General features: G+C 58.7%; 69 protein-coding genes (2 of these 69 cut by a window edge). 11 read left to right on the top strand and 58 right to left on the bottom strand.

From position 1 onward, the window contains the following. The 5 genes from OCW50_RS19185 to OCW50_RS19165 form a co-directional block, all read right to left on the bottom strand. Window positions 1–906: the 5' portion of a hypothetical protein gene (locus OCW50_RS19185; RefSeq protein WP_262267192.1), read on the bottom strand. It extends 672 nt beyond the left edge of the window; the window shows 906 of its 1,578 coding nt (coding positions 1–906); the start codon lies at window positions 904–906; its stop codon lies off the left edge, out of view. Between the two features lie 89 nt (window positions 907–995). Next, entirely contained in the window at window positions 996–1,283 is a 288-nt protein-coding gene (locus OCW50_RS19180; RefSeq protein ID WP_262267193.1) for a vWA domain-containing protein, read from the bottom strand. 172 nt (window positions 1,284–1,455) lie between these two features. Beyond that, the gene (locus OCW50_RS19175; protein ID WP_262267194.1) at window positions 1,456–1,752 is read right to left on the bottom strand and encodes a hypothetical protein; all 297 of its coding nucleotides are present in this window, start codon (window positions 1,750–1,752) and stop codon (window positions 1,456–1,458) included. A 50-nt stretch (window positions 1,753–1,802) separates the two neighbouring features. Beyond that, a complete protein-coding gene (locus tag OCW50_RS19170) occupies window positions 1,803–2,033 on the bottom strand; it encodes a hypothetical protein (protein WP_262267195.1) in 231 nt (76 codons plus the stop codon). A 5-nt stretch (window positions 2,034–2,038) separates the two neighbouring features. Beyond that, window positions 2,039–2,644 carry a hypothetical protein gene (locus tag OCW50_RS19165; protein WP_262298611.1) on the bottom strand — a complete coding sequence of 202 codons (606 nt, stop codon included), beginning with the start codon at window positions 2,642–2,644 and terminating at the stop codon, window positions 2,039–2,041. A gap of 205 nt (window positions 2,645–2,849) precedes the next feature. On the opposite strand from OCW50_RS19165, the gene OCW50_RS19160 reads away from it, so the two are divergent. Further along, window positions 2,850–3,104 (top strand): RNA polymerase sigma factor region1.1 domain-containing protein, encoded by a 255-nt coding sequence (locus OCW50_RS19160; protein ID WP_262267197.1) that lies wholly within the window; start codon window positions 2,850–2,852, stop codon window positions 3,102–3,104. 26 nt (window positions 3,105–3,130) lie between these two features. Here the strand turns inward: OCW50_RS19160 and OCW50_RS19155 are convergent, their stop codons facing one another. The 3 genes from OCW50_RS19155 to OCW50_RS19145 form a co-directional block, all read right to left on the bottom strand. After that, the gene (locus OCW50_RS19155) at window positions 3,131–3,397 is read right to left on the bottom strand and encodes a hypothetical protein (protein ID WP_262267198.1); all 267 of its coding nucleotides are present in this window, start codon (window positions 3,395–3,397) and stop codon (window positions 3,131–3,133) included. A 395-nt stretch (window positions 3,398–3,792) separates the two neighbouring features. Next, the gene (locus OCW50_RS19150; protein ID WP_262267200.1) at window positions 3,793–4,260 is read right to left on the bottom strand and encodes a hypothetical protein; all 468 of its coding nucleotides are present in this window, start codon (window positions 4,258–4,260) and stop codon (window positions 3,793–3,795) included. 45 nt (window positions 4,261–4,305) lie between these two features. Further along, window positions 4,306–4,755 (bottom strand): hypothetical protein, encoded by a 450-nt coding sequence (locus tag OCW50_RS19145; RefSeq protein WP_262267201.1) that lies wholly within the window; start codon window positions 4,753–4,755, stop codon window positions 4,306–4,308. Between the two features lie 377 nt (window positions 4,756–5,132). On the opposite strand from OCW50_RS19145, the gene OCW50_RS19140 reads away from it, so the two are divergent. Continuing rightward, a complete protein-coding gene (locus OCW50_RS19140) occupies window positions 5,133–5,915 on the top strand; it encodes an EAL domain-containing protein (protein WP_262267202.1) in 783 nt (260 codons plus the stop codon). A 13-nt stretch (window positions 5,916–5,928) separates the two neighbouring features. Here the strand turns inward: OCW50_RS19140 and OCW50_RS19135 are convergent, their stop codons facing one another. From OCW50_RS19135 to OCW50_RS19110, 6 genes are all read right to left on the bottom strand, one after another. After that, window positions 5,929–6,291: a DUF3572 domain-containing protein gene (locus OCW50_RS19135; RefSeq protein ID WP_262267203.1), complete on the bottom strand. Its 363-nt coding sequence runs from the start codon at window positions 6,289–6,291 to the stop codon at window positions 5,929–5,931. 57 nt (window positions 6,292–6,348) lie between these two features. Further along, on the bottom strand, window positions 6,349–6,573 hold the full coding sequence (locus OCW50_RS19130; protein ID WP_262267204.1) for a hypothetical protein: 225 nt from the start codon (window positions 6,571–6,573) through the stop codon (window positions 6,349–6,351). A 15-nt stretch (window positions 6,574–6,588) separates the two neighbouring features. Continuing rightward, window positions 6,589–6,843 (bottom strand): hypothetical protein, encoded by a 255-nt coding sequence (locus OCW50_RS19125; protein ID WP_262267205.1) that lies wholly within the window; start codon window positions 6,841–6,843, stop codon window positions 6,589–6,591. A 27-nt stretch (window positions 6,844–6,870) separates the two neighbouring features. Then, window positions 6,871–7,482 (bottom strand): ImmA/IrrE family metallo-endopeptidase, encoded by a 612-nt coding sequence (locus OCW50_RS19120; RefSeq protein ID WP_262267206.1) that lies wholly within the window; start codon window positions 7,480–7,482, stop codon window positions 6,871–6,873. A gap of 10 nt (window positions 7,483–7,492) precedes the next feature. Beyond that, complete coding sequence (locus OCW50_RS19115; protein ID WP_262267207.1) at window positions 7,493–7,750, bottom strand: hypothetical protein; 258 nt, start codon at window positions 7,748–7,750, stop codon at window positions 7,493–7,495. Between the two features lie 74 nt (window positions 7,751–7,824). Continuing rightward, the gene (locus OCW50_RS19110; RefSeq protein WP_262267208.1) at window positions 7,825–8,652 is read right to left on the bottom strand and encodes a metallophosphoesterase; all 828 of its coding nucleotides are present in this window, start codon (window positions 8,650–8,652) and stop codon (window positions 7,825–7,827) included. A gap of 337 nt (window positions 8,653–8,989) precedes the next feature. On the opposite strand from OCW50_RS19110, the gene OCW50_RS19105 reads away from it, so the two are divergent. Continuing rightward, window positions 8,990–10,426 (top strand): hypothetical protein, encoded by a 1,437-nt coding sequence (locus tag OCW50_RS19105; RefSeq protein ID WP_262267209.1) that lies wholly within the window; start codon window positions 8,990–8,992, stop codon window positions 10,424–10,426. Next, window positions 10,423–10,755 (top strand): hypothetical protein, encoded by a 333-nt coding sequence (locus OCW50_RS19100; RefSeq protein ID WP_262298610.1) that lies wholly within the window; start codon window positions 10,423–10,425, stop codon window positions 10,753–10,755. The genes OCW50_RS19105 and OCW50_RS19100 overlap by 4 nt, the downstream gene beginning before the upstream one ends. 318 nt (window positions 10,756–11,073) lie before the next feature. On the opposite strand, the gene OCW50_RS19095 is transcribed toward OCW50_RS19100, so the two are convergent. Together OCW50_RS19095 and OCW50_RS19090 are read right to left on the bottom strand one after the other, a co-directional pair. Continuing rightward, window positions 11,074–12,312: an AAA family ATPase gene (locus OCW50_RS19095; protein WP_262267211.1), complete on the bottom strand. Its 1,239-nt coding sequence runs from the start codon at window positions 12,310–12,312 to the stop codon at window positions 11,074–11,076. A gap of 7 nt (window positions 12,313–12,319) precedes the next feature. Beyond that, window positions 12,320–12,697 (bottom strand): hypothetical protein, encoded by a 378-nt coding sequence (locus OCW50_RS19090; protein ID WP_262267212.1) that lies wholly within the window; start codon window positions 12,695–12,697, stop codon window positions 12,320–12,322. A gap of 181 nt (window positions 12,698–12,878) precedes the next feature. On the opposite strand from OCW50_RS19090, the gene OCW50_RS19085 reads away from it, so the two are divergent. Continuing rightward, on the top strand, window positions 12,879–13,244 hold the full coding sequence (locus OCW50_RS19085; protein WP_262267213.1) for a hypothetical protein: 366 nt from the start codon (window positions 12,879–12,881) through the stop codon (window positions 13,242–13,244). A 5-nt stretch (window positions 13,245–13,249) separates the two neighbouring features. Here the strand turns inward: OCW50_RS19085 and hfq are convergent, their stop codons facing one another. The 21 genes from hfq to OCW50_RS18980 form a co-directional block, all read right to left on the bottom strand. Beyond that, the gene (gene hfq, locus OCW50_RS19080) at window positions 13,250–13,486 is read right to left on the bottom strand and encodes an RNA chaperone Hfq (protein ID WP_262267214.1); all 237 of its coding nucleotides are present in this window, start codon (window positions 13,484–13,486) and stop codon (window positions 13,250–13,252) included. 107 nt (window positions 13,487–13,593) lie between these two features. After that, window positions 13,594–13,944, bottom strand: a complete 351-nt coding sequence (locus OCW50_RS19075) for a hypothetical protein (protein WP_262267215.1) — start codon at window positions 13,942–13,944, stop codon at window positions 13,594–13,596. A gap of 39 nt (window positions 13,945–13,983) precedes the next feature. Then, a complete protein-coding gene (locus OCW50_RS19070) occupies window positions 13,984–14,988 on the bottom strand; it encodes a DUF4424 family protein (RefSeq protein ID WP_262267216.1) in 1,005 nt (334 codons plus the stop codon). Window positions 14,989–15,150: 162 nt separating this feature from the next. After that, window positions 15,151–15,516, bottom strand: coding sequence for a hypothetical protein (locus tag OCW50_RS19065; protein WP_262267217.1), 366 nt, complete (start codon window positions 15,514–15,516; stop codon window positions 15,151–15,153). Window positions 15,517–15,705: 189 nt separating this feature from the next. Further along, the gene (locus tag OCW50_RS19060) at window positions 15,706–16,098 is read right to left on the bottom strand and encodes a hypothetical protein (RefSeq protein ID WP_262267218.1); all 393 of its coding nucleotides are present in this window, start codon (window positions 16,096–16,098) and stop codon (window positions 15,706–15,708) included. Between the two features lie 182 nt (window positions 16,099–16,280). Then, window positions 16,281–16,661 (bottom strand): hypothetical protein, encoded by a 381-nt coding sequence (locus OCW50_RS19055; RefSeq protein ID WP_262267219.1) that lies wholly within the window; start codon window positions 16,659–16,661, stop codon window positions 16,281–16,283. Window positions 16,662–16,853: 192 nt separating this feature from the next. Continuing rightward, window positions 16,854–17,501 (bottom strand): hypothetical protein, encoded by a 648-nt coding sequence (locus OCW50_RS19050; RefSeq protein ID WP_262267220.1) that lies wholly within the window; start codon window positions 17,499–17,501, stop codon window positions 16,854–16,856. A gap of 11 nt (window positions 17,502–17,512) precedes the next feature. Continuing rightward, the gene (locus OCW50_RS19045; protein ID WP_262267221.1) at window positions 17,513–18,193 is read right to left on the bottom strand and encodes an FRG domain-containing protein; all 681 of its coding nucleotides are present in this window, start codon (window positions 18,191–18,193) and stop codon (window positions 17,513–17,515) included. An 80-nt stretch (window positions 18,194–18,273) separates the two neighbouring features. Beyond that, entirely contained in the window at window positions 18,274–19,191 is a 918-nt protein-coding gene (locus OCW50_RS19040) for a hypothetical protein (RefSeq protein ID WP_262267222.1), read from the bottom strand. Between the two features lie 111 nt (window positions 19,192–19,302). Beyond that, complete coding sequence (locus tag OCW50_RS19035) at window positions 19,303–19,611, bottom strand: hypothetical protein (RefSeq protein WP_262298609.1); 309 nt, start codon at window positions 19,609–19,611, stop codon at window positions 19,303–19,305. Window positions 19,612–19,797: 186 nt separating this feature from the next. Then, window positions 19,798–19,965 carry a hypothetical protein gene (locus OCW50_RS19030; protein WP_262267224.1) on the bottom strand — a complete coding sequence of 56 codons (168 nt, stop codon included), beginning with the start codon at window positions 19,963–19,965 and terminating at the stop codon, window positions 19,798–19,800. A gap of 97 nt (window positions 19,966–20,062) precedes the next feature. Then, window positions 20,063–20,455 (bottom strand): hypothetical protein, encoded by a 393-nt coding sequence (locus tag OCW50_RS19025; protein ID WP_114944437.1) that lies wholly within the window; start codon window positions 20,453–20,455, stop codon window positions 20,063–20,065. Between the two features lie 986 nt (window positions 20,456–21,441). Beyond that, complete coding sequence (locus tag OCW50_RS19020; protein ID WP_262267225.1) at window positions 21,442–22,248, bottom strand: hypothetical protein; 807 nt, start codon at window positions 22,246–22,248, stop codon at window positions 21,442–21,444. A 75-nt stretch (window positions 22,249–22,323) separates the two neighbouring features. After that, entirely contained in the window at window positions 22,324–22,809 is a 486-nt protein-coding gene (locus OCW50_RS19015) for a Panacea domain-containing protein (RefSeq protein WP_262267226.1), read from the bottom strand. Between the two features lie 112 nt (window positions 22,810–22,921). Next, window positions 22,922–23,641 carry a hypothetical protein gene (locus tag OCW50_RS19010; RefSeq protein ID WP_262267227.1) on the bottom strand — a complete coding sequence of 240 codons (720 nt, stop codon included), beginning with the start codon at window positions 23,639–23,641 and terminating at the stop codon, window positions 22,922–22,924. 312 nt (window positions 23,642–23,953) lie between these two features. Further along, complete coding sequence (locus tag OCW50_RS19005) at window positions 23,954–24,208, bottom strand: hypothetical protein (protein ID WP_114944445.1); 255 nt, start codon at window positions 24,206–24,208, stop codon at window positions 23,954–23,956. 25 nt (window positions 24,209–24,233) lie between these two features. After that, entirely contained in the window at window positions 24,234–24,434 is a 201-nt protein-coding gene (locus OCW50_RS19000) for a hypothetical protein (protein ID WP_114944446.1), read from the bottom strand. Between the two features lie 89 nt (window positions 24,435–24,523). Then, a complete protein-coding gene (locus OCW50_RS18995; RefSeq protein ID WP_262298608.1) occupies window positions 24,524–25,114 on the bottom strand; it encodes an HAD domain-containing protein in 591 nt (196 codons plus the stop codon). Window positions 25,115–25,140: 26 nt separating this feature from the next. Further along, window positions 25,141–25,467, bottom strand: coding sequence for a hypothetical protein (locus tag OCW50_RS18990; RefSeq protein WP_262298607.1), 327 nt, complete (start codon window positions 25,465–25,467; stop codon window positions 25,141–25,143). 389 nt (window positions 25,468–25,856) lie between these two features. After that, window positions 25,857–26,174: a hypothetical protein gene (locus OCW50_RS18985; RefSeq protein WP_262267230.1), complete on the bottom strand. Its 318-nt coding sequence runs from the start codon at window positions 26,172–26,174 to the stop codon at window positions 25,857–25,859. Next, window positions 26,171–26,413, bottom strand: coding sequence for a hypothetical protein (locus tag OCW50_RS18980; protein WP_262267231.1), 243 nt, complete (start codon window positions 26,411–26,413; stop codon window positions 26,171–26,173). The genes OCW50_RS18985 and OCW50_RS18980 overlap by 4 nt, the downstream gene beginning before the upstream one ends. 565 nt (window positions 26,414–26,978) lie before the next feature. On the opposite strand from OCW50_RS18980, the gene OCW50_RS18975 reads away from it, so the two are divergent. Then, complete coding sequence (locus tag OCW50_RS18975; RefSeq protein WP_262267232.1) at window positions 26,979–27,206, top strand: hypothetical protein; 228 nt, start codon at window positions 26,979–26,981, stop codon at window positions 27,204–27,206. Between the two features lie 327 nt (window positions 27,207–27,533). On the opposite strand, the gene OCW50_RS18970 is transcribed toward OCW50_RS18975, so the two are convergent. From OCW50_RS18970 to OCW50_RS18940, 7 genes are all read right to left on the bottom strand, one after another. Further along, complete coding sequence (locus tag OCW50_RS18970) at window positions 27,534–28,448, bottom strand: ATP-grasp domain-containing protein (RefSeq protein ID WP_262267233.1); 915 nt, start codon at window positions 28,446–28,448, stop codon at window positions 27,534–27,536. Between the two features lie 59 nt (window positions 28,449–28,507). Beyond that, the gene (locus OCW50_RS18965) at window positions 28,508–29,410 is read right to left on the bottom strand and encodes a 3'-5' exonuclease (RefSeq protein WP_262267234.1); all 903 of its coding nucleotides are present in this window, start codon (window positions 29,408–29,410) and stop codon (window positions 28,508–28,510) included. 375 nt (window positions 29,411–29,785) lie between these two features. Continuing rightward, window positions 29,786–30,337, bottom strand: coding sequence for a macro domain-containing protein (locus tag OCW50_RS18960; RefSeq protein WP_262298606.1), 552 nt, complete (start codon window positions 30,335–30,337; stop codon window positions 29,786–29,788). 102 nt (window positions 30,338–30,439) lie between these two features. Further along, on the bottom strand, window positions 30,440–31,066 hold the full coding sequence (locus OCW50_RS18955) for a GIY-YIG nuclease family protein (RefSeq protein WP_262298605.1): 627 nt from the start codon (window positions 31,064–31,066) through the stop codon (window positions 30,440–30,442). Window positions 31,067–31,355: 289 nt separating this feature from the next. Continuing rightward, entirely contained in the window at window positions 31,356–31,643 is a 288-nt protein-coding gene (locus tag OCW50_RS18950) for a hypothetical protein (protein WP_262267238.1), read from the bottom strand. Between the two features lie 13 nt (window positions 31,644–31,656). Beyond that, window positions 31,657–32,754 (bottom strand): DNA-methyltransferase, encoded by a 1,098-nt coding sequence (locus OCW50_RS18945; protein WP_262267239.1) that lies wholly within the window; start codon window positions 32,752–32,754, stop codon window positions 31,657–31,659. 42 nt (window positions 32,755–32,796) lie between these two features. Continuing rightward, entirely contained in the window at window positions 32,797–33,192 is a 396-nt protein-coding gene (locus OCW50_RS18940; RefSeq protein ID WP_262267240.1) for a L5-gp82 domain-containing phage-derived protein, read from the bottom strand. Between the two features lie 147 nt (window positions 33,193–33,339). Between OCW50_RS18940 and OCW50_RS18935 the strand changes: the two genes are divergently transcribed. Beyond that, the gene (locus OCW50_RS18935; RefSeq protein ID WP_262267241.1) at window positions 33,340–33,741 is read left to right on the top strand and encodes a hypothetical protein; all 402 of its coding nucleotides are present in this window, start codon (window positions 33,340–33,342) and stop codon (window positions 33,739–33,741) included. A 10-nt stretch (window positions 33,742–33,751) separates the two neighbouring features. On the opposite strand, the gene OCW50_RS18930 is transcribed toward OCW50_RS18935, so the two are convergent. From OCW50_RS18930 to OCW50_RS18905, 6 genes are all read right to left on the bottom strand, one after another. Continuing rightward, the gene (locus tag OCW50_RS18930; RefSeq protein WP_262267242.1) at window positions 33,752–34,072 is read right to left on the bottom strand and encodes a hypothetical protein; all 321 of its coding nucleotides are present in this window, start codon (window positions 34,070–34,072) and stop codon (window positions 33,752–33,754) included. Continuing rightward, a complete protein-coding gene (locus tag OCW50_RS18925) occupies window positions 34,065–34,439 on the bottom strand; it encodes a hypothetical protein (protein ID WP_262267243.1) in 375 nt (124 codons plus the stop codon). Before OCW50_RS18925 ends, OCW50_RS18930 begins: the two co-directional genes overlap by 8 nt. A gap of 27 nt (window positions 34,440–34,466) precedes the next feature. Continuing rightward, complete coding sequence (locus OCW50_RS18920; RefSeq protein WP_262267244.1) at window positions 34,467–34,592, bottom strand: hypothetical protein; 126 nt, start codon at window positions 34,590–34,592, stop codon at window positions 34,467–34,469. After that, a complete protein-coding gene (locus OCW50_RS18915) occupies window positions 34,589–35,359 on the bottom strand; it encodes a hypothetical protein (protein ID WP_262267245.1) in 771 nt (256 codons plus the stop codon). Before OCW50_RS18915 ends, OCW50_RS18920 begins: the two co-directional genes overlap by 4 nt. A 20-nt stretch (window positions 35,360–35,379) precedes the next feature. Further along, window positions 35,380–36,039, bottom strand: coding sequence for a ribonuclease HI (gene rnhA, locus OCW50_RS18910; RefSeq protein ID WP_315974450.1), 660 nt, complete (start codon window positions 36,037–36,039; stop codon window positions 35,380–35,382). Between the two features lie 70 nt (window positions 36,040–36,109). After that, on the bottom strand, window positions 36,110–36,355 hold the full coding sequence (locus tag OCW50_RS18905) for a hypothetical protein (RefSeq protein WP_262267246.1): 246 nt from the start codon (window positions 36,353–36,355) through the stop codon (window positions 36,110–36,112). A 569-nt stretch (window positions 36,356–36,924) separates the two neighbouring features. On the opposite strand from OCW50_RS18905, the gene OCW50_RS18900 reads away from it, so the two are divergent. After that, window positions 36,925–37,386, top strand: coding sequence for a Ros/MucR family transcriptional regulator (locus OCW50_RS18900; RefSeq protein ID WP_262267247.1), 462 nt, complete (start codon window positions 36,925–36,927; stop codon window positions 37,384–37,386). A gap of 14 nt (window positions 37,387–37,400) precedes the next feature. Here the strand turns inward: OCW50_RS18900 and OCW50_RS18895 are convergent, their stop codons facing one another. Beyond that, window positions 37,401–37,799, bottom strand: coding sequence for a thermonuclease family protein (locus OCW50_RS18895; protein WP_262267248.1), 399 nt, complete (start codon window positions 37,797–37,799; stop codon window positions 37,401–37,403). An 8-nt stretch (window positions 37,800–37,807) separates the two neighbouring features. Continuing rightward, complete coding sequence (locus tag OCW50_RS18890; RefSeq protein WP_262267249.1) at window positions 37,808–38,281, bottom strand: hypothetical protein; 474 nt, start codon at window positions 38,279–38,281, stop codon at window positions 37,808–37,810. 256 nt (window positions 38,282–38,537) lie between these two features. Here OCW50_RS18890 and dinB point away from each other — a divergent pair, with 256 nt between their 5' ends. Further along, a complete protein-coding gene (gene dinB, locus OCW50_RS18885) occupies window positions 38,538–39,578 on the top strand; it encodes a DNA polymerase IV (protein WP_373371474.1) in 1,041 nt (346 codons plus the stop codon). A gap of 98 nt (window positions 39,579–39,676) precedes the next feature. Here dinB and OCW50_RS18880 read toward each other — a convergent pair whose 3' ends face one another. After that, the gene (locus tag OCW50_RS18880) at window positions 39,677–40,450 is read right to left on the bottom strand and encodes an ADYC domain-containing protein (protein WP_262267250.1); all 774 of its coding nucleotides are present in this window, start codon (window positions 40,448–40,450) and stop codon (window positions 39,677–39,679) included. A 557-nt stretch (window positions 40,451–41,007) separates the two neighbouring features. On the opposite strand from OCW50_RS18880, the gene recA reads away from it, so the two are divergent. Beyond that, window positions 41,008–42,051: a recombinase RecA gene (gene recA, locus OCW50_RS18875; protein WP_262267251.1), complete on the top strand. Its 1,044-nt coding sequence runs from the start codon at window positions 41,008–41,010 to the stop codon at window positions 42,049–42,051. A gap of 35 nt (window positions 42,052–42,086) precedes the next feature. Here recA and OCW50_RS18870 read toward each other — a convergent pair whose 3' ends face one another. The 3 genes from OCW50_RS18870 to OCW50_RS33695 all read right to left on the bottom strand — a co-directional run bounded on the left by OCW50_RS18870 (window position 42,087) and on the right by OCW50_RS33695 (window position 46,242). Continuing rightward, entirely contained in the window at window positions 42,087–43,286 is a 1,200-nt protein-coding gene (locus tag OCW50_RS18870; protein ID WP_262298604.1) for a GGDEF domain-containing protein, read from the bottom strand. A 32-nt stretch (window positions 43,287–43,318) separates the two neighbouring features. After that, entirely contained in the window at window positions 43,319–44,965 is a 1,647-nt protein-coding gene (locus OCW50_RS18865; protein ID WP_262267253.1) for a bifunctional diguanylate cyclase/phosphodiesterase, read from the bottom strand. Between the two features lie 356 nt (window positions 44,966–45,321). Continuing rightward, window positions 45,322–46,242 (bottom strand): metallophosphoesterase, encoded by a 921-nt coding sequence (locus OCW50_RS33695; RefSeq protein WP_262267254.1) that lies wholly within the window; start codon window positions 46,240–46,242, stop codon window positions 45,322–45,324. A gap of 496 nt (window positions 46,243–46,738) precedes the next feature. Between OCW50_RS33695 and OCW50_RS18850 the strand changes: the two genes are divergently transcribed. Next, the gene (locus OCW50_RS18850) at window positions 46,739–48,322 is read left to right on the top strand and encodes a hypothetical protein (protein ID WP_262267255.1); all 1,584 of its coding nucleotides are present in this window, start codon (window positions 46,739–46,741) and stop codon (window positions 48,320–48,322) included. A gap of 156 nt (window positions 48,323–48,478) precedes the next feature. Here OCW50_RS18850 and OCW50_RS18845 read toward each other — a convergent pair whose 3' ends face one another. Beyond that, complete coding sequence (locus tag OCW50_RS18845; protein ID WP_262267256.1) at window positions 48,479–49,828, bottom strand: M10 family metallopeptidase C-terminal domain-containing protein; 1,350 nt, start codon at window positions 49,826–49,828, stop codon at window positions 48,479–48,481. 1,102 nt (window positions 49,829–50,930) lie between these two features. Then, window positions 50,931–53,767, bottom strand: the 3' portion of a protein-coding gene (locus OCW50_RS18840) for a vitamin B12-dependent ribonucleotide reductase (RefSeq protein ID WP_262267257.1). It continues 853 nt past the right edge of the window; the window shows 2,837 of its 3,690 coding nt (coding positions 854–3,690); the start codon falls outside the window, past its right edge — the gene reads right to left on this strand; the stop codon is at window positions 50,931–50,933.

The raw sequence follows: 53,767 nt of genomic DNA, 5'->3' as shown, positions 1-53,767 counted from the left end.
ATGTTCAGCCTCGGTGCAGCGACCCTTTTCCCAGTCGAACGGCATCCAGGTCGGGCGGCCGAGGACGTAGGCCATAGCAGAAGCCATGACCATGTTCGCGTCACAGAAGTCGTGGCTGTGACAGACGTCGCGGTTCTGCTCGACGCCGTTGCGGCGAACCACTTCGGCCATCTTGCCGCGGATTCCCTCGGCGAGGAGGTATGTGAAGACGGCGGCTACTCTGTGGTCCAGTGGCAGGAGGTCATTGTCCTTCTGCAGAGGGATGGTCGCTTTGGTCCACATGTTGCCGGGATCCTGGCGGGCAGAGGGGTCGATCCCTGGATCGTTTTCGTATCCCTCGTACTCAGGCCCATAGAATTGGACGCAGTTTCCCCATTCCTGAAGGTTTCCACCTGTCATTTTTGCTGCGTCCAAGGGCGTCAGCCGAATATCGAGAATGCAGCTTTCGTTATCGAGATCATTCCCTACGACCACGAACCGGGCTCCCGGTTCGATGAAATGGGTGGGATATGTCTCCAGGATCTTTGTATTTGTGACGACGTCACCGACCTTCAGATCGTTTGCGGCTGCAAGATAGGTCATCCCATCGCCGCCCACGTGGATTATGGAGCCATCCTTTGCCCCCTCCCGGAATGAATCCTCCAAGGCGAGCCATGCCCGAAGCTCCTTCTCTCGGTCCGAAGGCGAGATCACGGGCCAGGCGTCTTCCCAGTCGAGCGGGTCTCCTGTTTCCGGATTATCCGGATCCGGGCAGCTACCGCTGAAGTGGTGAGCGGCTATTCCGCCGTCTGTAATGCCAACTGCGTTCTGTAGCAGGGCACATGACGCATTCAGGTCGCTGAGGTTCGCGGCCTGGCGAATGAGGTCATCGCCCAAGTGGGCGGCATAGGATTTAGCATCGGTCATGGAAGGTCCGTTCGGTGGGAGAGCGGAGCACAAACAGAAAAGCCCGCCTGTGAGGGCGGGCTGGATCGGCGCTGATTGTGCGGGAAGCGTTAAGCGGCTTGGGGTATGCTCGCGGGAATGTCCATCCCGATATCCATCGGATGGAAATTCAGTGTCGTGTCCTGCCCGTCAAGGGCAACACGGACACGGCTCGTGGAGCGCCCGGCGTAGAGGATAATCCCGATTTTGCCGTAGTGCGGGCTCCTTGTATCCTTGACCCAGCAGCGACGGTGAATCCGAATCTCACTTTCAAACTGTTGGCGGATGTATTCGTAGCCGTCATCAGCCAGCGGCTCCGTGATCCTATAGACGGTCGCAATCTGGCTGAACTGAGCCATCGTCATCGATCGGAAGGCTTCGCATTGCCGAGCCTCACGCAGGGCAGCTTGCTTGGAAAGGGCGTGGATGATCTCCCGCCCACATCCTGAAACCGACACAGAATAGAGTTTCCACGTCTTCACAGGCGAGCGGCGCGCTGCCTGTGTCCCGCGACCCGTCCTCATCTTCAGACTACCTTTTCTTAGCCGCCTGACATTCGGAACAGGCACAAGGTTTAACGCGTGTGTTCACAGCGACTAGACACTCTTCCGGAGTATCCTCGCCGAACACATGTTCGCCTTCATCGTTGAAGCGCCAGCCGCGGTTCAAGGTAATGATCACGGAGTTCCCCATCTCGCGTTCGTCGTCGACGATCTCAACTCGCGGGTGGGTTTGAAGTTCTGCAAGCGCATCTGTTTGTGTTCTTCGTGTTGCCGTCCGCCGACGGGGCTTGAGCTTCTCTGCGGTGACCGACCGTTTATTTCCCATCGTATCTCCGGCGGGGTGTCATAGAAGAAAAATTTCGAATTGCAACGGGGTTATTGCCCAATGAAGGCGGCAAATCCCTTTTCGAAGGCGGCATAGCTTTCGGCCGTCGGCATGACGAAGTTTCCCTCTTCATCGTGGCTCGCCATCATGCATTGCCCTTTTAGCGACTGATCCTGGTTGGCTTTGCACCTCCGGTCAGCCTGGGTTACCGTCTTAGCGCCGCAGACCGGGCACTCGACGGCCTCCATGACGAGAGTGGGAAGGGCAGCGTTCGTAGCCATGGTATTTACCTCTTGGATAGGCCAGTGAATATTCCGGGCCGGTTTCTGGACGTCGACAGTGCGATGGGTCCTGGGCTTCCGCCGACCTTTGGGCTTAGAGATTTCATCGCGACTGCCACGATGGCGCCGTGGTCACTGCATGCGACCATCCTGCGGCGGAGTTCATCGCAGGCGACAAGCTGGACACCCTGCATATGCATCGTGAGGTAGGACTGTCGTGCGAGAAGCCACTGGACCTGTTCATGCAACGCTAGGTCTGGCTCTTCCACCTTTCGGAGCCGCCCCTCGGACGCCAGCTTGCGGGCGACCGAAAGTTGCCAGTGGATCGTGTGCCCCACCCAGGCTGCTCGGCTCCCGGCCCGGGCGCGCATGCGGACATACTGTTCGGGATAGCCGACAAAGGAGCGATCGAGAATGTGGAGCGCGAGGAGAGGGGAGTGATGTGTTTGCACCATCGTCCACCCTTCCTTGCGGGCCTCGGCATCGAGTTCAGGCGTCCACTGGGCGATTAGCTCTTTCTCCCGATGAAGGAGAACGTCGTCGGCCAACGGTGGCACGGCCCTCAGGCCTTTCATGCGCTGCAGACGGCTGTAGATGAGGGATAACAACATATCCCGGAACCCCTTTGATGTTTCGGCTTCCCGGGCCCATGTTCGATTCGAGAAATCCGCGTTCTTCTGCGCTTATACCGCATTTTAACTCGGACCCCCAAGCGAAGCCGAGTTAAGCCGGGGACCCTAGTTGGCCGGATAGCCTTGAAACCGTTGGTGGGAGCCTACTTGTGAGGGCCTATTTCGCTTCGCCTGGGAGGCGAGGATGGACGGACCGATCATCGATCTTGGGAAGGCCGCCAATTGGAAGGTGATCCGGCTGGCGAAGAAGCGGGGCTATATTACGTCGGAGGAGCTGGATCGCCTGCTCCCGCCATGGGCGGCCACGCCTGAGCAGGTCGATGATGTGGTCAATCAGCTCGCTGAAGCTGGAATCGCCCTCGTCGAGGTCGAAGAGGACGTTGGAAGCCAAATGTCTCCACCAGCGAATTCCAATGAGCCGCCCGATCGGGCTCACTGATTTCGAACGACAGGAGCGGGTTAGGGCTACCATTCCCCGCTTTGGACCTTCAAGGCGCGCTCTTGGGCGGCCTCAAGGGTGTCGAAGGAGCCGCAGTGCTCCGAGTAGAAGTCGAGATCTTTCAGGGGTGAGTCCGATCGCTCTTGGCCGTAGCGGTTAACGCAGTAGCCCCCGCCATATGAACTGGCATCCTGGATGCTGATCCCGGTCCACTGGTCACCGTTCATCAGCATGAACTCGTCATCTTCGGCCTCGTCGAATTCGGCGGGGCTGTGCTTGAAATGTAATTGCATGAGAAACTCTGCATTCCGGGGAGGAGGGGGAAGGCTCGTACAGCCAATCGGTTGGCGTGCCGGCGCTTAGCACCTGGCCATGAGTGAGGAGTTCCAGGGGAGCGACAGGTGCGGCTGATGCCAGCCCATCGCCTCAAGGTACCGCCAGTTGTTTCCGACCCATTCGGGAAGGGGCATTCCCGCGCGGATTAGGACCCGGATAGCGTCCTGCCCCGTACTGGCCGTGCGCTCGGAGCGAAGGTACGCGTTGGCGCGCCCTTTGCCCTCCTGGGCCCGAAGCTCCTCCGTGTTTTCCCGGATCCTGTCGATCCTCTTCTGAGCTTCGCGGATAACGGACTGAGGGATGCGTTTTCTGCGCATAAGGGCAATCCTTTCAAGCCAGAGGGAGCTGATGGTCAGAAGCGAGGCGTGTCGAGGGCCCGGCGCTGGACGCTCATGTCCGCACCGTTAGCTTCCAGGTAGTCGAGGACGCGCTTAATGCTTTCGAACTCGGTTTTGGCCTCGTGTTTGGCGAGGCCATCGCGCCGGTCGACAGAGAGGTCGATGGTTTCGGTGAGGATCCAGGCGAAGTCGCTCTTCTCCTCGTCGGACAGTGCTCCCTTGCTGGGCGAGTCTGAGCCTGCGGAGAGGAGGGTTGCGGTCCGTTTACCGCTCAGGTACTTCCTGATCGCTTCCAGTACGGCCTCGCCGTCGTCACCTGCGTCTTCAAGGGCAAACCGGGCTAAGGGCTCGTTCCCGACGACATTCGATAGGCCAAGTGCGATGCCGTTCTGGCTCACAAGGTTCCAGTAGCCGCTCTTTGTGCGGGAGAGATAGCTGATATTGCCCAGATCGTCCCTGATCTGGATCCGGACTGCGCTCATGAACGGATATCCCTGTAGATTGTGGGGGAGGGTGATAGGGCCTGATCAGGCGAACCGAACGGCAATTTGCTCAGGGCGTTCGATGCCCCAAGGTGCCTTTTCCCATCCTGGCAGCTTCTTGATCAGGCGCCGGGCCAGGCGCGAAGCGAAGTCATAGGCGACGGTTTCCGGGTACTCCGGGCATTCGCAGGCCTGATGCTCATAGGAGACGAGGGCTTTTGAGACCACTGTTGGGCACAAGTTCGGCCGGTATTCAAACCCATAGAAGCCGACAATCTCGTCGAGGACCGGGTTGTCGCCGTGACCAAGCAGGGTGTCGAGATAATTCACCGAACGTGCGTTCTCCGCCCAAAGCATCTTGCCGAGCTGCTCGCCATTCTCTGGAAGGATGTCGACGAGAGCGCCGCCTTTGACGAGGCGTGCTGTACAGGCGAGGTCAATCGCGCCCGAGACGAGAACATCAATGTGCAGCTTGTCGACGAAGTTGGCGGACACGTTTTTCTCCGGCACGGCGGACAGATCTTTTTGGGGATTTGGAATGCCCCGGTCGCTCGGTCTAATTGGGCGATTTAATCTGCGCGTGTGGGGAGCGGAAATGCTTAACTACGATCCGCAGCGAGCCTCGCCACAAGCTTTCAAACGGCTAAAATGGCCCCAGAATAAGCAAGAAGCACCCAAAGGCTCGCGCTATGAGGAATTTTATCTCGGAATTAAAACGCGGAACGCGTGACATTTTAACTCGGAAGTGGTAACACTTTTTTAAGACATCAATTTCGCCGTTTACCGGGTGCCTTGTGCTGCTGCAGGATCTGGCCGAGACATAGACTGATTTTAGCCGCCTCGAGAGCAAGCTCTCCGAGGTTTACTCCTATTTGGGCGGCATCCCGGCTCGGGAACTCTATAAGTCGCTCCAGTCTGGCCAAGGCTTGTCGGTGGTCTATCAGCCCCAAGTCAATGTGGCCGATGACCAGGTTTCGGCCGTGGAAGCACTTGTGCGCTGGCAGCATCCGACAGTCGGCGCTGTTTCCCCGCGCGTCTTCATTCCTATCGCGGAAGAGACAGGCTTAATCCTGCAGATCACGGAATTCGTCATCCGCGAGGCCTGCAGTGTTGCGAAGCGTCAACCTGACCTGACGGTCGCGGTCAATCTGTCTCCGGTGCTCTTCGCTCATTCGGCTTTGATTGAGCGATTTGCAAAGACCATCGAGGAGTGCGGGGTGACCCCTTATCAGATCGAGTTCGAGATCACAGAAAATCAGCTCCTTGCAGACGACGGCTCTGCCAAGGATTCAATAGCCTTCCTGCGTGACTGTGGGTTTCGGATTGCGCTCGATGACTTCGGGATCGGGTACTCTGGCCTGAACCGCCTGAACCATATCAGCGTCGACAAGCTCAAGATCGATCAGTCCTTCGTCCGGAGACTGGACTGCGTTAAGTCGGAGCCGTCTCACGGCACGATCGAGGAGATGATTGAGATCGGCCGGACGATGGATCTCGTTGTAACCGCTGAGGGCGTCGAGACTGACGAACAGCGTCGGTTCCTGGCGTCGGCCGGCTGCGATGCCCTTCAGGGCTATCTTTTCGCCCGGCCGATGGCCGCAAGGGATCTAGACGCTTTCCTCGGAACCCGCACCCGCGTGCCTGCGGCGGCCTAAAGCAAGGCTTCGTTCAACGGAACATCGATCGGCGAGGGAGCTGCTGTCGCGGCTCTGGCTTCTTGTCGGCCTGCTTGGCGGAATCCGACCCTGGCGCCCGGTGGCCTGCCGCAGCCAGGATTGTGTCCGGCGGGATGCCCAGATCCTTATGGATCAGTTTCAACAGTTCATCGTCCTTCGAAACGTACTCGAGAACGCCAACGAGGAAATCGGGAGCGTTGGCGGATTCCCGAAGGGTCTCAGGCTGCAACCCAGTAACATTCATGAACTGGATTATGCGATCCACGTCCGCGACTATGAAGTCAAGCACCTGGATGCCCAGGCGCTCAGGATCGCCCCGCCGTGGTGCCTCTTGGCCTGCAACATCATCGCTCACGATCACCCTCCTCGGTCCGGGCTTCGGCTCGTGCCGGGTGATTACCACAGCATAGGATCAGGCCGCAGCAGCCCAGATATGAGAATAACGCTGACAGGCGGCTTTGATCGCTTCCTCGTCGCCGCGGTCCATCGCCTGGATCAACTCTGTGACCTCCTCGGGCGGTCTCCAGCCCTTCTTGACCTTGGCAGCGGCGTAGGAGGTTCGGCAAAGGTGCTCGTTGATCTTGCCGGCGCGTGCGTAGCAGACATCGGCTCCAGGCCAAGTGGGCAGATTGGACATAGGCGGTCTCCGTTTTCAGATGCCGTATTTCGCGTTTTTCAGAAGGTTGATGCCGAGCCGCCAGAATCCTTTTACGAGGTTCCCGGTCGAGGCTTGGACAATAAACCATCTCCCCTGTGTGCCCCCCGCGAGCATTGCTGCCTTTAGGGTCTGAGCGTCCCGTCGAGCGGAGTGGCTTGTCCCGTTGCGGTCTTTCCAGAACAGCCAGTCGCGATGGCCGTACCGTGCCCTGCGTTTCGCGAGGGCAAGTGCAGGATCCTGTGCCGTCATAGTGATGTCCTTAGATTGAACTGAGTCTCAGCCTGAGGCCTTCAGTTCACTCAGGTACTGGTACCGGAGATCGATCACCCGGTAGGGCAGGTTGAAGCGGAATTCGAGAGAGACCGGCCGATCAGTGCTCCGGTAAATCTCCATGAAGGCTTTCGCCGGAGTGAGAAGCCCAAAGGCGAACCACATGGCTTCCCGGCGGGCCTGAACCGCTGCTGGGTTGGATTGGTCCGGGTACCGGTTAGCCGCCATGGCGACATCGCCGTGCTTCTGTCGGACCATCGGATAATGCAGGAGAAAGTGACCGAGCTCCTGGGCAAGGATCCAGTTCTGCTGTCGCTCCTCCAGGCGCAACCGGCCATTCAGAGCGATCTCAAACCGCTCGTTGTTGAAAACAATCAGGCTTTGAGAGGTGCTGAGTTCGGCGGGTGGAACATATTCGAACCCGATCTGACCTCCGAGCTTCTTGATCAAATCGTGGATTCGATCGAAGCGAACCTTCCCGCTCATCTGGCGGGATTCCGCCAGGTCCTGATCCGGGATGAAACCAAGACGCTCGGCGACACTTTCGGCGAACGTCTCGATGGCAGGGCGGGCGCAGTTCGCCGGGACAGGCTGGTATACCTGGCTGGGAAAGTGCATGGGGCGGCCCTCAGCGGTGCCCAAGGGCGCGAGACGGATAGAATGCCCCCTTGGGGAGGTGCTGGGGACGCGTCTCGATCCGAAAGACGAGGAACAGGAGCGCCACGACGAGGAATGCCACGACCACGTGGGGTTCGAACACCGAGCAAATGACGACCGCAAGCACAGCGGCAATGCCGATCAGAACGAGCCCGAGAAGGACGATCTGAGCAGTCCGTTCTGCAGCATTGGGCCGGCGACGGACGAGCGGGCGGGTATAGGCGTGCATGTGACCACTCCTTCTGGGGACTTAAATCCCTGATTTTCCGCTGATTGGATGTGCTGAAACGAACAGAGGTGTCGCTAGGACACCTCGTAGAAGGTCAGCTCAGAGCCGATGATCCGAGCCATCCGGGCGCGGCCAGTGGCGTACGAGCCGGCATCAAGGTTGAGCCGGTCGAGGCACAACTGCTCCGCGACGGGAAACCATTCGTCCTTGGGAGCGGTGTGGCCGTGCACCACGAAGAACCCGTGGTGGCCTCGTTTCTCATGCTCGGAGGGGTTGAAGGCGAGGAACGGGTTCCGAACCCAAGCCCAATGGTCCTGCTCTTCGAGTTCCCGGAAGTCGATGTCGATCGGCTCGGCCAGGAACTTCTCCAGGTCGACATATGGATTCAGCCCGGCGTGGATGAACATGAACTCGCCCGAGGTCCGGTGCTTCGACAGCCCCTCGAGGAACTCTACCCGCCTCGACCCAAGAGCATCCCTCAGATCGCTGGGAGTCTTGGCGCTATGCCCCTCGTCCAGAAGGTCGGTCACGACCCTCATGCCGCCATTCAACAGCCAGTTGCTGTAGGCAGTCTTCCTGCGATGCACCTGACCATCCAGGACGATGGTCGCGAGAAGCATCTGCTCGTGGTTGCCAGCAAGGGCATCCACGATGTCGGCGCCGGTGCGGTCCTTGGCCTCGATGGCAAGGTCAAGGCAACCGAGGGAATCCGGCCCCCGATCGATCAAGTCGCCAAGGAGAACTACAATCCGTCGGCAGCCAGGGGCGCGAGGGGCAGCGGCGATGATCTCGAAGAGTGCCTTCATGAGGTCGCTGCGGCCATGTAGGTCGCCGATCGCGAAGATCTCCTCATCTGGCCGAGCGACAAACGGGAGGAGGTGCTGGGAGATCGTTATGGTCATTTCGATCCTCTTGGGGTTTTCCCGGTAACGGGTTCGCCCATCGTGGATCAGGCAAAATCCAGCCTCTTAGCCCGACGCTTCAACTTCTCGATAAGGGTGTTCAGGATCATCGGTCACCTCTGGGTCGGAGGCGCATCTGCCGCCCGCCTGCTCAACGCGCGATAAGCGCCAAAACTTTGCGGCAGCCCCCTCAAAGGCGAACCCATCCAGCTACTTCAGTGGCCCTCGCAGGCGTTTGCGACAAAAACAGCGCGAGCGGGCGTGAGGTAGATCACAGATAACTTTGAGGGCGCACCGCACTCTTGGTCTCCCCATAGAGAGGGGATGGAGGGCTCAGGTGACGCAGAAATATTGCCATCAGATTGGGGAATGGGTCGAGGACAACGTATCCCAGCAGGTCCAGCAATGCGTGAAGAAGAAGTGCAAATGGTGGTGCGCCTGCTGCAACAAGTGGTTCTGCTTCCTGGTCTGGGTGGTCGTCACGGTGCTGAAGTGGGTGGTCACGACCGTCTGTGAAATCCTCGGCGACGCATACGACTTGGTCGTCGCAGTCATCACGGGTGGCTGGGACATCATTGCCGGCATCTTCACCTGGGACTGGAGCCGGGTCTTTGATGGCTTTATGGAGATCCTAGGTGCGTTCGGTGGCCTGGTCGGCGACCTCATTCGGACCGTGGTCTTCCCCTGCGGCCTGTATGGCGCATTCCGGGGCAGCGTGAACAAGTGGCGGCTCATCGGCTACGTCGAGGATCTCATCGATAAGAGCCGGCGCTTCACCGAGGCCGACCGCGCGGACATCAAGGCGGCGCTGGGGATCGGTGGCAGCGGCTTCGGCCTGCGCCTAACCCTGACGAGCTATCGGGGTTTCGTGCGCTCGGACTACATCGCGCCTGGAGAAACGGTTCCCGCCCTAGTGCAATGGAACGACGACCCCGATCCCAACAGGAGAGTCGACCTGAAGAAGCTAGCGGGCTTCAAGTGGGACAAGTTCTTGCAGAGAAGCAGCCCCGACATCCGCGGAGACGTGTCATCGGAATCGGACATTGACGAGTATCTGGGCAACCCGAGCAGCAAGAGTTTCTCGATCTATGCCATGAGCGACTCGGCGCTGCTCGACAGGATCCACAACATCCAGATCAAAGGCGACACGATCGGCTTGAAATTGGTGGTCGACCTACAGGACGTTCACCTCACCGAACGGACCCAGGTCCAGGCGAACATCACCGATCCTGATGGCCAGCACAATTCCTGTGCCGTGCTGGATGTCCTGGCGAGAAGCCCGTTTAACCGGGAACCCTCCGTGCCCGGATTCCGTTGTGACCCGGCGAGTCCCCAGGATCCCGCAGCAGTAGAGCGCGCAAGGGACCTACTGTGCAAGCCAGTCATCTTTGGCACCTTCCGGTTCGTAGCGAACGATTCCTATACGGGATACGCGGCCTGCATGTTCACGAACACCTGCCTAGATGGTGGCAAGATCGGGAACCACGGCGGCACCGGCGCCCTGTACCGCCATGGCCTCCCAAACTGGGTGCGGACCTGGGTGCCAATCCACGAGCTCGGACACACCTTCGGGCTCTGCCATGTCGATGGGTTGGACCGCATCATGGTCAACCCGAAGGACCATAGCTGGTGGAGCGGGTGGCTGATCCCGGAATACCTCTGCTTCAGCGGCGAGCCTCAGTTCAGCCACGACGAAGCAAAGAAGGTCTGGGACTATATCATAGCGAACTTCCCAATCGACTGCCTCGCTGACAGGCATGTTGTCGTGACATGAGTAGGATCAGCCACGATCGTAGCTTGCGGCTAGCGCTGACGGCGCTGCCCGCTCATGAGGCGGCGGCCGTGAAGCGGCGTCTCGACTCGCTTCGTACCGACTGCGGCTGTGGCCTTGGGGCGATCGTCATGCTCGGTGCGACGGGACTGTGGGTCGCCCATACGGTCGTGGCGCCGGTTGCCGGGCGGTCCTGGCAATCCACGGTCGCCTTGGGATTGCTCGTGGTCTTCACCAGTACATTGATCGGCAAGCTGCTGGGGATTGCGCTGTCACGCATACGTTTCCACTTCGCGGTACGAAGCCTGAGGCGGCGGGTTCCCCTTGAATAAAAGGACTGGTGGATGGTGGAACCGGTCATCGTTGAAGGTGAACGGCGGCCCCAGAGCTGCTACGGGTCGCCGGATTACTTACGTGGATGTTCCCCGTGACTGACGCAGCCGCCTCAAGGGGCGGCTGTGCCAGCTTTAGCAAAGGGTTGAGTGGCCACTTTGGTAGCGCCGGTGGCCGCTGATGGCTGTGGCGGTGAGGCGATCAGGAGCATGCCCGTCGACAACACGGCGAGGATGAGACACCAGCGCCAGACTGACGCCTCATTCCAAAGCCTCCGGATGGGTCTGGGAACCAGCCGATCAAACATGGTGCTCCTCCTATCCGGTGATCGTCACCTGGACCATATCAAGGTCCGACTCATTCATCGTGAGCTTGACGCGGCGAGCGCCCTTCTGCCTGGCCTCGATCAGGACATCGGCAATGCGCTTCTCGAGGGCTCTGATCACGGCGCGCACACCGCCGGCAGTCTGCAGAACCTCGGCCCGCTGCATGGCGTCGAACAGGATCATGTCGTCAATCCCGCCCTGGTCGAGCTCGAGGCCGTAACTCTCCACGATATTAACGATTTGGATGATCGCCACCCGGGCAAGGTCGAGCCCCTGAAGCGGGTTGAAGACGAACACCTCATCAATTCGGCTCAACACCTCGGCCGGGAAACCGGCCTCCTTGAGCACGTTGTGAACCGCAGTCAGTAGCTTATCGCGGTCGGTGATCTCCCGAGCCAATTCGCCAATCCGGTCTGCAGCTGCGTTGGTCGTTGCGGCGAAAATGGCCCGGTTGGTCGGCACTTTCTGGCCAGTCGAGGCTTCGGTCACGAAGCCATCATTCCAGGCAGTCAGAAACCGCTTCTGGACGTCGACATGGGCTTTCTCGATTTCATCAAGGAGCACGAAGGAGTTGGGTTGATCCCGCAGCCCCCCTGTGAGGCTCCCATATCGATCGGAGCCTGAGTATCCAGGCGGCACGCCAAAGAGGCGCTCGGCGCCGGCAGGATTGCTGCAGGTCGACATATCTTCAAAGAGGAACCCGCGCTTCAAGTTGCGAGCGAACTGCTTGCCCATTTCGGTCTTGCCCACGCCGGGCGGGCCGACGAACAGGAAGACGCCGACGGGCTTGTCGCGTGCGACTTGGGCCAAGCGACGGCGCAGGGTGGCCGCAACCTCGTCCGCCACAACATCCTGGCCTACGACCTTTTGCTTCACGGCAGCGGCAAGAGCAGTCGCGTCGAGGTTTTCGGCGCGCTGGACAGCAGCCAGACGTGCGAGGAGGCCATCCTTGTTAGTGTAGCGATCGAGAAGGTCCATGATGATCCGCAGCCACCTGGGTGGCAGTCCTTTGACGAAAAGCCCGACGAAACGGGAGGTGAGGCGGGTTTCGTGGGCTAGGCCGATAAGGACCAGAACCCACGTCACAATCGCGATGGCAAGGAACCAATTGAAGTACGAGCGCCCATAGATGGGCAGATTGGTCATGAGATAGATTGCCGTGATGTAGAGTGCGAGGAGGGTGAACCCGATCTTCACGACGAAGTATGGGAAAGAGAATGACTTTCTCATCGTCTCCTCACGAGGTGGCGACGGGCCGGTACCGGATCTGAAGACCCGGACCATACTGCCCTCCATAGCGACGGCCGGCGGCCTGGCTCCAGCCCTCGGCTTCTGACCAGGCGGCGAGGTCCGCCTCGCTGCATTTCGCGAGCTCGATCACCTTGGGAACCTCGGTGACGGTGACATCGACATAGCGTCCCTTCATGTCGCGATCGGCATAAAACCTGACCTGATCGCCGACCTTCAGACCTTTCCAGCGCTCATATCCTGGCCACGATGGAAATCGTGTCGTCGAGCTGCGCTCGCCTGCCAGAATGGCGTCGAATGTCGTCTTCGATTTCAGACCCGACCGTGAGTCGCGTCCGTAAGAGAAATACATCGTCGCCTTGAGCATGCTCATCTCATCCATTTTGCGGGATTTCTGATTTGAGTTTTTGCTGCCCCTTCCTGATAGATGATCCTAGCTGTGCCCTCCAAGGGCCCAGACGCTAGCGCGACAGGCTGTCTCCTTGACCATTCTCCTCCGTTCCTATTTTGTTCCTACAAATCCCCAAAGAAACGGAGTTACAGTTACCATGGCCGGCGCAATTCAGCCTGCAGATCAAATCAAGAGCCCGGAACGGTTGCTGGCGGAGGCGGAGCGCAGGATCAAGAAGCTCGAGGCGAAACTGGCTGGTCAGCAGGAGACGATCCGCGACCTCCGATCCCAGATCCGGCAGGATAACAACCAGGCTGAACAGATTGCTGAATTGAAGGCCGAGCTGGGTGAGCTTAAAGGCGAGCTCAGGGAGATCACCCGAGCAAACCACGAGTATGTCGCTCGCTATGAGGCCATACGTGACGAGATGGGGAAATCCAAAGTTGAGGCCAGAGGATCGGGGAAGTCTACGCAAGGCTCCAAAAATCTAGGAAGGATCATTCCCGAAGATGTTGCCGCCTGACATCGCTACATTTCGGGAGGACTGATTTCGAAGCCTTCCGGCACCGCGATCGTCGAGATCGTGTGCTTGTAGACGGTTTGAGAGCTTGAACCTCGGGTGAGGAGGACAGTGTATCGGTCGAACCGATCAATCCGCCCGATCAATCTCACCCCGTTGATCAAGAACATATTGACGTCCACCCTGGCGCCACGCAGACGCTCAAAGAACCAATCTTGCTCCTGCGGGCTGACGGATTTGGCCACCGTGCTCTCCTCACTGTGTGGCTCTTCTATACAGCGTGGGTTGCGGGCTCACGCAAGAAAAAAGCCGCCTCAAGGCGGCTTGCTCCGGTATCCACCCTCAGAAAGGCCTACTTTGGGCTTCCTGTATCGAGAGTCTCGGAAAGATCCCGGCTGCTGTAAGAGAAGTTCGCCCGATCAATCTCGTATCGCATTCCAGGCTTGCCGTTGAGCTCAATCGAGGCCCAAATCCCGGCTGACTGGAGTATTGTGACGCGTACAACTTTCTTCTTGAACCGGTATTCCCGCTTGAATGGAAGCTCCGCCGAAGGAAGCTCAACTTCGGTACATGCTCCTTCATACGACTCGTTTGTCGTGTAGTTGAAATAGCTGCAGTGCCTCTTGTAGCTTTCTGCGGTTGCCCCGCTTGAAATCGTGATCAATGCTGCAGTTAACAAGGATCCTAGTAGCGTATTCGTCATAGATGCTCCGCAATTGAGCGAGGATGGTGAGCAGAACGATCAGATTCCTGCTTCCAGGATCAGCACCGAAAGGTTCTGTTTGGGCTTGAAGTTCTTCTTGACCATCTGAAACTGCGTTGGCGCAATCTTCTTAACACCCTCGGCGCAGAAGCTGACCATATTGTCAGGTCGTCCTTTGTCGACGGTCAGCGTGAAGGTGCCGATGGGACCGGCCCAGTTCGCGCCAGTGACGAGGATGTACTCGAGCATACGCTGGCTCGCACCCTTGTCGCGCCTGAGTTCGCGGGCGGCCCACCTTTTCGCACCGTTTATGAAGTCCTTGTCCATGCAGGAATTTTCGCCGATGAGGTACATGTCCTCTACGGTCTTGGCGGTGACCATGGACTCCAAGGAGATAACAGTGGCTCCAACGCTGGGCTTATACCGATGCTGGATGACTGTGTCCCGCCCAGCCGGAAATGTTTGCTGCCAATGATAAGACCCAGCTAGGGCCCACTTTGGAAGCGGTTCCTTGTATGATGTGCCGTCCTGCCGGTAGGACTCTTGAAGCTCAATGATGCCTTCCTTTTCCAAGCGGGCGCCCGTGGCACGATCTAATCTCTTAAGGGCGGCATCCACTCGTTCAGCGTAGGGTGGAACCGGTATGTTTAAGTCTCGAAGGACCTTGGTCACATCCCGGCCCTCGACCATCGCTTTCGCCTCGAACTGAATGGGAAGTGGCCGCCCGTCAACCGTAACCGAGAACCGCATTGGGTTTGCCTCGGGTCCATCGGGGTAGTCTGCGTCTGACATCGTGACGCGAACCTCCGGCATGGGGAACGCCACCGTACCGGTGACATCCTGGGAGGTGAGATTCCGAAAGCGGTAGGTGACCCGGACTTCCTCGGTCGAGAGGAACAGATCTTCTGAAACCATACTCACGGCGTCGGTCTGAGTGAAAACGAGCTCTCCGGCCGCAAAGTGGGCCATCGTATCGTTTGCTTGAGCCGGCAGCGCCGCAACGCTAACCGACAAAATGGCAGCAACCGCAAGGAGGTGACGCATCGAAGAATCCTCATGACGGTGGGCGGGCACCGTTCCGCAACAGACCATATGAGAAAGAGCGCTTGTGCGAACCTTTCGTCGCCCTGCGACATAGCGATATTCCGGGGCACCCTCATCGAGCATGAAAAAAGCCGCCCGAGGGCGGCTCCTTCATGGTGCCGATTAGGCGGCCTGCTTCATCTCTTCGACAGCCTGCTCGCGCGACGTCGAGAGGCCGATTATCCGGAAAACCTGCTTGCTCTTGCGCTCGGCATCCGCCGGCATCTCGTCGAACACGCCGAAGACACGGATCGGCTGGCCTTCCTTCAGCTGCTCGCGAATCGAACTCAGGGCTGCACCGCTCGCAGTGTGGAACATCGTGTAGACTTTGTCTTTGCCCTGACGGCGATACTCGCCGATGAAGCTCACGAACTCCGTGCCGTTCTTATTCTTGCCTTCCTTGATAGTCTTGGGCGTGACCGTGCGCGGGTACGAACGGGCGCGGGTCTCGGTGGAAACGGCGGCGGAGGTGGCGGTATTGTCGTTCATCGAACTCTCTTCCTTTTCGGGGATTGAACCGAGCTTCTGCTCACTTTTCTGCAGGAACCTGAATTCTCGTCTTTCTGTCGGAGACCTTCAGATCGCTTTCCGGATGGTGCGTAATCACGCCCTCCGCACCCATGAGAAAAGCCGCCCGAAGGCGGCTCTCTTTATCGTCCCACGTTCTTGGACTTGACCTTATGCGGCGTCTTTCATTTCGGTCTGGGCGGCATCGACCGGAGCGCTCTCACGCGGCGTGCTCAGGCCGATAATCCGAAACACCTGACCCTCGGTGCGATCTTCCGTAGCCGGCATTGTCTCGAAGATGCCGAAGACGCGGATCGGCTGGCCCTCCTTGAGTTGATCCTTGATCGCCGCCAGAGACTTGCCTGACGCGGTGTGGAGCATCGTCGAGGGCTTGCTGGCGCCGCGGCGGGTGTACTCACCGACGAAGCTGACAAACGGCGTGCCGTTCTTGTTGGAGCCCTCCTTGATCGTCTTCGGCGTCACCATGCGCGGGTAGGTGCGCTGCTTCTGGGCGTTGTCGTTGGCGACGGTGGCGACGTTGGAGGCGACTGCTGCGTTTGTCATCGAACTTTCCTTTCCGGGGATTTGACAAAAACTCTTGCGCTCTCACCAGAGAGCAACTGATGTCTTTTCCTGCGTGGCGTAAGACACCTGGTGATGTGATCGATCGGTGCGTTCAACACGCCCGATCCGCCCATGAAAAAAGCCACCCGAAGGCGGCTCGTTCTTCTCTCTTCGTGCAGTCCTTATGCGGCCTGCTGCATCTCTTCGGCACCCTGCTCACGCGGGACCGACCGGCCAATAATCCGGAAAACCTGTTTTGCCTTCCGCTCACCGTCGGCCGGCATCTCGTCGAAGACGCCGAAGACCCGGATGGGCTGGCCTTCCTTCAGGTCGTCACGAAGTCCAGCGAGGGCAGCGCCACTCGCAGTGTGGAACATCGTGTAGGTCTTCTCGGAGCCGCGGCGGCGGTACTCACCGATGAAGCTGACGAATTCGGTGCCGTTCTTGTTCTTGCCTTCCTTGATTGCCTTGGGCGTCACAACGCGCGGGTAGGTGCGCTGCTGCTTGGCGTTGTCGTTAGCGGCGACGGTGGTGGCGGAGGTGGCAACGGCTGCGTTTGTCATCGAACTCATCCTTTTTCTGGGGATTTTGACCAAACTTTTCCCGCTTCTTTGAAGCGAAACCTGATCTTTGCTTTCGGGTATTTTCTGAATTTCCCTTAGCGCTCGATTGAGTGAGAGAACGAGCCAATATCCGAGCAATAAAAAACCCGGCACCAGGCCGGGTTCTCGATCATCTCGTGTATCCGCAGTAATCTAAGCAGGATGATCCACGCTCAGCCTGAATTCCTTGATCACCACATCGCCGTTATTTTTGAGTGTTCCTGTGACGAAGGCCGGCACGGTCATTGAGCCTTCGACCTCAAAGCCATCAGGATATTTCACCGGAACATCGACCAGGAGCTGGGCGCGTGTGCTGAACTTCCCGCCTGACTCGATCTCGACCGAGTCGGGAGAGCATTCCGTTACGAACAGGCTCGCCTTGGGGTGGTCCTTCTTCACCTCGTTCCACGACGGGTGCTTCTGGACATCGAAACTGCGAACGAAGGCAGCCACATGGACAGTGTCCGGCTCGGTCGGCATTGGACTGATCACTTGCTCGCCACCGTAGAACTGTGAGGAGGTTACCTTGCCGCGGACCCCCCATGACGCACCTAGGGACTGGTCCGTGCGAGATGCAACCTCCAAAGTGACTTCCTTTGTGGGACGAAGGGTTTCTCTGGCATGGATCCTAACGAAACCCTTTGCCACTTCAGTTGTCCGGATTCCGCCTCCGGCTTTGCCCTCAGAAGCACCCGCGAAGCCCTTCAATGCCTCTGCCGCTCGCTTCTTCACGCCCTGCGATCCAGCGGAACTCCGCTTCTTGACCCCTGCTCCGGCATCTCGAGACTGGGTTTTCGACATTTGAGACCTCGCTACAGGCGTGTACGATACTTCCAAGAGAGCGTGGCGCCTAGTCCATCGAGATCAACCATTAGGCGTCCACGGTTGACCCCAAAAGCATCAAGTGCCTGCCTGAAAAATGGTTTCTCAGCCCCGGGAATTTCAAGGGTATGATACCTTAGAGCGCGGCCGGGCGTCCATTTGGCCGTTGGGTCGGGGTGTAGGGAAAACAGGCCCTGCTGGGCAGTGATCCGTCCCACGCGCGGCGGGACCTGGACGAGAGCCACGTCCGATAATCTGGGATCGAAGGGCTGTACGTCATCCCTTCTGTCCAAGGAGGGCACGTTGATCATGTGGACGACGCCGTCGTCCGTGTTTTCTTCCTTCTCACAGGCAAACCAGGCCGCAACCAGAGGGTTGGTGGACCAGTCCAGAAGGCGGGTGGGAAGGCCATGGTGCTGTGCCAGGGCGAGCCATTCAAGTTCGCTGAAGCCACTCTCGACGTAACGTTTAGCTTCCCGAATAAAGTCCTTGAACAGGTTGTACTCGTCGGCACGACGGTAGCCCGCGCTTCCGACACACTGGTCGCGGCCGGCGGATGGGGTGAGAGGCCATTTCTTAGCGGCCTGCCCCCGGAAAAGCCAGGTTCCGTTGGTTCGGGTGGAAACGGTCCGAAGGAAGGTATCCCATGTGGGAGTCGGCAGGAGCGTCATGGCACCGGAGCATGTTACTTTGTTGGCGGCAAGCTATCGGATCGGCACGCAATAGCCAAGCTGATTGAGGAAGGCGCGGCCTAGGCCGCCGCCTTCACCTGTTTCACCTCCGGGTGCCACTGGAGGTAATAGGGAGCCTTCACCCAGTTGGTTCCGGCGTTATGGACGAACAGTACTACTGCGTCGTCCACCGGCAGCGCCGAGAGCAGCGAGCGGATCCGACGCTCCTGCTCCGCGTAAGCGCGGTTGGGGAGGTCGGCCATGTCGTAGGTCCAATCCATGGTCCGGATCAGGCCAGCGAGCTCACCGTTGTGAGCCGTCAGGACCTCCGGGTCCTGGCCCTCGGTCCGAGCGAAGGCTTCGGCCTTCCGCTCGATCTCCTCAATCTGAGCATCATAGGCGTCGAACCTAGCGTCGAAGGCGCGCAGATGCTCCATGTTGGCATCCTTGCGCTCAATCACGGACCTGGCGTAGTCCGCCAAGCAGGCGAAAGCCGGGTGTGCGAGGGCAGGGCCCGCCACCGGAAGCAGGATCTTCCCGAAGTAGCCCGACTTCACGCCGGCGTGGAACGCGCCGTCCGTCCATACCTTCCGCTTCTGGGGGTGGTCGGAATAGACCATCCAGTCCGGCCAGAAGGTAGAGTCACGGAACGAGAACTCGTTCACCTCCCCCAGGAATTCATCGCGGGCGACGTCCCAGGCAGCGAGCCCGGCGAGGCTCGGGCAGATGTCGATGAGGGTGAAGCGGGTGCGGGCACCATTGACAATCCCGCCCTCAGGACCGTCGAGGTCGATCAGCAGGTAGCGATTGCCCTCGGCGGCCAAAAACGCGTGCGTGAGGTGCCGCAGGCCTGCGGGAAGGTTCTGAAAGAGGGCGCGGATATCGGCCTGAACGGATTTCCGGGCTTCGCAGCGCTCTTTGGACAGGTTGTACTGGGCGGTCTCAATCTCCGAGATGGCGAGGCGCTGACCACGAATTTCATTATAGATGCGAGACATCGGCGAGCCCTTTTCCTTTCGGGGATTTCGAAATCACCCTGGTTCGATCTTCACGATCGAGAAAAAGAGCTTTGGACGAAGTCCTAAATCAAAGGTTCCTCGATAACTGTGTCAAGGAAGGTCGTCCGGGTCGACAAAGTCGACGTCGGACAATTCGGCCAGGAGGGAAACGGCGGCGATAGCCTGCACCGCCGGCGTGATCTCCTCCCATTGAGCATCGAAGGGGGAGCGTGTCTCAAGGTGGACGGTCTCTTCGTCGTCTCCGACCGTGACCGTCAAAGCTCCTGCTTGTCGGCCGTATTCCACCGTCAGCTTCTCGCTGATGGATAGCAACGAGACACGCCCCTCCCATCGGCTGGGTTGGCCGGCATTGGTTTGCTCCATCCCCTCAAATCGGACGGATTTTGCGAGAAGTCCCATCAGGTCAGACGCCCTTGCTGAGGGCATATCCCACGACAGCCAGCGGGAATACGACTCCCAGGGCAAAGCGCATCAGCTGTGCAACCATGTTGACCTCCATTCACTCACACCAGCGAGACCGTCCTCGCAGCGCACATGAAAAAAGCCGCCCGAGAGGGCGGCTTTTGTTTCCGGCATCGGGTGCCCTTAGGCTGCGGGCAGCGGTTCCTCGTCGGAGCCGTCATCCTCAACCTGGTGTTGGGGGTCGGCGCGATGATCGAGATCGTGCGACCGATCAAGATAGCTCGATGCCTTGCCGGGATCATTGGTCGAGGCGGCAAGCCAGTAGTAGAACTTTGCCAGGAGATATTTCACCAGAACCTACCTGTCTGGAGCGGAGGTGGCAGGGTCGGCACGCCGCGTGCGCCGTGGCAGGCTAGCGCCTGCGCCGACCCTAGGTGGCGAAAGCCGATTACGCGGCTTCCTTCATCTCGGTCTGGGCGGCTGCCTCCGGAGCCGTCTCACGCGGCGTCGACAGGCCGATGATGCGGAACACGCTGGATTCCTTGCGCTCCTCCGTGGCCGGCAGGGTCTCGAAGATGCCGAAGACGCGGATCGGCTGGCCTTCCTTGAGCTGCTCGCGGATCGCATCGAGAGATTTTCCGCTCGCGGTGTGCAGCATCGTCGAGGGCTTGCTGGCGCCGCGGCGGGTGTACTCGCCGACGAAGCTGACAAACGGCGTGCCGTTCTTGTTCGAGCCCTCCTTGATCGTCTTCGGCGTGACCATGCGCGGGTAGGTGCGCTGCTTCTGGGCGTTGTCGTTGGCGACGGTGGAAACGGCGGAGATGTTGGCAGCGTTTGTCATCGAACTGATCCTTATTTTGGGGATTGAAACGAGCCTTGCTCATTTTTGATCTGAGGAAATCTGATTCCCTTTCGGGGATTGAACCTTTTCCTCTTCGCTGATCTTTTCTGAATCCAAGAAACGTCCGGACACCCACCGCGCTGGAAACTTGCCTCGCAGACTGAGTAGAGGTTGACCGGGGTGGCTTTTGGGGTTTGGCTCAACGAGCACAAAAGAAGCCGCGAGATTCGTAGGGCCCATGTGGCACTCTCGCGGCTTCTTTCGTTAGGTGACCTTTAAGTTGGAGGTCGATCCACCCTCGTCCCTGATGAGATAGGGAGCCCGTCAGCGGTGCTCAGTGCTACCCGGCGTTTTAGATCCGTGGGTCATGGATCCGCGTCAGCGATGATCAGAGGCTGAGGCAACGGTCGGGTTACATGTCCGCCGTGTACCTGGCCAAAAGGCTACTTTGGTCAAAGAGTTCCTGCAGTACGGCCAATGGGCCAACAGATGAGGCAGGTATGTTGTCGACTATCAATGTCGGAAGCAGCTAGCGTATCTAACGTTTCATCTTAACCTCCTCTGAGGTCGATTTTGCGGGGATTTCAACTTCCCCTTCTTCACATTCTCAAATGAATTAAAAATCTGATTGGCGGTGATCCTGGGATGCCAACCCACCTTCGACGCCCGAGAGGTAGCGAGCCCTTGAGCGGTGCCCATACTATCCGATGTTTTAGACCCGTGGATCTTGGGTCCGCGTCAGCGACGATCAGAGGCTGAGGTCTCGTTGCGAGCACCTGGCCAAAAAGGATACTTGTTTTGAAGCCCTGCAGAACGGTCAAAAGGACCAACGGATGAGGCAGGTATATGTCAGAAAGCCACTCTGGGCTGGGACGTTGATTTGATCTAGAGCTTCATTGTTGCCTCCTCTCAAGGCCACTTTCTTCTATTGGGGATTTCAACTTCCCCTTCTGCGCATTCTCAGTTGGATAGAAAATCCATGCTTCCTAAGCTGCGGAAGCCGCAGCCTCTTGCTCGTCGATCTGGTGCAGAACCGAGTAAAGTGCCCCATGGAACTGGTGATAGATCTTGGCGGCGCGACCAGCCCCAACAAAGGGCATGATCATCTGAGCAGGGACATATGCCCCGACATGGGTCTCCTGGGATCCTAGATCGGCTCCTACCAGCACTCCGGCAAGGCGTCCTTCATTGTCGACGACTGGACCGCCCAGATCGCTCCGGTTCGGATAATCGAAGCACACATGGGCTGCGATCGTGTGCTTGCCTCCAAACGCGGCGTCGGCACCGTCGCGGAAGTACGTCATCGTCGGGTGGGTGGAGATCCAGCCGGCTTTAACGACATGGGGCGGCTCGCTTCCGAGCGTGTTAAGATTGAGAGTGCTATCCCCGAAGACACCATCGGCATAGCCGATGCGCCATACGTGGTTTTTGCCATTCATGGCCGCGATGGTGGCGATCTCAGGATTGGGCCAGCGCTCAATCTCATCGCCGCGGACCTGGAGGACGGCGATCGGGAGAACGGGGGTCTCATAGACCCAGTCGACCCAGTAAACTCGTCCGGTGCCGTCCAGAAGGTGGATGCGAAGATCGTGATAGGGGCCAGCCCCTTTCCACTGCTCCCAAGGGAGTTTGATCTTGCCATCTGAGATCGTCGCGAAGGCTCCGCCGCCCACGTTGGTGGCAAATCCGACGAATGAGCGTTCGCCATTGTAGGGGTATCTGCAGATTGCAGCGATGCTCCCTTTCAGGGACGCGAGGCCTTGTTCGGTGAATACGCCAGGGTTTTTCGGCAACGGAGCCTCCGTGGACTTAAATCGGCTGGGACAAGGTGGACCCGACCATCGATCGGGTCCCAGAGTGCGGTGGCTCTACTGGATGAGCGAAACCTGCCGCGCCTGGGCGGTGAAGTGATGGGCAATCACCGCCTGGGGGATCTCGACGGGCGCGGACAGGAGGAAGTGATGCTCTTCGGCCACCCGCCGCCACGGTGAGTTTGGACCGTGCGCGAGGAGGCTCAGGCTGGCCTCGGGCAGCCCGGCGTGGCGCTCGTCCACCCATTCGATGAGTTCGTGGGTGATCGTGTCCTCATCCGGCACGGCCGGGCACCCCTTGACCTGAACCGGCTCGGTGATCGGAGCATCCCCGTAGGATGACAACTGAGCGAACAGGCGGCCGAAGACTGGACCCTCGCTCCAGACCTCCGGGGCTTCGGTCAGGAGCGGCTTTCCAAGGATCGGGATCGACCAGCCATACAGGAGATAGCAGAGCGTCTGGATCCGCTTGTGAGTGATACCGCCAGAAGCGGCGTGGCGAGCGATCAGCGTATTTGCGACTGCAATCGGGGGGTATGCCATGGTCCGAGATCTCCGTTGAAGGGAAGGCAAACGAATGCGGCGCGGGAGGATGAATCCTCCCGCGCTGGTGGTCGGTCTGGCCGACGCTAGATCGTGGCTGTGAGGCTACCTCTTAGCCGCCGCGACGGTTCCACTCGGCGTTGATCGCCTCGTGCATCGCTGCGCACATGCGGTCCTGAAGATCGTCCTGGTTGTCCTTCAACCAGGTCCGAATTTCTTCATCAGTGGGGGCCAGCTCGATGCTATCACTGATCAGGGCGTCAACGTCGTTGACATCATAGGCGGCCACCGCCCAGCCCCGGCGGCGCATTTCCTCGAGGGCGAGGCAGAGATCATGGTGGCTGAGTTCTGCTGGATCGAACGGGACGGGGGGCGGAGCGTGCGGGACCACCCCATCCGAATGCCTCAGACGGTCGAGCAGTTCTTGAACCCCGTCCTGATCCAGCGAGATATCCTCGTTGAGGTCCTCGGCCTCTCCGGAGGCCAGGAGATGGACCTCATTCGACCGCTTGAAGGGCTCCCCCAAGCCATCTTCATGGTAATGGAAAAGAGCCGCGATGACCGTGTTCTTGTCCTGGGTGCTGAGGGGATAGAGGAGATCGGCCGTCGGCCCCTCGACCTGTAACTTGAGCCGACGGAGTTCGTGGGGGCGAACGTTGTGAGCTCCAAACTCCTCGGGCGTCTCCTGAGGTGTGTAGATCCCAATTTCCACACCCCACTGGAGGAGATGGCCTCCTTCGTTCAGGCCGAGGATCTCACCCTCCTCGAGAGCTTTTACGTCGAGCAACTCTCCCGTCGCGGGGAGGTGAAGCATCATTCTGGGCAGATTCACGTCGCAGTTCCTTACAGAAAGCAAGAGCACAGAGATCGAAAGCGGTATGGCAGGCGATTTCCCGCGCCACGGCTTCGGTCCATTCCGGATCGGTTTTCAGGGTCTTGATCCGCGCAGGAAGTAGTTCCTCCTTGTGCTTCCGAGCCGCGATCAGGGCGTCGTAAGCGACGAGAAGGGTTTCACGGGGGTCTGCCATGACTGCGGAATCCTGCGGCTGTAAGGCTGAAGAGGCTGTGTCCCCCTGGTCAGGGGACTTTGGCCAGTTCTCCAGCCTCCACCGTAGCAGAGGCGGGTAAACCAATCCCGACATGGTCAGTGGTTCTGGTATCGGCCGAGCTCGCTGGGCCGAACCCGCATGAAGGTCGTGGCCGTGTTGCCGTTTCCATCAAGGATGTCGGCGCCATCGTCGTGGAGCCGAACCCCGAAGTACCCACGCGTTGCCTTCGGATTCAGCGAATAGAACAGCCGCAGGAACCCAGGCTTCGTGGAGGCCGTCGATCTGGCAAGCTGGCGTGACTCGATCCGGCGGCTGCCTTCTCGATCGATGACGCGGTAATGATCCGGCATCGTGTTTCCTTTCCGTGAAAAGCGATTAGGCGCAGAGGAGCCGCTCGGCCGTGGCCGACGCGGCTGCGTAGGAGGTGTGGGGGAGGGAGAAGAAGTCGCCCTGGGCCGTCTCGACCTGGACCACGAAGCCGTTGCCTTCGGGCAGGACGGTTGCGTCCTTTACGTCAGAACCGAAGGCCTGGATGTTGGCAGCTTCCTGAGACGAAAAACGATCGTAACCGGACATCGTGGCTCTCCTTGATTTTGGGGATTTTCAATTCATCCCTTTCATCTCGGACTGAGCCTGGAATTCAGATCCTGGGAGTTGGCACTCCGCTACCCGCGCAATAGGGCGATTGCTGTCTCCGCATCGGTCCATGTGAGCCCGATGCTAGGGTCAACCTGAATGTGGAAATGCTTCTGGTGCGGCAGCATGCCTGGATCATCATCAATGATGACGTACCGAGCAGGCCGGTGGCGCTGCAGATGACGATCGATCTCGGAGCCTCGGATCGGAACGTCAGCAATCTCTTCCTCCGGGAGAAGATCTGGCGTCCGCCAATCTATGAAATAACGATCCTGACCAATCCCGGCCTTAGCCAGCTTATCCCGGCAGTCGGCGTCGCGGCGCCAGGTGCTTGCGACAACCAGACGCGCACCTGTTTGGTCGAGGATATCGACAACCATAGCGGCGGACCCAGGCGGTATGTAGCCGGCGCCGCCGAGTTTCGTTGACCGATCTGTGACGATGACGCCATCGATATCGAGATATACGAGCGGGCTCGCAGCCATCTTTATCCTCGGGGATTTCGTCCTTGGGTGTCCGGTTCCTGTTGAGGGGGAGAAACCAAGGAGTTTTGAAATGGTTCGGAGGTTTACAAATTCGTTCAAAAGAAAAGCCACCTTAACCAAGGTGGCTTTTCCCAAGCTGGCCGAGATCCGGGGGCTATGGATCAGGCCGCTGTTTGCTCCTTCGGCGGCAGCGCCTCGCTGATCACGCGGAAGACGTTGCGCTCGAAAGTGCCGTAGAGGGCGACCGGGCCCTCCTGAAAGAGGTGCTGCGTGCTGTCGAAGGCCTTGCCGAAAGCCATCGTCGTGACGGTCACTTCGCGGTTGTCCTTGCGACGAGTGAAGGTCAGCTTGGCCTTCGCATAGGGCTTGTCGTTCTTGTCCTTAGAGACCTCGACTGCCGACAGGTGGCCGCGCACCGGAAATGCCGGGGAGCGATCCTGGGAAACCTGAGTGCCAGAGACGTTATTCGAAACCTGGTTGTCGTTCACTGCCGTGTCCATGATTGGCTTTCTCTCTTGTTGTGCCAAAGGCTGGTGATGATGTGGTCCCTGTCTCAGGTGACCGATCGGTGTCGTCTGGGCGGTTGAGCTCCGCCTCTTTTCGTTTTGGGGATTTTGAAGTCTTCCCTTCCGACCTAGCTGTTCGATTGATGCTGATCTTTTGGGGATTTTCGTCTTTACCCTTCCGCCTGAATTGTTGGCTTAGAGCCCTTCAACTTTGGGGGTCGAAAACTTCTGATCCGGGGAATTAGGCATCCAGCTTCTGGAATGGCTGACCCATTCTGGGTCAGAACATCCTTGTGCCGTAGCATGGAGGGCGACGCGCCCTCAGGGCCATATTGGCGGCCGTGGGCCGGACATCTATTGCAAGAAGACTGTTAGGCCTCGCCGTCGATAAGGCGGTGGATTTCCTCGAAAGCGCGATGACGCTCCGGAAACGTCTCATAAGAGAGAGTTTCTTGTAACAAGCCTTCCAGCGCCATCACGGCATGTTCGACCTCGTACCATTTCGCAATGGTGAGAGTGAATGTTCCCTCCTTACCGTGGAAAACGTCGAACAGAGCCGTAAATCTCTCTCGTCCGCCGTCGGATTCCATGACGTGACGCAGGCAGTCCGACAGGAGCATGCAATGCTTTTCGTTGAGGGTGACCGTGCGTGTCTCAACCTCGAAATCGATACACGTCATATGTTTCATTGGGGATTTCCTGAAGCAGAGTTTCCCCCTTCTTTCAGGAGCTGATCTAAGACCTCTAAATACCGTGCGAAGTCTTCAGGGCTCGCTTGGTCCTCGTACTCGCGTGCGAACTTCTGAGCCGCTCTCGAAGGTTCGGTTTCGTTGTCACCCAGAGCTTCGAGGTGGCCGTCTCGAGCGATGTCTCCATCATACAGCGTGAGATACCGGCGCGCGGCATCCTCAGGTGAAAGAATGACCATCGAAGTGTCCTTTCCAGGAGGATAAATACGGCTTCTTGCTTCCAGAATGGCTGACCCGTTTCGGGTCAGACGATCTCCACGCTATGGGCCGGGGAGGGCGGCACGCCCTCAGGCCAGAACTTGGCGGCCGAAGGCCGAACATCACTGCGTGGGATAGCGGGGATAATTCGTTAACCAGAATTGACGGGAGGGAAATCGGGTGTGATCCAGAGCGAGAACAAAGGAGGAACATGCACCCATGAGCGGGGTATTTAATCTGGTCCAGAAGCCGGAATTTCATCTCGGACGAACTGCAGCGATAGACCTGGAGTCGTCACCCCGTTCCAGGAAGGGAGGCTCTGCCTCACCTCCCTGCAAGCCGCCGCTTTGTCCTCCGGGATGCAGCAAGTCGGTCGCACCATCGCCTGCGGCTCCGGAGCAACCGCGTTGCGCACCCATCGGCACGCCTCGGACTTCGTCTCGGGCTCTGCACCGGGACTTGCACCCACCCTCCGCTCCTCGCCGGAGAGGCAGGGTTGCAGGAAGGGCCTGCAACCTGCCCCCCACTGAAGAAGAGGAATTCAAAATGAGCGTAGTTTCCGGAGCAATGAACGTCCTGGCCGATGTGAAGGCTGGCTTTGTCTCTCAGACGGATGTCGCCGAGGCGCGGGAGCAGCTGACAGCGGCCCTTCTGGCGGACGAGAGCCTGCCCCTGGAAGTCCGGCTCCTCCTGGAACTGCGCGAGGTTGAGGCCGGGTTCGTGGACAACAAGCGGATCGGCCGCCTGATCGGCGAGGCTGGCAAGCGGCACTGACCAGACCGCGATACATAATGGGGCCAACGGGTCGGCGTGAACCAGGATCGCCGGCCCTTTCTATTGGGCGCCTATTGTTTAACGCCTAGTGCTTTCTTGATCATCGGTATCATGTCCGACAGTTCGATTTCGCCGCGTACGAATGCGTCGAAGATGGGATCCGTCCGTGGGTCGCGTTTCGCACCTGACATGAGGCTGCTATGGGCTGCGGCTTCGACTACCCGGCGACGTTCTTCTATTTCTTCGGCGCTGATGCGTGGGGAATGTTCCTTTGAGGGAGGATCTGTCAAAGGATTCGCCTGTGTAGGAGGTATGCTGAAGAGCAGCTTACCCGAAATGCGCCAGAACCGCATCAACAAGAGCAGGAACTCTGGCCGCGTAGAGCCCAACCTGACCCAGCCGCATCGGATTCAGCTCGATGATCCCGACCTCGCCATTGATCATGGCGACATCTAGAACGAAGCTGCCACCTCCGAGCTGGTCGACCGCCTCTGATGCGAAAGAGAGATATTGGTCGAGCCGGAGGTTGGACATCGCGGGTCCGCCTACCTTAATATCTCCGCGATGCTCGATCATCGCCGGGTCATAAAGGGCGATGTTGTCCAACGGCGTCTTCCACGGGATGCATCCGGCGCCCGTTACGACCTGTCCATCGACAATGAAGAGTCGGTATTCATACGTCATCTCGACGTATTCCTGCACCAGCAGGCAGGCTTCCTCGTCGATGAAGGAGTAAACCAGGGCATCCAAGGCTTGCCAGAGCGAGGTGCCGACGGGAACCTGCTTGGTGAAATACTTGTCCCGCGTGGCCTTCACAAACGCATCCTTGCCCTCCAAGTGGAGCCGCTGGACTTCAGCGTCCGCCTGATCGAGGTCGCAGAGCTTGGTGGACCGGCCGGCGAGTTCAAGGAAGCCCGGCATTGTCCAATAGGGCAGGGTCTTTTCATTCGGGCCCGGGTACTTCAGGCCGTCACGGAAAAGATCACTGCGATGGCCGGCTCGTCCGAAGATATGGGTGACGCCCTCCGGGACCTTCCCCACATCGTCATAGGCCTTGATCTGCGATCCGGCGCGATCCTTGAGAGCCTTCCAGAGGATTGCGTTTTCAAGCCGCTCCTCAGGGTCCATGCCACGATCCAGGACGAAGGCGTAAGGAGGGACAGGCTCAAGGTTGGCGGCAAGAACCGCCATCCCGATCGAGGCGAGCCGGGGCTTCACGAGCATTTCAGCGAGATCGTCCATTCCCTTTTCCTTTCGGGGATTCCAGCGATTTGAATTCCGCCGGTCCTCAGATCTTGGCTTCAATCGGCTCTTGCGGAAAACCGTTCCAGGGCGGTGATCCGGCGCACGGGAGGATCGACTGGGCGCAGATAGATTTGCGACTGCAGGAAGGTGATTTCCTCCTGGAGCTTCTCTTCGGGAACGTCGATCCACCACGCTTTCTGTGAGCCGTCCGATCCATCCGACCAGCGGTAGGACCGCGCTTTGAGAAGGTCCTTTCGCTCATAGGGTGTGTTGGGCGCTTTCACGCGGCAGGTTATCGCTCTGGAGGCCTGCAGCAGGTAGGAGATCGGGGAGCGTCCAGACTTCGGAAGGGGAAGCCTGAGGATCTGGAGGGCGGCGAGGCAATCTTGCGCGGCCCTATGTGCCTTGAAGAAGAACCCGCTTTTCATGCCGATGTAGCTGAGTGTCGCGCTCTCAAAGCCTTCGTCTTTCCAAGGGACCTCATAAAGGGAACAGGCCCAGGGCTTCGTGGTGAAGATCGGCGACAGCTTTTCCAGCCAGCGGCGATCGAAGGCGGCCTTGTGCGCCACACAGATTTCGGTGGCTGAGACGAGGCCAACGACGGCATCAAGGTCGATGATTTTCCCCTGAACCATGCTGTCATCGATACCAGTCAGCTCAGTGATAGCGGCGGGGATCGGCTGGGACGGTTGCTGCAGCTGCTGGAACGGCTGGAAGATCTCAATGATCTCACCGTCATCCGTGAAGGTAAACGGAACCATGGCAAGCTCGATGATGTCACCACTCCTGGGATCGAGCGAGGTGGTCTCCGTATCCACATAGAGGCCAAAGTGCTGTCCGACCGGGAGATCTTTCGGATCGGGGGCAGGGCGGAACGCTTCCGGATCGGTGACCAGCTCGCGCAGGACGCGATAGCGGCCGGAGGCTTCGAGGGCAGCTGCCATCTCCTCAAATTGCATGGGTCAAACTTTCTGTAAGCGGTTAGCTGCTGATGGCGACCGGCTCGGAATTGAGGCCGCACTCTTTGACTTGGTCCCAGAGGAGCGAGGTGGCACGCGGCTTCCCATCGGGCGTGCGGCCATGGGTGTAGTCCCCAACCTTAAGGAGGCGGCAGTATCCAAAGCGTTGCTCGGGTCGATCCTTTCGGCCCTTCCAGTACGGACAGCACTGGGTTTTCAGGGACGGCGCTCCGTCTGCCCCTGTGGCGACGCTGGTGATGCGGTAGCAGTAATCCCCGTGTGGGATGACTGCCTCAGCACGGCCGATCCGACGGTCGTGGCGAGACTGACGGCTAAGGGCTGCAGCGGCTTGGACGGGCATCAGCTGTCGGCTCCTTATTGCACGTAGATCGTGACGTCGATCGGGGAGGCTCGGAAGACCTCATCGATGATGGCCCTGATCATCGGCCAGTCGCCGCCAGAAAGTCCGGCGCCAATCCGGGGGAGGGCGAGTGACGTCGGGTGAATGACCTCATCAGGACGGCGCGAATCCAGAATGATGCCTGCCAGCATCTGATCCCGGGCCGAGGTGAGCGAGGAGCGCACGGCGTCGTATTCGACGCGGCGGCGGTCGGTACCGACTTCTAACTGGATGAAAAGGTTGGCGATGGCCGCCAGATTAGGGCGCAGCCGCCGGCGGAGTCCCACCTCGGTCACGCCGACGAACTGAACGGTACCAAGCAGTGAGGGAGCAACGGACGTGTTCGGACGAGTGCCGCGGACGGTCGGCACCGAGCTATGGAGCCGCTTGAACTCGCGTTTGACGTGGGGCCAGGTGTCGGCAATGGCCTCGGCGAAGCCCTTGCCCATTGCGCCGATGCAATTTGTGCCCTGACCGATGATCATCGCCTCGGTCTGAAGAGCATTGCCGCGAATTTCTCGAATCATCGAAGTTCCTGGGGTTTTCCAAAAGATCGAATTCGATCCCTTGCTCTGATCTCCGCTTTAACAATTCGTCTGCAAGCAATTTAATTCGAAATAATGAATGGCCTAATTCCGGTTCAGGCCCATTTCTCGGCTTTGGAGCTTGCGTTTCCAGAGATCTTCCATACCGATGATGTTCTCGACCGTGCTGGCAGAGCCGGCGACTTCTAGAATGGAAACCTGGTAGTCGCTGGGATCTCGGCTCCGGAGGGCAACGTTACCGCCGTGGCCGCCGTTAACGTAGGCGAGCCAGCGGCCGTAGAACCCACTTTCGCCATAGGCCGCGCCGACATATTGCTCCTTGGTCTTGGGACAAGTCAGGAGATAAACCCCGCGGGAGTTCGAAAGGGCAGTCCGCCAGGAGAGCGGGAGTCCTTCGAGCGTCGAGAGGGGTGAAAGGAAGCGGCCGAACCCGGGAAACTCAGGCTCTTGGAATGCTGCCCGGATTTCAAGAACGGCCTTGTTCTGATTGTCGGCCCGCTGGATCCAGGCGCGTTCTGAGGCGCCCCAATCAATCACGAGGCGGCCGGCGAGGTCGTTGAGTTGCTCCTCCAGAGCGAGATCGTAGATGTCGCAGGTGCCGGCAAGATCGATCCCGTCGGCATGGGGCCAAACTCGGTCCCCCGTGGAGGGTCCTAAATAGCGGCATCGGTAAAAACCGGCGAGGAGAGTTTCCCCGGCCGGAGTGACCACGAAGGATGCCCAATAGCCTGTCTGCAGCTTCGGCCTATTTCCAAAGCTCTGAGTGCCCTGGTACAGCTCGAAGGCAGGCCTATCGTCCCTCCATAGCTCGTACGGCGTCCGCCCTCTGGCCGAGCGAGGGTCTTTGTGCCTCAGAAGACGAATGTCCGAGGGCGGGACATTAGCTTGGGCGAAGAGCGTGTTGAGGTAGAGCGGCATCGATCGCTAGGAGGTTTGCTCAGTCCGAAACCGGGCGTTCAATGAACTATGTAGCGTGAATGCCTTAAGCCGCGGTTATCCGCTAGGGTTCAAAGCCGCGGCTGATCCGGCTCGCCGAGTTCTTGATGGATGAGGCAAAGACCCACTGCATGACGTCTTCCTCATTGTCATGCGGTTCGTGATCGGACTGGTTTACGAACCGCGCTCTCATGCCAATGTCGTCATCCCTGAGGATGCCTAGGGCATTGTCCCAGCGAAGGTTCTTTTTTACTTGCGCGGTCCGGGCCTGCTCCATCAGGACTGGGCCGTAGGTATCCGACTTCGGAGTCGGAATATGCGTAAGCTCGGTGAGCTTGATGTGGCGTCTCATCGGTCGGCCCTCATTAGGGGAGAAAGTCGAGAAGGTTGGTCTGGGCCGGCGCATCGACGCGGCGAGCCTCCGCCTGCCAGACGGCAAGCGTCTCGTCGGAGACGCCAGGGAGGTGTGAGACGAGATCCGGCTCCACCGATGCGAGGCGCTTTGCCCTAAGGTCCTCATAGAATAGGTCGCACCCGGAAAAGCTCCGTCCCGTCTCACGGCAGGCGACATGGGTTGTCCCCGATCCGGAGAAAGGGTCGATGATGAGATCCCCGGGCATCGAATAGACGAGGACCGCCCGGCGGGCGAGTTCTAAGGGAAACTGCGCGGGATGGCCGGTCCGTTCAGGATGATTGTGGCCGACATTGCCGATATCGTCCCAAACATTAGACGGCCAGGCACCTAATGGGTGGGAAGAGAGTTTTCCTTTGTGCTTCCCTTTAAAAGCCCGCTTGCCTGGCCCTTTTTGCGGCTTCCGAGCCGGTGTCGGGTTGAAAACAGGGCTCGGCCCCTTCGAGAATACTAGAGCAGTCTCATGACGCTCCGCCAAGCGGCCGCGGGGCGTGAGACCGTGCGGCTGTGTCCAAATCACCCTGGACTGAAATGTAAGGCCAGTCTTCTTCAGCGGTTCGAACAGGAGCGCATCGAGTGGGGCAAGGCCTCCCGTTTCGTCTCGGGTCGATCCGACTTGAAGGAACAGGGTGCCGCCGTCCTTTAGGATGCGGGCGCATTCTGAGATGACCTGCATTGTCCAGCCCATGAAATAGACGAAGGCCATCTGGTCCGCAGAAGCTCCATCACCGTATCTTTTCCCGACATTATAGGGAATTGAGCTCAGAATCAGGCGAGCCGCTCCGTCAGGTAAGGAGTCCAGATAATCGAGAACATCCGCCTTTGCGGTGGTATCGATGAGGGCAGCGAGGCTCTCGAGCTGGCGGGCTTTGCGCTCCGTAACCCGCTCACGGATACGGGCCTCGGTCTTGCGGGCATTATGCTTCAAAGCAAGATTGTAAATCTTGCCCCGGCTCCATCCTGAGGCAGCTCGGATCTCATCATAGGTCAAGACCGGCAAGGCTTGGAGGATGTCGGCCTCTGTCACCAGAACAGGCGAACGAGCGTTCATGGGGTACTCCAGCGATGAACTGATGTCGAAAGGGCGATGGGATCAGGCAACGCCGAGGGCGTACGAGAGCTTGCCGTCAATTGCGAACACCTGGGCGGTTGCGACGGGCTCTAGAGTATCGGCACGGACGAAGGTGTCGAACTTGTGCGGGTTGTATCGGATTTGGACGGCATCCGGATGATCACGCACGGCAGCAACGTCCTGGTCACGGACATGCCCCCGAGCGAACGCATGTACGCTTCGGACATTTTCCTCGCGGGTCCGGCGGAGGCCTGCCTGGCTCACCTCGAAGCGTACGTCCTGAAGTACAACCTGTTTTGGCTTCGCGACCACCTTCCCCTTTTTCTCACCGGTCATTGCTTTGAGGGAGCTGCAGCGCCGATGAAGGTCGCAATAGGCTCGCACTTCGCCAGTGGGAAGATCGGTTGTGGTGTTCATCGGGTGCTCTGTCGGGGTTGGAACAAGTGGTGTTAACAATCAAGGCCTTGAAGCCCCAGAGAGCGGAGCCGGATTGTGTAAGGAACCCGTTTGGTAGACAAAGGATTTCTGAGACGGCGACGGCTTCAGCGATAACGGGACGAGAGTATGAATTCGAAGTGCTTCTTCTTGGCTGCTTTTTTGGGATTTGCAGGCGGCCCCGTCTCGGCGCTGACGCTCGGCTGTGCACTGATTAGCGATCCTGTCGAGGCAGAGCGCATGGGTTCGGTTGATCGCTTCGTCATCAATGAGAATGCCCACGAAGTGCATATGTATTCGCGCTACAGCCCAGGCGAACCGGAATGGAGCTTCGGGACCAAGAAGGGCGATGTCTTCGACCCGAAGGGCGATAGCTTCTTGGTCAGGAAGGACGCTACCGGAGTATTCGGGGCTGGTGTGAGGGCCGGTTTCCCGCATGCCTTCTACTTCAACACCGGCACGAGCATTCTGACGTGGACTTACATCTGGAAGGACAAGGTCACCCGGATGCAATGGTTCTGCATCCCTTAATCCGGGAGACTTACCGGACCTGAAGGATGGTTTGGCTGGTCTGCCGAAGCGCCTTTAAGGCCTTCTCCTGATGCGGGTACAGCTTGCCAGGGCTGGCCTTCCTCAGGTCCTCCTGGGTGAAGGTGAACTCGTCGACCAGCTTTGAACGATCTAACCCAACAAACTCCCAGCACAGGCGAGCGGTAGGCATGATGTTCTCGCAGATCCGCTTGATGCGGCCAAGTAGCCCGGACTGCTCACGCGCGGTACCGTATTCGGCCTGCGGGTATTCCCTGGCCATCTCCCGAACGGCCTCCAAAATCTCAGAACGCGCTTGCTGTCGATCAAGCATCGGTAGGATCTCCGTTGATGATCGGGCGCTCGGCCCGGACGTTTGAAATGATTTCGGCGAAATCAATGTCCTTTGATTTGCAAAGGGCCATGAGGTCGAAGAGCAAAAATTGAACCTGGGTATCGGGCTTACCTGCCATGTCGTTGGCGAACGCCCTTTGGGCCTTCTGGAGGAGCACATCGAAATGCGATCCCTGGGCCTCACATAGATCCATGAGGGACAGGATCAGGTGCCAGATCTGGATACCCGTGTCGCCGACCATTCCAGCCGTGCGCTCGTACGTTTCGATGGCGAGACCGGCGCGAGTTGTGCCTGCGAGTGCTTCGAGAACTGCTTCGGCGGAGTGGATGGACTGCGGACTGATCATGGATGGTCTTTCGGACATCTGAGGGGGTTAGTCGACCAAGAGGCCGATAAGCGCAACAAGTGCGACCGTCACGGCGGCGCAGGAAGGCATGAACAGGAGCAGAGAAACGAGGAACCTCCCTTCCTCGCGCGTGATGAGTTTGCCATCAGTCATTCGCCGAAAAGCTCCTTCTTGCGGGTATCGAGCCGGTCGTTGGCGAAAGCCATCGCTGCAGTCCTGTTGGGACGCTCTTCTGCTGGACAGGTGTCGACCTTGAGGAACTGGGCGATCTTTATCCTCGCCTTCCGGATCTCGGCGATGCTGTCGAGCGGGATGTCCAAGAGGTATCGGCGGACCTGGTTCACGTACGGATTCGTTTCGTCGGGTACCGTCTCCCGGAGGGTGACCCGATTGAAGCCGCGCCGAAGGTCAATTCTGATCCTTACTGGGATCAGGTCATTGCGGCTGATCTCGATCTCAGCAACGCCGTCGCGATGAAACCGGATGGTCGAGGGCACCAAGAACTTGTTCTTGAGCGATCCTTCCTGGACGAGGCGGTAAACCTCCATACGATCCGAAACCTGGCGGGATCGCCGGTCGATCATGAGGAGGAGACCCGCTTTCTTCTGAACGAGGGGCGGCTCGACCGTGATCTCGGCGAGTGACACGAACCTCTGGAACGAGGAGCTTGCAAGAGTCCCCAGGCGCTTCTGAACGGGACTCGGTCGCACCCGGTCCGCGACGAAGTAGTACGCCGCCGGCACCACGGTTAGGATCATAAAGACGAAAGCAAGCGAGGTGTCGAAGATTAGGTCGACAAAGGCCAACACGAGAAATGCCACAACGGCGGCCAGCACGGGCGCGGCGTCGAGTTTAGCCTTCAGAGATTGAAGCGAGCGGGATCGTGCCCAGACCAGAGCCTGGGATGCATACGTCGTCATGACTGTCCTTGGGCGTGCGGTTAGCGGGATTTCAGGAGGTCGAGGGCAGCCTGGGCGGCGTCTCTGAGATCAGCGGGTGAGCCTGTCGCCAGTGCTCGTTCGAGTTGCGCGATGATCTGTTCCTCGGGCGATTTCACCGGAAACTGGATCTTCGGCGGCGAGGGGCGCTTTTGTTCGTCCGCGCCACTCCAATCCGGCTCCAGGACGGTGCCGCGGCCAGCGTTGACGGCCAGCTGATCGGCCATCTCATTGTACTGGTTGCCGTTATGGCCGCGGACCCACTGCCATTTGATCTGCTGCTTCGACGCGAGGCGGTCGAGTTCCTGCCAGAGATCTTGGTTTTCGACCGGCTTCTTCTGGGCGTTGCGCCAGTTGTTGCGCTTCCAATTGACGATCCATTCCGTGATGCCCTTGATCACATACTGGCTGTCGGCATGGATGGTGAAGCTGCACTCCTCCGCCTTAAAATGATCAAGCAGCGCGATGGCGGCCGAAAGCTCCATCTTGTTGTTCGTTGTCTGCGAGCCGCCGAAACCGGAGAGGGAATGGGCATTGCCGTGCCTATCCAGGATGACGACGCCGAAGCCGCCGGGACCAGGATTCCCAGAGCAAGCGCCATCGATGTAGGCCTGAACGACCAGGCGGCCGGCAGCATCACGCAGAAAATGATTATCGAACATGCGGGAGGTCTCGGATTGGAAATGGCTGCGAAGCAATCAGGGGCCGCCGGAGCGGCCCCTAGTTCCGAGGCTAGTGCCAGCGCGAGGCGAGGCTGGCAACAGTCGTCTCGCCCGGATCGAAGGCAATTTCAGCGGTCATCTTCCGAGCCTGCCCTGCGGAGGCGAAGCCGAGGACGAGCGTCGCCCGGTTTTCGCTGGAAATGAGATTGAGGCTCATCGACTTGAGAGCGCCGTGGGTCGGCTCATACATGCGGCGGTAACGGTCGCGCAGCTGGGCGACGGTGCCATACCGGGAGGTCGTGTCGATCGCGATCATGTACTCTACTCTCGTGTTGGATCAGCTACTCCCGCCTGACTGCCTTGTCCTGAGCATCCTTCGGGGGTTTTCCTGATCTTTTGAACCGATTTCGAGGCCATCAAAGAAGAAAGAGAACAACAGATTAGGAGGATTTCTCCGACCGATTTGAACGCCTTACGGGGTTTAGAATAGACGCCATTTTTCGCCCTGAAACTGGTTCGTTGACCGCCAATCCAAAACACAGCAGATCCCGACTAGAACACGAACGCCACTGGAACACGCCAATAGCCTTGCTCTAACCGATCGATCCTTCCAGAGCCGCGCTTGAAAAATCAACGATGCGGCTTGGAATAGAGCCAATTGGAAGATAAATGCCTTCCCGGGGTTTAACTGCCCCGCAATTTTAGGTGCCGAACTGGTCCGTTGACCGCAAGTCCAAGAACACAGCAGATCCCGGATAGAACACAAACGCTGATGGAAGATCCCAATAGCCTTTTGCTCCAGCCTGAGCATCCCTTTGAAGGTGGTCCTATCAGAACCACGCCCCTATACCCTCCGGACTGCTTAGAACCGAAGAGAGTATCTCTATGAACACCCCTGAAGTCGCCACCGCATCGACGAGCAACGACCTTCTTCAGATGACGGCAGATGTCGTGACTGCCTATGTGGCGAACAATTCCCTGGTCCGGCAGGACATTCCGACGCTGATCGAGAACGTGCATAAGGCGTTCGCCACGATCCAGAGTGGTCCTGCGGAGATCAAGACGGCAGAGCCCCTGCAGCCGCGGCTGCCAATCAAAAAGACAATCACGCCGGACTATCTGATCAGCCTGGAGGATGGCCGCCAGTATCGGACCCTGAAGCGGCACCTGAGGGGAGTGGGCCTGACGCCGGAGGAATACCGCCTCAAGTGGGGTCTGCCCCACGACTATCCGATGGTCGCCCCGAATTATTCTCAGCAGCGTTCCCAGATGGCCAAGAGCATGGGCCTCGGTGCCCAGGGGAAGAAGCCCGCAAAGAAGGCCGGCCGTCGCTCCGCTGCAGCGTAGGGATAAGAAACTGGTCAGGTCCAGCGTTTGGCATGGCCAGCGCGGACAAGGAGGCGGCCCAGGTCGGAGCCGTCGATTGCGATACGGGCGAGGGTTCGCCCGTATCGATCCTTGCCCCTCCTGCGGATGGTGGCGGAGCGAGCCCGTTCGATTGTATCCCGAAGGAACTCAGTCGCGGCAACAGCCTTGTTGAGCTCCCTGCGGGAGCGCGGGCGCCGGAGTTCGGGCGCGTTCACGTTCTGGAGCCGGACCTTTTCCGCGACGGATCGATCCGGCCCGAGAATCCAGACGGTGTCGCCGTCGATCACGCAGAGATTTCGTGGATTGATGGCGTGCTTTGCAGAGGACCGGATCCAGACCCACAACAGGCAGGCGAACAGAAGACCGAGGGCAGCCGGGACAGCAAGGTTCATGGAACTCCTCAGGCGATTGCTTGCGTGGAGAGGGATGAGGCGGAACCGGCGAGGGCCCGTCTGATCCGCTCGAGGTGGCGAGCCGCCAGCGCAGCATCCAAATGGCGGATGCCGGTGTAGACGCGGCGGCTCGTGTATCCGGCAGCCTCGGTTGCGAGCTTGCGCCGCTCCTCTTTTCGGATCTTTCGTGGATCGACGGTCCGGATGAGGGAGATCGGGCCGAAGTCCTGCCCGCGGCGGGCGAGGGTGTCGTGAAGGCACTTCTCGCCGCTCGGCGTAATCACCATACAGGTGACGCGTTTCCGGCTGCCGGCGGGTTGCCTGGTGCGGCGCAGGTGTCCGAGTTTCAGAAGATCCTCGACATACGAAGTGACGGCGTAGGCCCATTTGACCTGAACGGCAAAGCCAGCCTCGCCGCGGGAGGCCGCAAGGCGGAGGTAGGCAGTGCGTATGGCCAAGCCCTTATGCTTGTCAGCGGACATCGGACGCTCCTGAGATTTTCGGGGATTGATCGAAAACGATCTCAAAAACGGCGGCCCGACAGGAAACAGGTGGAAATCCTAGGTGGGGAGTACAAATGAAGAACAGGCAATGCTATTACTAAGGTGACCTGATAGCCTGTATCCATTCGTGGGGACCACGTTGGACTTCACCCTTGATCCAGTCATTGCCGATCCGAGGCCGGAAGAAGCCGTAACGGGCGAGGTCATTGCCGATCGTCGCGTGATACATTGTGACATGGATGCCTTCTTCGCCAGTGTAGAGCAGCGGGACAATCCAGAGTTCCGGGGGAAGCCCGTCGCGGTGGGCGGCTCGAGAGAGCGGGGCGTGGTGGCGGCTGCCAGCTATGAGGCGCGCCGCTTCGGCGTCCATTCTGCGATGCCGTCGGTGACGGCGCGCCGCAAGTGCCCCGATCTGATCTTCGTGAAGCCACGCTTCGACGTCTATAAGCAAGTCTCCCTGCAAATCCGAGAGATCTTCCACGAGTACACGCCCTTGGTGGAGCCCCTCTCGCTGGACGAGGCTTATCTTGATGTCACCGAGAACCTGAAGGGCATTCCGTATGCAACGCAAGTTGCGCGTGAGATCCGAGCGAAGATCTTTCAGGAGACAGGGCTGACTGCGTCGGTTGGTATATCATACCAAAAATTTCTGGCAAAGATGGCGTCGGATCAGCGTAAGCCCAACGGTATGTTCGTCATCACGCCCGAGATGGGGCCGGCGTTTATGGAGCAGCTTCCGATCCAGAAATTTCATGGGATCGGCCCTGCGACCGCTGCGAAGTTCAACAGGCTCGGCATTTTCACGGGGCTCGACCTGAAGGGGCGGTCGCTGGAATTTCTGCAGGAGCGGTTCGGCAAGGCTGGGAGCTACTATTACTGGCTTGCTAGAGGGGTCGACCATCGTCCGGTGCGCCCAGACCGGATCCGGAAGTCCGTTGGAGCCGAGAACACATTCTCGAGCGATCTGACTGAGTTGGAAGCTATGAAGACGGCGCTCCAGCCGATCATCGATAAGGTTTGGCGCCATTGCGATCAGACCGGGGTGAGGGGCCGTACGGTGACGCTCAAGGTGAAGTATGCGGACTTTCACCAGATCACCCGCAGCCGAACCCTGGCGAGTATGGTGGAGGGCAGGGCGGCGCTCGAGGCCGCGTCGTTTGAACTTCTGTCGGCTTTGGTTCCCTTCCCAAAGGCGGTTCGGCTCCTTGGGGTCTCTCTGTCCACTTTGAATACGGACGAGGAATCCGAAACCCCGCAGCTATCTTTGGCGCTGTGAGTGGAGGACAACAATGGATCTATAGGGAATTTTGAAGCTGAGACTTTTCCAAGCCGGCGTCGTCCAGACGTGTCGACAACCTTGGCATGTCGCAGGCATTACGATCGATTGTAGATCAGCGTGGCTTGTTCTCGGTTGTCTTCCTGGCACCGCTCTCCCGTTTGGCCGATCAGGCGAGGATATGTCCGCTCCAGTTCTTCCAGCGAAACGCTTCCAGGAATCCGGGGTTTTCGAACGCAGATCGCTCCGCCGACTCCCCATGCAGCCTCAAACCCTAGAGGACCTGGATCCGGGGTGGGTTGGAGGATGCCAAGCCTATCATAGACATCAATCGGCGTGTCATCGCGCGTATGACCGACCCCATCTCCACCGTAATCAGCCCGAACCATTCGCACGCAGGCTTGGTGATAGTCCCATAAGGACTCGCCAGTCGCAGCAGAGCGCCAAGGCTTATAGCCCCATCGCACGCACTTGCCGATTGCTCCACCTGTACAGATTAACGCGAAGGCGTGTTCGTCACGCAGATGGCGCCCATCCTTCGTCCACACGCCGCTTAGGGGAAATGCCTTGGCTATCCCGTCTGGACCGGGCAGGCAAAGATTGGTCCAGGCGCCGGTGTTCGGATCCTGGACCGACAGCGTGTGTAACTGGATGTCGTGATCCGGGTCGCTCGGATCCGGCTCAACCGCCTCAATGCGAACTTTCTGCCGTCTGTTATCAGGGCTTGCGATCGACAGGACAGCGCCAATCAGCTGGGCGCTCGTTAGGATGCGCCCATCCGGCAACGTCATTCTGAACTCGGTCCCGACAGCCTGAATGTCGCTCTTTGCAATTTGCGAATAACTCGGCGACGGAAGGCTGATTGCCGCCATGAGAGTCATCACAAGCGCGAGGACCGGGAGCCTCACGGCTGCCGCCTTGCCTTACCGGACAGCGAAAGCCGTTCCGTCCGGGAGTACGACGTGCGTAATGGTCACGGCTTGGGCATCAAACGTGGCTTTATCGCTTAAGGCGTTACTTGCGAGCCGGTTTGACGCAAGCCTGTTTGAGGCAAGTCTCGCGGTGGCTGGGACACTGAATGCCAATACCAGAGTGAACGCTGCAGTGGCGGCAGCAAAGATCGATCTGCGTCTGGAGATCATGGCGTCCTCCCTTAGAAAGGGACTGCCCGTGGCCGACGGTCTCAATCCGTCACCACACGCCGATTTTACTCCTGATCGCCTAAGGCTTCCAGACCACATGGGAGGAGGATGCATGAGGGCAGCGCTGCAAAGCTCCACTATCTGAGATAAGGCTGAAGTGCTCCCGATCCGGCGATCCAGCCAAGCTTTGTCCCCGACAAAGTGGCGCAGTTCTTGATTTGTTCTGGTCTTTCACCGCGGATCGAGATAGGGTCCCACGATCCCAAATCACGACGTGCGGAGCCTTTATGAGCTTGGATAAGAAGAAGGCGATCGAGACAGCGGTCGCGCAGATCGAACGCGCCTTCGGCAAGGGCGCAATCATGCGCCTCGGCGGCGATCAGGTTGTCGAGGTCGAGACGATTTCGACCGGCTCGCTGGGCTTGGACATCGCCCTTGGTGTTGGCGGTCTTCCCAAGGGCCGGATCGTCGAGATCTATGGGCCGGAGTCTTCGGGCAAGACGACACTCACGCTCCACGCCATTGCCGAGGCCCAGAAGAAGGGCGGTGTTTGCGCCTTCATCGACGCCGAGCATGCGCTCGACCCAGTCTATGCCCGCAAGCTGGGCGTGAACCTTGACGATCTCATCGTCTCCCAGCCGGATCATGGCGAGCAGGCGCTGGAAATTGCCGACACGATGGTGCGTTCGGGCGCGATCGATGTCGTGATCATCGACTCCGTCGCTGCCCTGACCCCGAAGGCCGAAATTGAAGGCGAGATGGGTGAGAGCCGCCCCGGCCTTCAGGCCCGTCTCATGAGCCAGGCGTTGCGGAAGCTGACCGGTTCCATCAACCGGACGAACACGCTGGTGATCTTCATCAACCAGATCCGCATGAAGATCGGCGTGACCTACGGCAGCCCGGAGACCACGACGGGTGGCAACGCCCTGAAGTTCTACGCTTCTGTTCGTCTCGACATCCGCCGGATCTCGACCCTGAAGGATCGCGATGAGCCGATCGGCAACCAGGTGCGGGTGAAGGTGGTCAAGAACAAGGTCGCTCCGCCCTTCAAGCAGGTCGAGTTCGACATCATGTTCGGAGAAGGTGTCTCGAAGATGGGCGAGCTCATCGACCTCGGCGTGAAGGCTGGCGTCGTCGAGAAGTCGGGCGCCTGGTTCTCGTACGACAGCCAGCGCCTCGGACAGGGCCGTGAGAACTCCAAGACCTTCCTGAAGGAGAATCCGGAAATCGCAGCCCAGATCGAGGGTAAGATCCGCGAGAATGCAGGCCTGCTCATGCACGATCTTCAGGCCAATGATACGGGCGACACTGCGGCCGACGATGCCGCGTAATGGAAGAGGCCGGTCCGTGAGGACCGGCCTTTTTCTTAAGCGACCTGTTGATCCGGCAGCGGGACAATATCGAATGAGCGGTATCGTCCCCGACCCTCGGACTTCGCCTGATACAAAGCCTTGTCCGCACCTCGCATGATTTCGTCGCGGGTCAATTGGGGATCCTTCGCCATGAAGATCCCGATGCTCGTTCCGATTGTGATCTCCTGGCGATCCAGCCCGATCGGTGCGCTTATCGCTGCGATGATCCGCTGGGAGATTGTCTCGGCAATATCAATCGAAACAGGATCCCTGAGCAGGACGGCGAATTCATCGCCACCACGACGGGCCGGGATATCATCAGCCCGGATTGCGTTCTGAAGACGTTTCGCAACGATCCGCAGCAATTCATCACCGGCAGCGTGACCGAGCTTGTCGTTAACCTGCTTGAAGCCGTCCAGATCGAGATACAGGACCGTCAGCGCCTCGCCGTGGGTACGGAGCCTGTCGAGGTCCGCGTCCAAACGCTGGCGGAACAGAACCCGATTGGTCAGTCCGGTCAGGGCGTCGTGGTGGGCCAGGTGCGTCAGGTTCTTGGCCAGATCCTGAACCTCGTCATGGGCGCCCTCCAACAGATCATTCTGCCACTTCATGAAGGCGATCAGCCCGAAGCCGCAGAGGATCATCCCAATCATCATGAATGTGAAGGTGCGATGCAAGCCCATCAGGGCGACATGATTCTCGGTAATCAGGTCGGCAACATATTGGTTCGCCACGCCGACAAGATGCGGCAGGATCGTTGCAATGGGCTCTAGTATCGCGGTTGCTTGAACGGCCGCACCGGACTTGTCGATGCTGTAGATGAGTGGCTCTGCGGCTCTGCGGATCTCCTCGATCCGATCAGCCGCCGCCTTGGTGTCTTGGCTACTTTGGATGAAGGTACCGAAGTTTCCATCCTTCAGCATGTTGAAGCGGCTCTGAACGATGTCGAACCTGAGGATGACATCGTCAGCAGTCACGCCGCTGTCACCGGTGCGATAGGCAAGGAGGGAATGCTGAAGGCGGAAGAATTCAGATTCGGCCTTGTTCGCCACCCACGCCACATCCAGGCGCGAAACTCCTGCCAATTTGTCCTGGCGGTCGGCGATAAGCCATAGGAAGTACGCGGCCCCGATGATGAAGCCGGCGCCGAGGAGCACCAGGACAATCTTGAGCCTGTTGAGGGATCGCGCACGGTTGGGCGCCCTCTTGCTCATGGCTCTCATCGCTCTCAGACCACTGATGATCATTAGATTGCCGCCTCGCTGACTATGCGAATGCGTGCGCTCGGCAGCGGAATGACATTGTCGAAGACCAGGGGTCCAATATCACTGGCAGGCACAGGAGCTCCCAGGAGGTAGCCCTGAGCGTCGGTGAACCCTTCCTTGACGAGGAAGTGGAGTTCGTCTGCTGTCTCGACTCCTTCGGCGATCACGGGCAGGCCGAGACCATCGCACAACAGGCGCACGGCCCGGACGATCGCGGCGGCCTGCTTATTGGCATGAACCGCCTTGATGAAGGATCGGTCGATTTTGATCTTGTCGAGCGGAAACTCCCGCACATTCGACAAAGAGGAATAGCCGGTTCCGAAATCGTCCATGGCAATGGTGACGCCCAGCGCCTTGAGCCTATTGAGCGTTTGGCGGGCTCGGCTGGGATCACTGATAAGGGCTGTCTCGGTCACCTCGATCTCGAGGCGCTCTGGAGAGAGCCTGGTGTCAGCCAGAATGCTTTCGACCAACTCGGCCAGTCCCTCATCAATAAGCTGCCGCGCAGAAACATTGACCGCGATCGTGAGCGGTCGCGTCCAGCTTGCTGCCTCACGGCAGGCTGTGCGTAAGACCCATTCGCCTAAGGTGAGTATAAGGCTGCTCTCTTCCGCAATCGGTATGAAGAGCCCGGGTGAGAGGTCATCACGGACGGGATGTTTCCACCGCAACAGCGCTTCAAAGCCCGTCACCTCCCCGGTGCCGATCTTCGCCTGGGGCTGGTAAACGAGGTAGAGTTGATCGTCCTGAATGGCTTGGCGGAGATCCTGTTCGATGGTCCGGCGCTCGCGGAGCTTGTCACCCATCGTTGGATCGAAGAAGCGGCAGGACCCGCTCGTTTCCTCCTTGACCCGGTGAAGAGCGGTATCGGCGCAGGAGAGCAACTCGGCCCGGTCACTGGCATCGGTGGGATACAAGGCAATGCCGATGCTCACGGACACGGACCCGGGAAGGTCTTCGACCTGAAGGCCGGCAGCAACTGCCTTCTGCAGCCGCTCTGCAAGGAGGCGGACTTCCGTCGGGCTTTCAATATTGGGCATGAGAACCGCGAATTCGTCGCCGCCAAGCCGCGCAAGGATCTGCCCGCGGCTCAGTACCGTCGCCAGCTTGCTGGCAACATCCCGAAGGGTATGGTCGCCGGTCGTATGACCATAGAGGTCGTTAATGTCCTTGAAGCCGTCGATGTCGAGGCAGAGAATTGCCAGCTGTTGGTTCCTGGCCTGGTGGACGGCAATTTCACGATCGAGCCTGTCAATGAAGTTGGCCCGGTTCTCAAGGCCAGTCACAAGATCACGGGTCCGGTTCCAACGATCCCGGATGCTCATGCCGGCGCCAATTCCGGTGAGAACGACACCTGTGACGAAGGCCAGGAGGGTTAAGCTGATCCCAAATCCATCTGGGGGAGGGGGCGCTACCACTCTGGTTCCGACCCAGTAGGTCGACCATAGGCCGAAGAGCGCGGCCGCGATTGCCACGCCTCTGAGGACAAATCGTTTGGAACCCCGGATTTTGCCTGCCTGTGTCCACTGATGGACGCACGTAAGACAGGCGACAGCAAGGGTCGCAACCTCCATCGCGATCAAAAGAGCAGATCGCTCTGTGAAGACAAACTCAGAAACGGTCAGCATAGGACGCCCGCGTTAACCTCCGAGCCTCAGCTGCCACAAAGTGCTTGAACTCGAACCAGATTAAAAATGTCGATTGAGATATCGATATACCGGGTTCGCACCGGTATGGCGGGGCGGCATCATGCCTTTGGATCGGGCCTAGAGGGCTGGGCATCCAATCCGCCATAGGAAAGTCAAATCGAGACCTTCACTGTTGTGACTTTTAATTCGGATCCAGCCTAACTACAATCGGTTTGAAGCGTTTTAAGCACCAGGGTTAATCCGACGCCTAAGCGATCAAATCCCTTGTTTGGTGCATAGAATCTTTATACGTCGGGAGGTGACGCAGGCTCACGTTCTCGGGCCTGCGCTCCGCTCTAGCTGACGTACACCAGCTTGCTGGGGTCGAGTTCCGCTTCACCGTCCCACTGATATGCGGCGAGATGGCCACCCTTCGCGACGGAGTAGTCGAGGCAGAGCCGGCGCCGGTCAGTCAGGCCCGGATTTCCTTGAAGCCAGTAATGCCCAAAGACTACCGAGGCGGCGTGGTCGTACTCCAAGCGATCCTCGGGGCCGAGTTCGATATCCGGCAGGAGAGCGGTTGTCTCTGGATCGACGAGAGCAGCGCTCCTGTAGGTGGTAGCCACATCGTCCCACCAGCGGATGCGAGTGTTGGTTCGCTCATGGCCATCCTTATCGAAGAACGATACGCCTGCGGGGAGGGCGATCTCAAGGCCTTTTAGAAGGATCTCGACGGCGTTGTGCGCCGGATGCCCCTTGGCGAAAGAGGCATAGATGCCATCCTCTGTGAGCGAAGCGTCCTGATTGACGAAGTTCCTCATGATGGCGATTTCGCGAGCATGCCAGCAGGCATGAATGACCCGAAGGCCATCAGTCTCCCACCAGAGGGGCAGGGTCATGAACCACTCGACCGTTTCCCGGTGGAGAGGAGAGCCCTCGCCGACGGCCTCTAGGAATGCCTGATGCTGGTTGCGATTCTTGGCACTGTGCGCCCGGAGCGGCCGAGAGGGCTCGTTGGGATCGGTGAGGAACCAGCCGATGGCATTGTGCTCATGGTTGCCCATCGTCACCAGGGCAAAGCCTTCGTCTCTCATCTGCCGGAGGATCCGAACGGTTTCGAGTTGCTCGGGGCCACGGTCGATGAGGTCGCCCACGCTGACCAGCGTCCGGTCCTGATGCTGCCAGATGCCGTTCTTGAGCTTATAGCCCAGCTTGGAGAGGAGGGCGGTAAGCTTGGATGCGTGTCCATGGACGTCGGCGACAATATCAAAGCGCAATTCGAACTCCTTTCAGGTGCACTTTCAGCACCCAAAGCTTGGCCGTTCGTACGAGACGGACGGGCGTCATTTGATTTCTACTTTTCGGGGATCTTGATGACCCAAATTGCCAAGCTTTGCGGAAGAAATAAAGCCGAAAATTCCGCCTTGAGTGCTCGGAATTAACCGAACGTTAACCATGTCGGCGATATCAAGGCAGCAACCGGGATGTGGGGCACTCGGCTGACGTGGTTGAGGGGTGGCGCGGATGTACCGTCACCCCTGACCACTGTCCAGCGGCGGCGCCCGATCGTTGTGATCTGCTGGCACAATCTCTCAAGCAAAGCCGAAATCCCGCGGTTTAAATCTAGCATTTTGTATCCGATGACTAATATCTTGACCGCCCCCACACGGCACTCGGGCCCACTGAGATAAGTCATTGACGCTATGCATCGACAGGATCAGAATCATCCACGCGCCGTGATTTGACTGACGCATCCCAAGTAAGGGGACGATCATGCTTCAGATCATTATTCTGGCTTGCGTTCTTGCTGTCATAATGCCGATCGTGCCTGCCAGGGGACAACCAAACGGAGTCCTGACTCAGGCCAATGCCAAGGTGCTGATTGATCAATATTACTGCTACTCGATGGGAGCCGCAGCAGCACAGACTGTTCTTTTGAAGAAGTGGTTCAAGGCAATCGGAGCAACCGATCAGGAATTCACAAACTTTCAGGCTAACGCAGAGCGAGCTCGGCGGACCGCTTGTGGAGAACCACCAAGTAATTTTATTCCTGCTCCCATGGGTTCGATTACTGCCCGGTTTCAGAACAATCATCATCTTACAAATGCCGAAGCAAAACTGACTCTCCTCGACTCGTTGGAAAGATACGCAAAACTCCTGGCATCCAGTTGTGGTTTGCCGACAGAGAGAGATCTTGCGCAATCTCTCTTTGTTCGGATGCGTAGCGTATCTGGAGGACCGAGCGCGACACCTGCAAGCTTCGATCCTTCAAATCCGTCTGCGTTTCTGGGTTCGTGCGGAAGGGGCGGCGGCCAAGTTCCGGATATCAGCGACGACATAGGCAGTTGGGGCAATTCTGCAAAGGATCACTATCGACAGTGCGTGAATAACGTAATCGCCAAGGCGAAACCTGCAGAATGTGTCAACAACCCTTATGCGTCTCAGACCCTGAACAACATAAAATATGGGACTGCATTTATACTTGGGTTGGTCACAGCCGCTACCGCCACCGGGCCTGCTGCTCCCATTGTCGTACTTGGAGCCGCAGTTACAATATTAGTTACTATTCAAATTGATAATGCAAACGAAGAACAGCGCCGAAAAGATCAGGAAAACATAAAAAAACTACAAGAGCAGCTAGCCGAAAAGGAGAAGAGCGACGCTACTGGGTCAGCGCCTGCTTCACCCACTGCTACAACTCCGTCAGACTCCAACAGTGATTCTGACGACATTACACTTGCTCCAACCCCTGTACCTGAGGATACGCCAGATAAGAATAAGCAATGCAGTCGGTTTCCTGTCGCTGGAACAGGATACGAGCTCTCGTATGCACGAGAGGATGGTGGCGTCATAGGAATTCTGGACTCGATCCGATCGTGTCGCTGTGAGGCAAGAGCTGTTGAAGGTCTAAATAATTCAGGCATAGCCGGACGAATCGGTTCCGAGTGTCAGTCGGATGAAGACCGAACCCGCGCAGACTGCGCTCAAAATCCGTTCGATGATCACGATCGTCCTCGCGAAGAATGTATTGCTTTGCTTCTGCAGGACAATTCAGCCTCGGTGAACGTCGAGGCGCTTTTGTGTAGTCAGGTTAGGTGCTCACAGTACTCATCGAAAGTCGGCATGAGTCCAAATAGAGTGCTTGCTTGTGGGTGCCTCGGGCTCTCTATAGACGGACCCACTAGAACAGCGACCTGCGACAGGATGAGGTGCGAAGGAGAATGTGTGTGCCGCGGCCAGAGGTGCAGTTGCGAAGGGAGTGATATGCATACAACTCCCCCTACACCGCCCAGACCTCCTGTTCGACCTCTAATTCCCCACGGCCTTGGCGGGATTACTCTGCCGCCATTGCGTTAACGTTCGTTTTAGGAATCCTGAGGTCTGCTGCCTTTAGCAGATCTGTCTGCACACGTTTCCGCGATCTGTTTCAAAGGAGCCGGGATCGGCTCCGGAGACACTCTAGACCAATGCCCGAAACAAGAAAGGGGAGGCCTGAGGCCTCCCCTTTTGGGTTTAGAGCATGAAGTAGGCGGCCTTCATGGACGAGACGCCTTTGACGCCGATGTAGTGGTCCGCGACGCCGTCTCCGTTGGAGTCTATAACGAGGTTATCGGTGGCAGTGTTGTAGTAGAACTGCCCCGCCTTGTTAGCATTCAGCTTCCAGTCGCCCGTGGAGTTGCCGAGGAAGGTCATCTTCTGGCGGCCGGCGACATCCGGGTTAGCATCGAAGCTCCGGAAGTTGATCTTGTCGTCCGCCCGAAAATCATAGATCCGATCAAACGAATTCAGGTCGCCAAGGTCCCCGTAGGAGTTGAACTTGAACTGGTCTTTCCCGGATCCCCCATAGAGCCGATCAGCGCCAGCACCGCCCCAGATGGTGTCGTTTCCGGCACCACCCGATAGGTAGTCCATTCCGTCGCCACCGCTGAGGAGGTCGTTGCCCGACTCCCCATAGAGCTTATCATCGCCGGCGCCACCATAGAGCTTATCGTTCCCGGCGCCGCCCTTGAGAGTGTTGTTCTCGGAGTTGCCAGTGATCGTATCGTTGAACTTCGAGCCTCTGGCGTTTTCGATGACCGTCGCCTTGCTGATAACAACCTGGCCATCAGAGATAACAGAACCCGCCTTCTTGTTGACGTAGCTCCAGCTTCCGGGCTCAAGATTGATCGAGACTTTGTACTTCGCTGCCGAAGCGTCGAGCGTGTCGATCCCGCCGGCATCGAAGATGTACTTGTCGTTGCCCATCTTGTAGGTGTTGGTGCCAAGACGAACCTGCGGAGTTCCGTAGATCTCCTGGAGCGCCATGATGTCATAAACGCCCATCTTGTTGTCCGGGCCCGTATAATCGTAGCCCATGGCGGAGGAGGCGAGTTCCTTGCCCCTCAGAGCGTACGGTCCCTCGAAGGGATGCTGAAGTCCAAGAGCATGGCCGATCTCATGGAGAAGGGTGTGAATGCCCTGGCCGCTCTTGGTGTTGTATTTGATATGACTGTCGGCCCAGACCTGGCCCTGTTCGAACCTACCGAGCACCTTGTTGTAGTAGATGCCCATCCCGCTGCCGACGATATCTCCGGTGAAATCGTACTGACCGAAGGCGAGCAGAGAATTGGCTGCGTCAGATTCGACGAAAGTCACATTGGCGATCGAGGAGATGTAGCCGAGAGCGGCATAGACCGTCGCCTTCTCCTGAGCCGAGTAGGTCGAGAAGGTCGATGCCTTCCTGTCGCTGCTTCCTTCCGGGGCCGCATTCATGAAAGAGAAGGTGATGACGGCCCCTTCTCCGTCAGCCTTGTTTGCGTAGTCGCGGAACGACTCGTTGTCCTTATCGGTTCCGCGGAGGGCAAGGATGGCTCTAGCAGACATATTATTACTTTCTCATTCTTGAAGCAGGAGCAAGCGAGCGCACTTGTAATGCATCAAACCGAAATAGAATGGTAGGATACAAAACCGTTTGCGCCGCTGGCGGTCAAGCTGTTTCAGTTTCATTCTGGGGATTTAATTTCCCGTCCTAATAAGGACGCCGTCTCGAAATGCCTGCTGGCTTGTGCACCCCGGATGATGGTCATCGCGCGTTAATCAGTGTGGCAAACGGGGTTTGTTGATCCGTACAAAAAAGGGGCGCGCGCACAAGCGCCCCGTTATGTGCTGATCTTAAGTTCAAGCGAAGAGTTCCGCCTGCTCGATCCTAGGTCTTGCCGCTGCGGATTCCAGAGCGAGTTGCCTCTGAACACGCGGACTGTGCATTCCGATCTTAAGACGGTGGCGTTCGTCTTCACACCTGGCGATATAGTCTTGAACGGCATCATCGCGGACGGCCTCGCACATCTCGCGAGACCCTACTGCAACCAAGCGATTGCCATCGTAGAGGACGCTAGGTCGGTTCTCGACATCGATAATATGCACGGGCTACGTCCCCTTAGATATGCGCTGTACGTCCAGCCTGAATGGCCCGAGGCATCATGGATTGTCCGGGGCGGCAACGATCGGCGACATAGGATCCAGCGGCAGCGGCACTCGAGAATACGCCTTCAAATTTTCCATCGATGTACAGACCAACGTGATCAGAGCCGCGAATTGGGGTCAGATCGTATGTTCGCTCGGTCCGAGGCTTCGGCTTCCTGGACGGCACGGTCCGGACAATCTTAAGGGCTGATGCCTGGGTAAGGGCGGCACTAGTGTCGTCAAATGGTCCGTGTGACAAACCATCGATAATCAATTCCACCCGTGAGCCGTCGAGGGGCACTAGTCTGATCTGACCCAAAAGGGCGCAGCGCCGGACTTTGCTATTCAGCTTCCGGCTAAATGTGGTGCGATTTCCATAGGAGCCAGTTTTGGAGCACTTGCGCATCGTCGGATCATAATGAAGGCAGATGAGGTCTCTCCGCACGACACGCTTATAGGCGATATCGAGCGGAGAATTGGGTTAAACAACGCCTTTATGGGCGCCAGCTAAGGGTTGATCTCCCTAGCCACATCCTGAGCTTTGGCCGCATGCAGTGCATGAGGTGCATTTGCCCGCACGGATCATCTGGAAACTGCCGCAGGCGCCGCAAGCCTCGCCAATGAACCCTTGGCTCTTCGCCAATGCCACTTTCGATGCGAGCTCTCCTTCCTCTCGCACCGCTGGGGGCTGGAACGGCAGACTCTCAATCGGGTGCATTGCCAAAGCGGCGTTGCCGTCGACTTGAGGGATCATAGCCGTCGATGAGATGGCGACGGTCTGGGCAACCGCCTGCACATCCGACCGAACAAATCCGCGCGAGATCGGGAGTACAACTCCCGAAGAATCCGACGAAGTGCCGTCATTCTTGCCCAGGCCGACGGTCGTCGGTGCGTTCTCCGGCTCGACGTGGGCGAGGTCGTTGCGGCCGAGATAGGACACGGCGAGCTCGCGGAACACGTAGTCGAGGATCGAGGTCGCGGACTTGATCCGGTCGTTGTTCTGGACGAAGCCGGCCGGCTCGAAGCGCGTGAAGGTGAAGGCCTCCACGTATTCCTCCAGCGGCACGCCGTATTGCAGGCCCAGCGAGATCGCGATGGCGAAGTTGTTCATCATGGCCCGGAAGGCGGCGCCTTCCTTGTGCATGTCGATGAAGATCTCGCCGAGGCGCCCATCATTATATTCGCCAGTCCGGAGGTAGACGCGATGTCCGCCGACCGTTGCCTTCTGGGTGTAGCCCTTGCGGCGGTCGGGCATGCGCTCACGGTCCCTGACCTTTACAATGCGCTCGACAACCTTCTCGACCATGCGCTCAGAGATCTGAGCCACCTTAGCTGCCGCGGGGAGGGCGGCGACGGATTCCGCCGCATCGTCCGCATCCTGGTCCTCATCGGCGATGAGGGCGGAGTTCAGGGGCTGCGAGAGCTTGGATCCGTCGCGGTAGAGGGCGTTCGCCTTCAGACCCAGCTTCCAGGACAGCATGTAGGCGTTCTTGCAATCCTCCACAGTGGCGTCGTTGGGCATGTTGATCGTCTTGGAGATCGCCCCCGAGATGAAGGGCTGCGCGGCCGCCATCATGCGGATGTGGCTCTCGACCGAGAGATAGCGCTTGCCGATCTTGCCGCACGGATTGGCGCAGTCGAACACCGCGTAGTGCTCCACCTTGAGGAACGGCGCGCCTTCCAGCGTCATCGCCCCGCAGATGTGGATGTTCGCGGCCTCGATGTCGGCCTTCGAGAAGCCGAGGAAGGACAAGAGGTCGAAGGACGGATCGTTGAGCCTGTCCGCCGGCACCTTGAGCGTGCCGGTCAGGAAGTCCTCGCCCAGAGTCCAGCGGTTGAAGACGAACTTGATGTCGAATGCCGATTTCAGGCCCTTCTCCACCGCGTCGATCTTCTCGTCCGAGAAACCCTTGGCGCGCAGGGAGCCCGGGTTGATGGCGGGCGCCTGCTTCATGGAGCCGTGGCCGACCGCATAGGCCTCGATCTCGGCGATCTCGTGCTCGCGGTAGCCGAGCGCCCGCAGGGCGTCGGGCACCGCCCGGTTGATGATCTTGAAGTAGCCGCCGCCGGCGAGCTTCTTGAACTTCACCAGGGCGAAGTCAGGCTCGATGCCGGTGGTGTCGCAATCCATCACGAGGCCGATCGTGCCGGTGGGCGCGATCACGGTGGCCTGCGCGTTGCGGTAGCCATACCTCTTACCAAGGTCCAGCGCTGTCTCCCAAGCCTCTTTGGATTCGGTGGCAAGCTGGCTGCCGAGGGAGTTCCAGGCCTCATTCAGAGGTCCGGAACGATTCAGGGTATCCACGTCGAGCGGAACCAAGCTGGTGGACAACCCATCGTACCCGTCCAGAGCGCCGATGGCTGCGCGGCGGTGGTTATACATCACCCGCAGCATGTGCTTGGCATTCTTCTCGTATTGAGGGAACGGTCCAAGCTCTCCAGCCATCTCGGCCGAGGTAGCATAGGAGACGCCGGTCATGATCGAGGTGAGGGCACCTGCAATGGCTCGTCCTTCATCGGAGTCGTAAGGCAGGCCCATTGTCATGAGCAGGCCACCGATGTTTGCGAAGCCGAGGCCGAGCGTGCGGTACTCGTAGGAGAGCTGCGCGATTTTCTTGGATGGGAACTGCGCCATCATCACGGAGATTTCGAGCACCACCGTCCAGAGGCGGCAAGCATGCTTGAAGTCCGCGATGCTGAAGGTGCTTCCTTGACGATCGAGGAACTGCAGCAGGTTGGCGGAGGCGAGGTTGCACGCCGTGTCGTCCAGGAACATGTATTCCGAGCACGGGTTCGAGGCACGGATGCGGCCACCCTCAGGGCTGGTGTGCCAGTCGTTCATGGTGGTGTTGAAGTGCAGGCCCGGATCGGCGGACGCCCAGGCGGCATGGCCGATCTGCTCCCACAGGTCGCGAGCCTTCAGGGTTTTCATGACATGGCCACCACGACGGGCCGTTAGGTGCCAGTCGGCATCGTTCTCAACAGCGCGGAGGAACTCCTCAGTTACGGAAACCGAATTGTTGGAGTTCTGGCCGGAGACGGTGAGGTAGGCTTCCGAATCCCAATCGGTGTCGTAGATCGGGAAGTCGATGTCGGTGTAGCCCTGGCGCGCGAACTGGATCACGCGGTTGATGTAATTGTCCGGGATCATCACCCGGCGAGCCAGCTTGATCTCCTTCTTCAGGGCCGGGTTCTTCTCCGGATCGAAGCAGGCATCGCCCTCGGCCTCGCAGTTCACGCAGGCCTTCAGGATGGCTTTCAGGTGCTTAGAAGCGAGTTTGGAGCCCGTGACCAGCGCGGCAACCTTCTGCTCCTCCTTTACCTTCCAGTCGATGTAGCTCTCGATGTCGGGGTGATCTA

The organism is Microvirga sesbaniae, assembly GCF_025460805.1.
GTDB classification, from domain to species: domain Bacteria; phylum Pseudomonadota; class Alphaproteobacteria; order Rhizobiales; family Beijerinckiaceae; genus Microvirga; species Microvirga sesbaniae.
This window is presented reverse-complemented; position numbering and strand designations above follow the sequence as displayed.

Coding starts and splice junctions, on each gene's coding strand:
- OCW50_RS19180 (WP_262267193.1), bottom strand. CDS start 1,283: ATGGCTCAGTTCAGCCAGATTGCGACCGTCTATAGGATCACGGAGCCG.
- OCW50_RS19175 (WP_262267194.1), bottom strand. CDS start 1,752: ATGGGAAATAAACGGTCGGTCACCGCAGAGAAGCTCAAGCCCCGTCGG.
- OCW50_RS19170 (WP_262267195.1), bottom strand. CDS start 2,033: ATGGCTACGAACGCTGCCCTTCCCACTCTCGTCATGGAGGCCGTCGAG.
- OCW50_RS19165 (WP_262298611.1), bottom strand. CDS start 2,644: ATGTTGTTATCCCTCATCTACAGCCGTCTGCAGCGCATGAAAGGCCTG.
- OCW50_RS19160 (WP_262267197.1), top strand. CDS start 2,850: ATGGACGGACCGATCATCGATCTTGGGAAGGCCGCCAATTGGAAGGTG.
- OCW50_RS19155 (WP_262267198.1), bottom strand. CDS start 3,397: ATGCAATTACATTTCAAGCACAGCCCCGCCGAATTCGACGAGGCCGAA.
- OCW50_RS19150 (WP_262267200.1), bottom strand. CDS start 4,260: ATGAGCGCAGTCCGGATCCAGATCAGGGACGATCTGGGCAATATCAGC.
- OCW50_RS19130 (WP_262267204.1), bottom strand. CDS start 6,573: ATGTCCAATCTGCCCACTTGGCCTGGAGCCGATGTCTGCTACGCACGC.
- OCW50_RS19125 (WP_262267205.1), bottom strand. CDS start 6,843: ATGACGGCACAGGATCCTGCACTTGCCCTCGCGAAACGCAGGGCACGG.
- OCW50_RS19120 (WP_262267206.1), bottom strand. CDS start 7,482: ATGCACTTTCCCAGCCAGGTATACCAGCCTGTCCCGGCGAACTGCGCC.
- OCW50_RS19115 (WP_262267207.1), bottom strand. CDS start 7,750: ATGCACGCCTATACCCGCCCGCTCGTCCGTCGCCGGCCCAATGCTGCA.
- OCW50_RS19110 (WP_262267208.1), bottom strand. CDS start 8,652: ATGACCATAACGATCTCCCAGCACCTCCTCCCGTTTGTCGCTCGGCCA.
- OCW50_RS19100 (WP_262298610.1), top strand. CDS start 10,423: ATGAGTAGGATCAGCCACGATCGTAGCTTGCGGCTAGCGCTGACGGCG.
- OCW50_RS19095 (WP_262267211.1), bottom strand. CDS start 12,312: ATGAGAAAGTCATTCTCTTTCCCATACTTCGTCGTGAAGATCGGGTTC.
- OCW50_RS19090 (WP_262267212.1), bottom strand. CDS start 12,697: ATGCTCAAGGCGACGATGTATTTCTCTTACGGACGCGACTCACGGTCG.
- OCW50_RS19085 (WP_262267213.1), top strand. CDS start 12,879: ATGGCCGGCGCAATTCAGCCTGCAGATCAAATCAAGAGCCCGGAACGG.
- OCW50_RS19075 (WP_262267215.1), bottom strand. CDS start 13,944: ATGACGAATACGCTACTAGGATCCTTGTTAACTGCAGCATTGATCACG.
- OCW50_RS19070 (WP_262267216.1), bottom strand. CDS start 14,988: ATGCGTCACCTCCTTGCGGTTGCTGCCATTTTGTCGGTTAGCGTTGCG.
- OCW50_RS19065 (WP_262267217.1), bottom strand. CDS start 15,516: ATGAACGACAATACCGCCACCTCCGCCGCCGTTTCCACCGAGACCCGC.
- OCW50_RS19060 (WP_262267218.1), bottom strand. CDS start 16,098: ATGACAAACGCAGCAGTCGCCTCCAACGTCGCCACCGTCGCCAACGAC.
- OCW50_RS19055 (WP_262267219.1), bottom strand. CDS start 16,661: ATGACAAACGCAGCCGTTGCCACCTCCGCCACCACCGTCGCCGCTAAC.
- OCW50_RS19050 (WP_262267220.1), bottom strand. CDS start 17,501: ATGTCGAAAACCCAGTCTCGAGATGCCGGAGCAGGGGTCAAGAAGCGG.
- OCW50_RS19045 (WP_262267221.1), bottom strand. CDS start 18,193: ATGACGCTCCTGCCGACTCCCACATGGGATACCTTCCTTCGGACCGTT.
- OCW50_RS19040 (WP_262267222.1), bottom strand. CDS start 19,191: ATGTCTCGCATCTATAATGAAATTCGTGGTCAGCGCCTCGCCATCTCG.
- OCW50_RS19035 (WP_262298609.1), bottom strand. CDS start 19,611: ATGGGACTTCTCGCAAAATCCGTCCGATTTGAGGGGATGGAGCAAACC.
- OCW50_RS19025 (WP_114944437.1), bottom strand. CDS start 20,455: ATGACAAACGCTGCCAACATCTCCGCCGTTTCCACCGTCGCCAACGAC.
- OCW50_RS19015 (WP_262267226.1), bottom strand. CDS start 22,809: ATGGCATACCCCCCGATTGCAGTCGCAAATACGCTGATCGCTCGCCAC.
- OCW50_RS19005 (WP_114944445.1), bottom strand. CDS start 24,208: ATGCCGGATCATTACCGCGTCATCGATCGAGAAGGCAGCCGCCGGATC.
- OCW50_RS19000 (WP_114944446.1), bottom strand. CDS start 24,434: ATGTCCGGTTACGATCGTTTTTCGTCTCAGGAAGCTGCCAACATCCAG.
- OCW50_RS18985 (WP_262267230.1), bottom strand. CDS start 26,174: ATGAAACATATGACGTGTATCGATTTCGAGGTTGAGACACGCACGGTC.
- OCW50_RS18980 (WP_262267231.1), bottom strand. CDS start 26,413: ATGGTCATTCTTTCACCTGAGGATGCCGCGCGCCGGTATCTCACGCTG.
- OCW50_RS18975 (WP_262267232.1), top strand. CDS start 26,979: ATGAGCGTAGTTTCCGGAGCAATGAACGTCCTGGCCGATGTGAAGGCT.
- OCW50_RS18970 (WP_262267233.1), bottom strand. CDS start 28,448: ATGGACGATCTCGCTGAAATGCTCGTGAAGCCCCGGCTCGCCTCGATC.
- OCW50_RS18965 (WP_262267234.1), bottom strand. CDS start 29,410: ATGCAATTTGAGGAGATGGCAGCTGCCCTCGAAGCCTCCGGCCGCTAT.
- OCW50_RS18960 (WP_262298606.1), bottom strand. CDS start 30,337: ATGATTCGAGAAATTCGCGGCAATGCTCTTCAGACCGAGGCGATGATC.
- OCW50_RS18950 (WP_262267238.1), bottom strand. CDS start 31,643: ATGAGACGCCACATCAAGCTCACCGAGCTTACGCATATTCCGACTCCG.
- OCW50_RS18945 (WP_262267239.1), bottom strand. CDS start 32,754: ATGAACGCTCGTTCGCCTGTTCTGGTGACAGAGGCCGACATCCTCCAA.
- OCW50_RS18940 (WP_262267240.1), bottom strand. CDS start 33,192: ATGAACACCACAACCGATCTTCCCACTGGCGAAGTGCGAGCCTATTGC.
- OCW50_RS18935 (WP_262267241.1), top strand. CDS start 33,340: ATGAATTCGAAGTGCTTCTTCTTGGCTGCTTTTTTGGGATTTGCAGGC.
- OCW50_RS18930 (WP_262267242.1), bottom strand. CDS start 34,072: ATGCTTGATCGACAGCAAGCGCGTTCTGAGATTTTGGAGGCCGTTCGG.
- OCW50_RS18925 (WP_262267243.1), bottom strand. CDS start 34,439: ATGATCAGTCCGCAGTCCATCCACTCCGCCGAAGCAGTTCTCGAAGCA.
- OCW50_RS18920 (WP_262267244.1), bottom strand. CDS start 34,592: ATGACTGATGGCAAACTCATCACGCGCGAGGAAGGGAGGTTCCTCGTT.
- OCW50_RS18915 (WP_262267245.1), bottom strand. CDS start 35,359: ATGACGACGTATGCATCCCAGGCTCTGGTCTGGGCACGATCCCGCTCG.
- rnhA (WP_315974450.1), bottom strand. CDS start 36,039: ATGTTCGATAATCATTTTCTGCGTGATGCTGCCGGCCGCCTGGTCGTT.
- OCW50_RS18905 (WP_262267246.1), bottom strand. CDS start 36,355: ATGATCGCGATCGACACGACCTCCCGGTATGGCACCGTCGCCCAGCTG.
- OCW50_RS18900 (WP_262267247.1), top strand. CDS start 36,925: ATGAACACCCCTGAAGTCGCCACCGCATCGACGAGCAACGACCTTCTT.
- OCW50_RS18895 (WP_262267248.1), bottom strand. CDS start 37,799: ATGAACCTTGCTGTCCCGGCTGCCCTCGGTCTTCTGTTCGCCTGCCTG.
- OCW50_RS18890 (WP_262267249.1), bottom strand. CDS start 38,281: ATGTCCGCTGACAAGCATAAGGGCTTGGCCATACGCACTGCCTACCTC.
- dinB (WP_373371474.1), top strand. CDS start 38,538: ATGGATGCCTTCTTCGCCAGTGTAGAGCAGCGGGACAATCCAGAGTTC.
- OCW50_RS18880 (WP_262267250.1), bottom strand. CDS start 40,450: ATGGCGGCAATCAGCCTTCCGTCGCCGAGTTATTCGCAAATTGCAAAG.
- recA (WP_262267251.1), top strand. CDS start 41,008: ATGAGCTTGGATAAGAAGAAGGCGATCGAGACAGCGGTCGCGCAGATC.
- OCW50_RS18870 (WP_262298604.1), bottom strand. CDS start 43,286: ATGAGCAAGAGGGCGCCCAACCGTGCGCGATCCCTCAACAGGCTCAAG.
- OCW50_RS18865 (WP_262267253.1), bottom strand. CDS start 44,965: ATGCTGACCGTTTCTGAGTTTGTCTTCACAGAGCGATCTGCTCTTTTG.
- OCW50_RS18850 (WP_262267255.1), top strand. CDS start 46,739: ATGCTTCAGATCATTATTCTGGCTTGCGTTCTTGCTGTCATAATGCCG.
- OCW50_RS18845 (WP_262267256.1), bottom strand. CDS start 49,828: ATGTCTGCTAGAGCCATCCTTGCCCTCCGCGGAACCGATAAGGACAAC.